51 protein-coding genes, 2 tRNA genes and 2 pseudogenes (1 of these 55 running past the window's edge) are annotated in these 56,269 nt (G+C 65.5%); 23 read left to right on the top strand and 32 right to left on the bottom strand.

Features of this window, described 5'->3' with window-relative positions; genetic code table 11:
• Window positions 1-15 precede the first annotated feature (15 nt).
• A complete protein-coding gene (locus ABD301_RS12070; protein ID WP_344309855.1) occupies window positions 16-771 on the bottom strand; it encodes a GH25 family lysozyme in 756 nt (251 codons plus the stop codon).
• Between the two features lie 304 nt (window positions 772-1,075).
• Window positions 1,076-1,885, bottom strand: a complete 810-nt coding sequence (locus tag ABD301_RS12065) for a GH25 family lysozyme (protein WP_344309853.1) — start codon at window positions 1,883-1,885, stop codon at window positions 1,076-1,078.
• Between the two features lie 241 nt (window positions 1,886-2,126).
• Between ABD301_RS12065 and ABD301_RS12060 the strand changes: the two genes are divergently transcribed.
• Genes ABD301_RS12060 through ABD301_RS12050 form a run of 3 tightly spaced genes read left to right on the top strand, consistent with a single transcriptional unit; the run spans window position 2,127 to window position 5,541 of the window.
• On the top strand, window positions 2,127-3,323 hold the full coding sequence (locus tag ABD301_RS12060; protein WP_344309851.1) for a sensor histidine kinase: 1,197 nt from the start codon (window positions 2,127-2,129) through the stop codon (window positions 3,321-3,323).
• Window positions 3,320-4,000: a response regulator gene (locus tag ABD301_RS12055; RefSeq protein ID WP_163571318.1), complete on the top strand. Its 681-nt coding sequence runs from the start codon at window positions 3,320-3,322 to the stop codon at window positions 3,998-4,000. Before ABD301_RS12060 ends, ABD301_RS12055 begins: the two co-directional genes overlap by 4 nt.
• 17 nt (window positions 4,001-4,017) lie before the next feature.
• Complete coding sequence (locus ABD301_RS12050; protein ID WP_344309848.1) at window positions 4,018-5,541, top strand: UxaA family hydrolase; 1,524 nt, start codon at window positions 4,018-4,020, stop codon at window positions 5,539-5,541.
• Here the strand turns inward: ABD301_RS12050 and selD are convergent, their stop codons facing one another.
• The gene (gene selD, locus ABD301_RS12045; RefSeq protein ID WP_344309846.1) at window positions 5,542-6,558 is read right to left on the bottom strand and encodes a selenide, water dikinase SelD; all 1,017 of its coding nucleotides are present in this window, start codon (window positions 6,556-6,558) and stop codon (window positions 5,542-5,544) included. It abuts the gene before it with no gap.
• 149 nt (window positions 6,559-6,707) lie between these two features.
• On the opposite strand from selD, the gene ABD301_RS12040 reads away from it, so the two are divergent.
• The 9 genes from ABD301_RS12040 (at window position 6,708) to ABD301_RS12000 (ending at window position 15,273) form a co-directional block, all read left to right on the top strand.
• Window positions 6,708-6,802: transfer RNA gene (locus ABD301_RS12040), tRNA-Sec, on the top strand.
• A gap of 19 nt (window positions 6,803-6,821) precedes the next feature.
• Window positions 6,822-8,120, top strand: coding sequence for an L-seryl-tRNA(Sec) selenium transferase (gene selA, locus ABD301_RS12035; protein ID WP_344309844.1), 1,299 nt, complete (start codon window positions 6,822-6,824; stop codon window positions 8,118-8,120).
• Window positions 8,120-9,916 (top strand): selenocysteine-specific translation elongation factor, encoded by a 1,797-nt coding sequence (gene selB, locus ABD301_RS12030; RefSeq protein ID WP_344309842.1) that lies wholly within the window; start codon window positions 8,120-8,122, stop codon window positions 9,914-9,916. Before selA ends, selB begins: the two co-directional genes overlap by 1 nt.
• A gap of 432 nt (window positions 9,917-10,348) precedes the next feature.
• The gene (locus ABD301_RS12025; RefSeq protein WP_344309840.1) at window positions 10,349-12,040 is read left to right on the top strand and encodes a sensor histidine kinase; all 1,692 of its coding nucleotides are present in this window, start codon (window positions 10,349-10,351) and stop codon (window positions 12,038-12,040) included.
• Window positions 12,037-12,483: a roadblock/LC7 domain-containing protein gene (locus ABD301_RS12020; RefSeq protein ID WP_344309839.1), complete on the top strand. Its 447-nt coding sequence runs from the start codon at window positions 12,037-12,039 to the stop codon at window positions 12,481-12,483. The genes ABD301_RS12025 and ABD301_RS12020 overlap by 4 nt, the downstream gene beginning before the upstream one ends.
• Before the next feature lie 16 nt (window positions 12,484-12,499).
• Window positions 12,500-12,847: a DUF742 domain-containing protein gene (locus tag ABD301_RS12015; protein WP_344309837.1), complete on the top strand. Its 348-nt coding sequence runs from the start codon at window positions 12,500-12,502 to the stop codon at window positions 12,845-12,847.
• Window positions 12,828-13,445: a GTP-binding protein gene (locus tag ABD301_RS12010; protein ID WP_344309835.1), complete on the top strand. Its 618-nt coding sequence runs from the start codon at window positions 12,828-12,830 to the stop codon at window positions 13,443-13,445. The genes ABD301_RS12015 and ABD301_RS12010 overlap by 20 nt, the downstream gene beginning before the upstream one ends.
• 31 nt (window positions 13,446-13,476) lie before the next feature.
• On the top strand, window positions 13,477-14,715 hold the full coding sequence (locus ABD301_RS12005; RefSeq protein WP_344309833.1) for a styrene monooxygenase/indole monooxygenase family protein: 1,239 nt from the start codon (window positions 13,477-13,479) through the stop codon (window positions 14,713-14,715).
• Window positions 14,716-14,967: 252 nt separating this feature from the next.
• Window positions 14,968-15,273, top strand: coding sequence for a hypothetical protein (locus ABD301_RS12000; protein ID WP_163571309.1), 306 nt, complete (start codon window positions 14,968-14,970; stop codon window positions 15,271-15,273).
• Window positions 15,274-15,297: 24 nt separating this feature from the next.
• On the opposite strand, the gene ABD301_RS11995 is transcribed toward ABD301_RS12000, so the two are convergent.
• The 4 genes from ABD301_RS11995 to ABD301_RS11980 form a co-directional block, all read right to left on the bottom strand.
• Window positions 15,298-16,455, bottom strand: coding sequence for an acyltransferase family protein (locus tag ABD301_RS11995; protein ID WP_344309830.1), 1,158 nt, complete (start codon window positions 16,453-16,455; stop codon window positions 15,298-15,300).
• 69 nt (window positions 16,456-16,524) lie between these two features.
• A complete protein-coding gene (locus ABD301_RS11990; RefSeq protein ID WP_163571303.1) occupies window positions 16,525-17,268 on the bottom strand; it encodes a hypothetical protein in 744 nt (247 codons plus the stop codon).
• Window positions 17,265-18,152 (bottom strand): ATP-binding cassette domain-containing protein, encoded by an 888-nt coding sequence (locus tag ABD301_RS11985; RefSeq protein ID WP_344309827.1) that lies wholly within the window; start codon window positions 18,150-18,152, stop codon window positions 17,265-17,267. The genes ABD301_RS11990 and ABD301_RS11985 overlap by 4 nt, the downstream gene beginning before the upstream one ends.
• On the bottom strand, window positions 18,149-18,523 hold the full coding sequence (locus ABD301_RS11980; RefSeq protein WP_344309825.1) for a GntR family transcriptional regulator: 375 nt from the start codon (window positions 18,521-18,523) through the stop codon (window positions 18,149-18,151). Before ABD301_RS11980 ends, ABD301_RS11985 begins: the two co-directional genes overlap by 4 nt.
• A gap of 130 nt (window positions 18,524-18,653) precedes the next feature.
• Here ABD301_RS11980 and ABD301_RS11975 point away from each other — a divergent pair, with 130 nt between their 5' ends.
• Together ABD301_RS11975 and ABD301_RS11970 are read left to right on the top strand one after the other, a co-directional pair.
• Window positions 18,654-19,274: a helix-turn-helix transcriptional regulator gene (locus tag ABD301_RS11975; RefSeq protein ID WP_163571301.1), complete on the top strand. Its 621-nt coding sequence runs from the start codon at window positions 18,654-18,656 to the stop codon at window positions 19,272-19,274.
• Complete coding sequence (locus ABD301_RS11970) at window positions 19,271-20,428, top strand: aminotransferase class I/II-fold pyridoxal phosphate-dependent enzyme (protein ID WP_344309823.1); 1,158 nt, start codon at window positions 19,271-19,273, stop codon at window positions 20,426-20,428. The genes ABD301_RS11975 and ABD301_RS11970 overlap by 4 nt, the downstream gene beginning before the upstream one ends.
• Before the next feature lie 29 nt (window positions 20,429-20,457).
• On the opposite strand, the pseudogene ABD301_RS11965 reads toward ABD301_RS11970, so the two are convergent.
• Window positions 20,458-21,207, bottom strand: a pseudogene (locus tag ABD301_RS11965) (alpha/beta fold hydrolase); the annotation flags it as partial.
• 124 nt (window positions 21,208-21,331) lie between these two features.
• Between ABD301_RS11965 and ABD301_RS11960 the strand changes: the two are divergent.
• The 3 genes from ABD301_RS11960 to ABD301_RS11950 all read left to right on the top strand — a co-directional run bounded on the left by ABD301_RS11960 (window position 21,332) and on the right by ABD301_RS11950 (window position 25,264).
• Complete coding sequence (locus ABD301_RS11960) at window positions 21,332-22,672, top strand: aminotransferase-like domain-containing protein (protein WP_344309821.1); 1,341 nt, start codon at window positions 21,332-21,334, stop codon at window positions 22,670-22,672.
• Between the two features lie 26 nt (window positions 22,673-22,698).
• The gene (locus tag ABD301_RS11955; protein WP_279581841.1) at window positions 22,699-23,181 is read left to right on the top strand and encodes a pyridoxamine 5'-phosphate oxidase family protein; all 483 of its coding nucleotides are present in this window, start codon (window positions 22,699-22,701) and stop codon (window positions 23,179-23,181) included.
• Between the two features lie 97 nt (window positions 23,182-23,278).
• A complete protein-coding gene (locus ABD301_RS11950; protein WP_344309815.1) occupies window positions 23,279-25,264 on the top strand; it encodes a DUF2961 domain-containing protein in 1,986 nt (661 codons plus the stop codon).
• Between the two features lie 30 nt (window positions 25,265-25,294).
• On the opposite strand, the gene ABD301_RS11945 is transcribed toward ABD301_RS11950, so the two are convergent.
• Both ABD301_RS11945 and ABD301_RS11940 read right to left on the bottom strand, forming a co-directional pair.
• A complete protein-coding gene (locus tag ABD301_RS11945; RefSeq protein ID WP_344309813.1) occupies window positions 25,295-26,008 on the bottom strand; it encodes an ArsR/SmtB family transcription factor in 714 nt (237 codons plus the stop codon).
• 10 nt (window positions 26,009-26,018) lie between these two features.
• Window positions 26,019-26,741 carry a TetR/AcrR family transcriptional regulator gene (locus ABD301_RS11940; RefSeq protein WP_344309811.1) on the bottom strand — a complete coding sequence of 241 codons (723 nt, stop codon included), beginning with the start codon at window positions 26,739-26,741 and terminating at the stop codon, window positions 26,019-26,021.
• A 125-nt stretch (window positions 26,742-26,866) separates the two neighbouring features.
• On the opposite strand from ABD301_RS11940, the gene ABD301_RS11935 reads away from it, so the two are divergent.
• From ABD301_RS11935 to ABD301_RS11920, 4 genes are all read left to right on the top strand, one after another.
• Entirely contained in the window at window positions 26,867-27,322 is a 456-nt protein-coding gene (locus ABD301_RS11935; protein WP_344309809.1) for a nitroreductase family deazaflavin-dependent oxidoreductase, read from the top strand.
• A gap of 84 nt (window positions 27,323-27,406) precedes the next feature.
• On the top strand, window positions 27,407-28,726 hold the full coding sequence (locus ABD301_RS11930; RefSeq protein ID WP_344309807.1) for an NAD(P)/FAD-dependent oxidoreductase: 1,320 nt from the start codon (window positions 27,407-27,409) through the stop codon (window positions 28,724-28,726).
• A 97-nt stretch (window positions 28,727-28,823) separates the two neighbouring features.
• Window positions 28,824-29,318, top strand: coding sequence for a methylated-DNA--[protein]-cysteine S-methyltransferase (locus ABD301_RS11925; protein WP_344309805.1), 495 nt, complete (start codon window positions 28,824-28,826; stop codon window positions 29,316-29,318).
• Window positions 29,318-30,019, top strand: coding sequence for a 2OG-Fe(II) oxygenase (locus tag ABD301_RS11920; RefSeq protein WP_344310027.1), 702 nt, complete (start codon window positions 29,318-29,320; stop codon window positions 30,017-30,019). The genes ABD301_RS11925 and ABD301_RS11920 overlap by 1 nt, the downstream gene beginning before the upstream one ends.
• Before the next feature lie 22 nt (window positions 30,020-30,041).
• On the opposite strand, the gene ABD301_RS11915 is transcribed toward ABD301_RS11920, so the two are convergent.
• The 5 genes from ABD301_RS11915 to ABD301_RS11895 form a co-directional block, all read right to left on the bottom strand.
• Window positions 30,042-30,560 (bottom strand): mycothiol transferase, encoded by a 519-nt coding sequence (locus ABD301_RS11915; RefSeq protein WP_163572992.1) that lies wholly within the window; start codon window positions 30,558-30,560, stop codon window positions 30,042-30,044.
• A 96-nt stretch (window positions 30,561-30,656) separates the two neighbouring features.
• Window positions 30,657-31,838, bottom strand: coding sequence for an elongation factor Tu (gene tuf, locus ABD301_RS11910; protein WP_344309803.1), 1,182 nt, complete (start codon window positions 31,836-31,838; stop codon window positions 30,657-30,659).
• Window positions 31,839-32,162: 324 nt separating this feature from the next.
• Window positions 32,163-33,035: a sulfotransferase family protein gene (locus ABD301_RS11905; RefSeq protein ID WP_344309801.1), complete on the bottom strand. Its 873-nt coding sequence runs from the start codon at window positions 33,033-33,035 to the stop codon at window positions 32,163-32,165.
• A gap of 273 nt (window positions 33,036-33,308) precedes the next feature.
• On the bottom strand, window positions 33,309-35,795 hold the full coding sequence (locus ABD301_RS11900; RefSeq protein WP_344309799.1) for a DNA gyrase/topoisomerase IV subunit A: 2,487 nt from the start codon (window positions 35,793-35,795) through the stop codon (window positions 33,309-33,311).
• A gap of 31 nt (window positions 35,796-35,826) precedes the next feature.
• Window positions 35,827-37,884, bottom strand: coding sequence for a DNA gyrase/topoisomerase IV subunit B (locus ABD301_RS11895; RefSeq protein WP_344309797.1), 2,058 nt, complete (start codon window positions 37,882-37,884; stop codon window positions 35,827-35,829).
• A gap of 283 nt (window positions 37,885-38,167) precedes the next feature.
• Between ABD301_RS11895 and ABD301_RS11890 the strand changes: the two genes are divergently transcribed.
• A tRNA-Arg gene (locus ABD301_RS11890) sits at window positions 38,168-38,239 on the top strand.
• An 864-nt stretch (window positions 38,240-39,103) separates the two neighbouring features.
• On the opposite strand, the pseudogene ABD301_RS42415 reads toward ABD301_RS11890, so the two are convergent.
• The 3 genes and pseudogenes from ABD301_RS42415 to ABD301_RS11880 all read right to left on the bottom strand — a co-directional run.
• A pseudogene (locus ABD301_RS42415) lies at window positions 39,104-39,496 on the bottom strand (recombinase family protein); the annotation flags it as partial.
• Window positions 39,497-41,093: 1,597 nt separating this feature from the next.
• Window positions 41,094-41,618, bottom strand: coding sequence for a hypothetical protein (locus ABD301_RS11885; RefSeq protein WP_279582844.1), 525 nt, complete (start codon window positions 41,616-41,618; stop codon window positions 41,094-41,096).
• 4 nt (window positions 41,619-41,622) lie between these two features.
• Window positions 41,623-42,150 carry a hypothetical protein gene (locus ABD301_RS11880; protein WP_344309795.1) on the bottom strand — a complete coding sequence of 176 codons (528 nt, stop codon included), beginning with the start codon at window positions 42,148-42,150 and terminating at the stop codon, window positions 41,623-41,625.
• Window positions 42,151-42,570: 420 nt separating this feature from the next.
• On the opposite strand from ABD301_RS11880, the gene ABD301_RS11875 reads away from it, so the two are divergent.
• Window positions 42,571-43,179 carry an IS1096 element passenger TnpR family protein gene (locus ABD301_RS11875; protein WP_344309793.1) on the top strand — a complete coding sequence of 203 codons (609 nt, stop codon included), beginning with the start codon at window positions 42,571-42,573 and terminating at the stop codon, window positions 43,177-43,179.
• A gap of 236 nt (window positions 43,180-43,415) precedes the next feature.
• On the opposite strand, the gene ABD301_RS11870 is transcribed toward ABD301_RS11875, so the two are convergent.
• The 14 genes from ABD301_RS11870 to ABD301_RS11805 form a co-directional block, all read right to left on the bottom strand.
• Window positions 43,416-46,487 (bottom strand): BTAD domain-containing putative transcriptional regulator, encoded by a 3,072-nt coding sequence (locus ABD301_RS11870; protein ID WP_344309791.1) that lies wholly within the window; start codon window positions 46,485-46,487, stop codon window positions 43,416-43,418.
• Window positions 46,488-46,499: 12 nt separating this feature from the next.
• Entirely contained in the window at window positions 46,500-46,952 is a 453-nt protein-coding gene (locus tag ABD301_RS11865) for a pilus assembly protein TadG-related protein (protein ID WP_344309789.1), read from the bottom strand.
• Between the two features lie 9 nt (window positions 46,953-46,961).
• The gene (locus ABD301_RS11860; RefSeq protein WP_344309787.1) at window positions 46,962-47,441 is read right to left on the bottom strand and encodes a TadE/TadG family type IV pilus assembly protein; all 480 of its coding nucleotides are present in this window, start codon (window positions 47,439-47,441) and stop codon (window positions 46,962-46,964) included.
• A complete protein-coding gene (locus ABD301_RS11855; RefSeq protein WP_163573001.1) occupies window positions 47,438-47,851 on the bottom strand; it encodes a TadE family protein in 414 nt (137 codons plus the stop codon). Before ABD301_RS11855 ends, ABD301_RS11860 begins: the two co-directional genes overlap by 4 nt.
• A 35-nt stretch (window positions 47,852-47,886) precedes the next feature.
• Complete coding sequence (locus ABD301_RS11850) at window positions 47,887-48,126, bottom strand: hypothetical protein (protein WP_344309783.1); 240 nt, start codon at window positions 48,124-48,126, stop codon at window positions 47,887-47,889.
• A 22-nt stretch (window positions 48,127-48,148) separates the two neighbouring features.
• Entirely contained in the window at window positions 48,149-49,102 is a 954-nt protein-coding gene (locus ABD301_RS11845; RefSeq protein WP_344309781.1) for a type II secretion system F family protein, read from the bottom strand.
• Window positions 49,099-49,833, bottom strand: coding sequence for a type II secretion system F family protein (locus ABD301_RS11840; protein ID WP_344309779.1), 735 nt, complete (start codon window positions 49,831-49,833; stop codon window positions 49,099-49,101). Before ABD301_RS11840 ends, ABD301_RS11845 begins: the two co-directional genes overlap by 4 nt.
• A 218-nt stretch (window positions 49,834-50,051) precedes the next feature.
• Window positions 50,052-51,254 carry a TadA family conjugal transfer-associated ATPase gene (locus ABD301_RS11835; RefSeq protein ID WP_344309777.1) on the bottom strand — a complete coding sequence of 401 codons (1,203 nt, stop codon included), beginning with the start codon at window positions 51,252-51,254 and terminating at the stop codon, window positions 50,052-50,054.
• A gap of 248 nt (window positions 51,255-51,502) precedes the next feature.
• Window positions 51,503-52,591, bottom strand: a complete 1,089-nt coding sequence (locus ABD301_RS11830; protein WP_344309775.1) for a CpaE/TadZ family protein — start codon at window positions 52,589-52,591, stop codon at window positions 51,503-51,505.
• Window positions 52,591-53,142 (bottom strand): hypothetical protein, encoded by a 552-nt coding sequence (locus tag ABD301_RS11825; RefSeq protein WP_344309773.1) that lies wholly within the window; start codon window positions 53,140-53,142, stop codon window positions 52,591-52,593. The genes ABD301_RS11830 and ABD301_RS11825 overlap by 1 nt, the downstream gene beginning before the upstream one ends.
• Window positions 53,143-53,433: 291 nt before the next feature.
• A complete protein-coding gene (locus tag ABD301_RS11820) occupies window positions 53,434-53,736 on the bottom strand; it encodes a hypothetical protein (RefSeq protein WP_163573006.1) in 303 nt (100 codons plus the stop codon).
• Between the two features lie 167 nt (window positions 53,737-53,903).
• Window positions 53,904-54,533 carry a hypothetical protein gene (locus tag ABD301_RS11815; protein ID WP_344309771.1) on the bottom strand — a complete coding sequence of 210 codons (630 nt, stop codon included), beginning with the start codon at window positions 54,531-54,533 and terminating at the stop codon, window positions 53,904-53,906.
• A 589-nt stretch (window positions 54,534-55,122) separates the two neighbouring features.
• Window positions 55,123-55,581, bottom strand: a complete 459-nt coding sequence (locus ABD301_RS11810; RefSeq protein WP_163573008.1) for a hypothetical protein — start codon at window positions 55,579-55,581, stop codon at window positions 55,123-55,125.
• Window positions 55,582-55,802: 221 nt separating this feature from the next.
• Window positions 55,803-56,269 carry the end of a hypothetical protein gene (locus ABD301_RS11805; RefSeq protein ID WP_344309768.1) on the bottom strand. Its footprint extends 910 nt past the window's final position, so the window shows 467 of its 1,377 coding nt (coding positions 911-1,377); the start codon falls outside the window, past its right edge — the gene reads right to left on this strand; it ends in the stop codon at window positions 55,803-55,805.

The following is a 56,269-nucleotide window of genomic DNA, read 5'->3' as shown; positions in this document are numbered from 1 at the left end:
GCGGACAAGACAGGGTTACGGAGTGTTGTTGGCGAGGGCGAGCAGGCGAGCCTCGCTGCCGTTGAAGGTGTCGCGGTCGACGGCACCGCTGATGCCGCTGACCGAGCCGGAATCGGTGTACTGCCACATCGTGTACGCGCCGAAGCCCCGCGGCATGGTCGGGCTGGAACCGCCCCAGCTGGCCACGTCCAGCGGCGTGAGGGACGCGAAGGCGCTGCTGCCGCCGGTGCACGAGTTCCACCAGCTGGCGGACGTGTAAATCACCACGTCCCTACCGGTCTTTGCCTTGTACGTGTTGTAGAAGTCGCGGATCCAGGCGACCGAGGCGCAGGAGCCTTCAAGATCCAGCATGCCGGGCAGCGTGTGGTTGTCGGCGCTCCAGCCACCGCCGTGGGTGGCGAAGTAGGTCGCCTGGGCGGCGCCACTGGAGTCAGCGGGCCGGGCGAAGTGGTACGCGCCGCGAATGAGGCCGGCGTTGTACGCGTTCGTGTAGTTGGCGTTGAAGGTCGGGTCCTTGTAGGTCGTCGACTCGGTGGCTTTGATGTAGGCCCACTTGATGCCGGCGTTCTTGACCGAGGTCCAGTTGATGGTGCCCTGGTAGTGCGAGACGTCGATGCCGGGAACGCCGGCCACCGCTGGCTGCACGGCGTTGGACACCGCCGGCGGCGGGCCCTCCATCCCCTCGTGACCAGGCCCGCGCGGCGTCGCCGCGGAAGCCGGTGTGACGGTCACCAGGGTGACCACCAGAGCCGCGGCGGCCGACGCTGCCACGAACGCCAGTCTCTGCCATCCTCCTCGTCGAGCGCGGTCGAAACTTCCCTTCATGTTCCCTCCCTCTCTCGAAACTCCCGTGCGGGAACATACGCGAGGGATGGTGACAATCGCCATAGTTTTCGGGTGACATTTAATAATGAATTTCCCGGCAAAACAAGGCAAAAGCCGCTACCGGCGGCAGCGGCTTCGATTTACTGAAATGTCGTGTTACCACGTTTACCGAGAAGTCTTCCGACAGAATAACAACCCTCGCCGAGGCCGCCGCGCTCTCCCGTGACAGCGGCCTCGGCGAGGGTGCGGATCACGGAGTGTTGTTGGCCAGCGCCAGCAGCCGGGCGTCAGGCCCGTTGAACGTGTCCCGGTCGACGGCACCGCTGATGCCACTGACCGAACCGGAATCGGTGTACTGCCACATCGTGTACGCACCGAAGCCACCGGGCATGACCGGGCTGGAACCACCCCAGCTGGCCACGTCCAACGGAGTGAGCGACGCGAAGGCGCTGCTGCCGCCGGTGCACGAATTCCAATAGCTGGCGGACGTGTAAATCACCACGTCCCTACCGGTCTTTGCCTTGTACGTGTTGTAGAAGTCGCGAATCCAGGACACCGAGGCACACGTACCCTCCAGGTCCAGCATCCCCGGCAGGGTCAGGTTGTCCGCGCTCCAGCCACCCCCATGAGTGGCGAAATACGTCGCCTGCGTCGCGCCGCTGGACTGCCCCGGCTGGGCGAAGTGGTATGCGCCGCGGATAACCCCGGCGTGGTACGCATTCACGTAGTTGGCATTGAATGTCGGGTCGTAATAGGTCGTCGACTCGGTGGCCTTCATGTACGCCCACTTGATGCCGGCGTTCTTCACCGCGGTCCAGTTGATGCTGCCCTGGTAGCTCGAGACGTCAATGCCGGGCAGGCCCGCCACCGCTGGCTGCACGGCGTTGGACACCGCCGGCCGCGGGCCCGCCATACCCTCATGCCCCGGCCCGGGCGGCGGCGCCGCGGAGGCCGGCGAGACGGTGACCAGAGTGACCACCAGAGCAGCGGCGGCCGAGGCTCCGACGATCGCAAGTGCGCGCCACCGACCTCGTCGTACCCGGTCGAAACTTCCCTTCATGTTTCCTCCCTCTCTCGAAACTCCCGTGCGGAACATACGCGAGAGACGGTGACAATTGCCATAGTTTTGGTCGACATTTAATAGTGATTTTCCGGGAACAAATCTACAAAGCGGGCTATAAACGGTAACGGGTGGTATCTAACGTTATAAAGGAATTACCATGTTTACCCGGGAGGTCTGCCTGCAGGATGACGCCTCCGGTAAGAGGCCGACGCAGGTAAGGCCGGATACCGTCATGAGAGTGCAGCTCCCCGCCCCGACGCGAGCCCGAACCGCGACTCGCCGCCGCGAGATCCGGATGCTGGTTCTGGACGCGATCACCGCGATCGCCGCGGTGATCCTGCTCGCGTACGCGACACTGGAACCACCCGGTCTCGACGAATCGCCCAAGCCGGTGTTGGTCTGTTGGCTGGCCGCGCTCGTCGTCGGCCTCCCGATCGCGGTGCGCCGGCTGTCGCCGCGGGTGGTCCTCTGCTTCGTGCTGTGCGCCGGGTCGCTGGTCACGGCGACCGCCGTGGTCAGCGAGGGAGTGGTCTTCATCGCGTACGTCCCGACCGCCCTCGCCCTTTACCTGGTCGCGCTCCGGTCGCCCCGGATCTGGTCCTTCGCGGTGCTGCCCATCTGCATCTTCGCCACGGCGATGATGATTTTCCTTTTCTACAGCCGAGCCGTCGAGCCCCAGCAGCGGTCGGACGGGTTCGGCGAGATCGCCGGCATCTGGCTGATGCTGGCGGTCGCCTGGGGGCTGGGCACGCTGATCCGCTGGCGCCGGTTCCTCGCCGACAGGATCGTCCAGGAGCGGGCCCGGGACGCGGTGGTGGACGAGCGGCTGCGGATCGCCCGCGAGCTGCACGACATCGTCGGGCACAGCATGAGCCTGATCGCGGTCAAGGCGACGGTCGCGAACCACCTCGCGGACGTACGCCCGGAGGAGACCCGGGCGGCACTCGCGATCATCGAGGAGACCAGCCGGAACGCGCTCGGCGAGATCCGCAAGGTGCTGGGCATCCTGCGTAGCGACACCGGCAGCGGCGCCGAGCTGGTCCCGGTAGTGGGCCTGTCCGATGTGCGCGAGTTGGCCGACCGGGCCGAGTCCGCCGGGGTCGAGGTCGACCTGGTGGTCCGCTCGGTCGGCCCGCTGCCGGTGGCGATGGAGCTGTCGATTTATCGGATCGTGCAGGAGGGGCTGACCAACGTGATCAGCCACGCGGCCCCGACGCATTGCCGCGTCGACGTCGACGCTGACGAGCTCGGCGTCCGCATCGAGGTGACCGACGACGGCCCCCGCCAACCGCGGACGCCGGCTCGTACGTCCGGCGGCCACGGCCTGATCGGCATCAACGAGCGGGTCACCATGTTCGGCGGCACCTTCGCCGCCGGACCGCGCGGTGAGGGCGGCTTTCGGCTGTCCGCCCACCTACCGTACGAGGCATCATGACCGAGCCGATCCGGGTGCTGCTGGCCGACGACCACGTGCTGCTGCGGGACAGCTTTCGCATGCTGGTCGAGGCGACCGACGGGTTCACCATCATCGCAGAAGCCGGCACCGGCACCGAAGCCGTCGAGCTGGCCCGCGAGCACCGCCCGGACGTGGTCCTTATGGACGTACGGATGCCGGAGATGGACGGCATCGAGGCGACCCGCCACATCTGCCGCTCGGCGGAGACCGCCGACGTACGGGTGATCATCCTGACCACCTTCGACCTCGACGAATACGTCTACGCGGCGATCCGGGCCGGCGCGAGCGGGTTCCTGATCAAGGACACCACCGCGGTTGACCTGCTGGCCGCGATCCGAGTGGTCGCGGCCGGTGACGCGCTGCTCGCGCCGACCGTGACGCGCCGGCTGGTCTCCGCGTTCGCCCGCCAGCCCGACCAGCGGCTGGTCGGCTCCCGTGAGCTCGGCGGGGTCACCGACCGGGAGCGCGAGGTGCTGATGCTGGTCGCGCGCGGGCTGTCGAACGCTGAGATCGCCGACCGCCTGCAACTGGGCGTTGGGACGGTGAAGACGCACGTCGGCCGGTTGCTGAGCAAGCTGCGCGTACGAGATCGGGCGCAGCTGGTGGTCGTCACTTACGAATCCGGCCTGATCGCCCCGCCCGGACGGGCAAACTGACGGATAGCGTGACAGGCATGACTTCTCCGGACCTGATCCGCCTACGGGACACCGACGATGTGGCCATCACCCGGCGGGACCTGCCGGCCGGTAGCGAGGTGATGCCCGGCGTGACGACCCGGGAAGATGTGCCGCGTGGCCACAAAATCGCGGTCCGCGCACTTCCCGCTTCGGCGCCGGTGCATCGGTACGGACAGATTATCGGCTTCGCCGGTCGGGATATCGCCGCCGGCGAGCATGTCCACCTGCACAACCTCGAATACCGGGAATTCGAGCGGGCGTACGAATTCTGCGTCGACGCGCGCGACGAGGAAATCCTCCCGGTGGCACAGCAAGCCACCTTCGCCGGTTTCCGGCGCACCGACGGCCGCGTCGGCACCCGCAATTTCCTGGGCGTCCTGACCAGCGTGAACTGCTCGGCCACCGCGGCCAAACAGATCGCCCGGCAGATGCAGTTTTCCGGCGTACTGGAAGATTTCCCGCACGTCGACGGAGTGGTGGCGCTGACCCACGGCACCGGTTGCGGAATGGCGCCGGACGGCGAAGGTATCGAGGTTCTGCGCCGGGTTATGCGCGGCTATCTGACCCACCCGAATTTCGCCGGTTTTCTGATCCTGGGCCTGGGATGTGAGGACAACGAGATCGTCAAGCTCACCGGCGATGTCGAGTTGCGACCCGATCTTGCGGTGGTGTCGGCCACCATTCAAGAGCTCGGCGGCACCGCTCGTACGATCCGGGAAGGCGTCGCCAGACTGACCGAAATGCTTCCGATGGCGGAAAGGTCCCGGCGGGAGCCGGTGCCGGCCAGCGAACTGGTGCTGGGCACTAACTGCGGCGGCTCCGACTCGTACTCCGGCCTGACCGCCAACCCCGCGCTGGGCGCCGCCGTCGATCTGCTGGTCCGGCATGGCGGCACCGGGATTGTTGGCGAAACCCCGGAAATCTACGGGACTGAGCACATGCTCGTCCGCCGGGCGGCCACCCGCGAGGTGGGCGAGAAACTGCTTCGCCGGATCGACTGGTGGAAGGACTACACCGCGAAAAACGGTGGCTCGATGGACAACAATCCCTCTCCTGGCAACAAGGCCGGCGGGCTGACCACCATCCTGGAGAAGTCGCTCGGCGCGGTCGCCAAGGGCGGCACCACCACCCTGCGGGACGTGGTCGAATACGCCGAACCGGTGACCAGCAAAGGATTCGTCTTCATGGACACTCCCGGCTACGACCCGGTGTCGGTCACCGGCATCGTCGCCGGCGGCGCGAATGTGGTGTGTTTCACCACCGGCCGCGGCTCCGCCTTCGGCTGCAAACCCGTGCCCAGCCTCAAACTCGCCACCAACACGCCACTTTACGAACACATGCGCGAAGACATGGACGTGAACTGCGGCGGCATCGTGGACGGCGACGACACCGTCGGCGGTCTCGGCCAGCGGATTTTCGACCAGGTGCTGCGGGTCGCTTCCGGCGAGCAGACCAAAAGCGAGGCCCTGGGCTACGGCGACGAGGAGTTCGTGCCCTGGCACCTCGGTACGGTCATGTAGTCACCGGATGATCAGGGTGTGTTCCTGACGCTCCACCAGCTCGCCGATCACCGGCGCGCCTGGAATTTCGCCCGTCAGCAGCAAACCACCGGAAGTCTGCGCATCGGCGAGCAGCAACGCCTCCGACTCGGCGACCGCGCTCGCGTCGGTGTGCGGCCGGACCCAGTCCAGGTTCCTCCTGGTGCCGCCACTGACATAGCCGGCCGCGAGCGCGTCCCTCGCGCCGTCCAGATATGGCACCGAGGCCGCGTCGATGATCGCTGTCACGCCACTGGCCCTGGCCAGCTTGTAAAGGTGCCCGAGCAATCCAAAGCCGGTCACGTCCGTACCGCCGGCAATCCCGGCCTCGAGCGCCGCCTGGGCCGCTTTTTCGTTGAGTGTGGTCATGTTCACGATGGCCTGCTCGAACCGCTCGCCGGTTGCCTTGTGCCGGCTGTTCAAAACCCCGACACCGAGCGGTTTCGTCAACGACAACGCCATTCCCGGCCGGCCGGCGTCGTTCCGGATCAGCTTGGCCGGGTCCCCGATCCCGGTCACCGCCATCCCGTATTTCGGCTCCGGATCGTCCACACTGTGGCCGCCCGCCAGGTAGCAACCGGCCTGCCGCGCGATATCCAGGCCCCCGCGCAAAGTCTCGGCCGCCAACTCCAACGGCAACACCTCGCGCGGCCACCCCAGCAGGTTCACCGCCACCACCGGCCGGCCACCCATCGCGTACACATCGGACAACGCGTTCGCCGCCGCGATCCGCCCCCAGTCGTACGCGTCGTCGACCACCGGCGTGAAAAAGTCCGTCGTCACGATGACGGCCAGCCCATCCTGCAGCCGTACGACCGCGGCATCGTCGCCGTCATCCAGCCCGACCAGCAACTCCCCCGTCGTCTGCCCAGCCGGCACCGCGGGATCACCGATCAGCCCGGCCACCACCGCTTCCAGCTCCCCGGGCGGGATCTTGCAGGCGCACCCACCACCGTGCGCGTACTGAGTCAGCCGATACGTGGTCGAGGAAGCCGTCATCCCCCCATCCTGCCCCTGTTGTAGCGCTAACCACACCCCTTCCAGCCGCGAGGGTAACGTGGTGGGGCCAGAATGCCCATATTTGTCACCCCACAACGTCACCCTCGCGAAAATCCCACCGGGCGTGCCATGATGGGCCGATGGATCGGGGAGGTGTATCTGGCCTGGTGGCCGGCGCGGTCTTCAAAACCGTTGAGCGGCAGGAACTGTCGCTGGCGGGTTCGATTCCCGTCCGCCTCCGCCATCGGCACTGAGGGCACCCGATGACCGATCCGCGCCGGCACATCCCGCGCACAGACGCCGTGCTGGCCGATCCGCGGCTGGTCAAGGCGGTGGCCAGGATTGGCTACCCGCTGGTGAAAAAAGCGGTCGTCGACGCCCAACAACGCGCTCGTACGGGCGAAATTCCGCCGGAGTCCATTGTGGAGGCCGCGGTGGACGCCCTTCCCCGTCATGCCAGCGGGTTACGGCCGGTGCTGAACGCCACCGGCATTTTGGTGCACACCAACCTCGGCCGGGCGCCGCTTTCGGCGGCGGCCGTCGACGCGGTCGCCGCGGCGGCCGGGGTCACCAATGTCGAGTTCGACCTGCGGACCGGCCAGCGCGCGCCGCGCGGCCGCGGCGCGCTGGAGGCGCTGGCCGCCGCCGTACCGACCGCTGGTGGCGTGCACGTGGTCAACAACAATGCGGCCGCGTTGCTGCTGGTCGCGCTCGCGCTGGCCGGCGACGGCCGGGAAATCGTCATCAGCCGCGGCGAACTGGTGGAGATCGGTGACGGGTTCCGGATCCCCGAGCTGTTGGCCTGCACTGGCGCGAAACTGCGCGAGGTCGGCGCCACCAATCGCTGCCGGCCAGACGACTACGCCGACGCGATCAACGAGCGGACCGCCTTCGTTCTGAAGGTCCACCCGTCGAACTTCCTGGTCAGCGGATTCACCCGTGAGGTCGGGGTAAGCGAGCTCGCCGGCCTGGGTGTGCCGATCGTCGCGGATGTCGGATCAGGCCTGTTGCGGCCGCATCCGCTGCTACCGGACGAGCCGGACGTGGCCACCGCGCTGGCCGAGGGCGCCGCGCTGGTGACCGCGAGCGGCGACAAGCTGCTCGGCGGCCCGCAGGCTGGCCTGTTGTTCGGCGCGGCCGATCTCGTGCACCGGCTGCGCCGGCATCCGGCCGCGCGGGCCCTGCGAGTGGACAAGCTCACCCTCGCCGCGCTGGAGGCGACGCTGCGCGGCCCGCTGCCGCCGGTGCCGGCGATGCTCATCGGCTCCCGATCGGATCTGTTCGGCAGAGCCGAAAAGCTCGCCAGCGAGCTGCGTGAGAGCGGAATTTCGGCAGTGCCGGTGCAAACCGAGGCCGCGGTCGGCGGTGGCGGCGCTCCGGGCGTACGACTGCCGAGCGCGGCGGTCAGCTTGCCGGCCCGGTTCACCGCGGCGCTGCGCGCTGGCGAGCCGCCGGTGGTCGGGCGTACGGACAAGGATCGGTGCCTGCTCGATCTGTCCACTGTGGACGCCGCGCAGGACAAGGTGGTGGCCGCGGCGGTACGGGCGGCCGCGGTCACCTGATGCACGTCATCGCCACCGCGGGCCACGTCGACCACGGAAAATCCACCCTGGTCAGGGCTTTGACCGGGATGGAGCCGGACCGGTGGGAAGAGGAACACCGGCGCGGGCTCACCATCGGGCTCGGTTTTGGCTGGACCACGCTGGCAAACGGCGAGCAGGTGGCCTTCGTCGACGTGCCGGGGCACGAAAAGTTCGTGCCGACGATGCTGGCTGGCGTCGGCTCGGTGCCGGCCGCGCTGCTCGTGGTGGCCGCGGACGCCGGCTGGATGCCCCAGTCTTCTGAGCATCTGTCCGCATTGGACGCCCTCGGCGTGCGACACGGGCTGCTGGTGATCAGCCGCGCCGACCTCGCCGATCCGGAGCCGGCCCGCCGACAATCTCTCGACATCGTTGCTCGCAGCGGTCTCGGCGCACTGTCCACTGTGGTCGTCAGCGCGGTCACCGGGCAGGGCCTCGACCAGCTACGCGCCGAGATTTCCCAGCTGGTCAAGGCACTTCCGGCGCCGGACCGGCAGGCCGACGTACGGCTGTGGGTCGATCGCCGCTTCACCCTGCGCGGCACCGGCACCGTGGTCACCGGCACGCTCGCGGCCGGCACTGTCCGGGTCGGCGACACCCTGTCGATCGCGGCTACCGGCCAGGTGGGCAAAGTCCGCGGCCTGCACGCGCTCGGCGAGCCGCGCGACGAGGTCACCGCGACCGCACGGGTGGCGGTCAACCTGCGCGGAGTCGACCGTGCCGACGTACGTACGGGCGATGCGCTGGTCGCGCCGGATCGTTGGCTGACAGCCACATCTCTCGACGTGGCGGTGCCCGAAGCCGATCGCCTGCCGGGCCGGCTGGTGCTGCACCTCGGTTCGGCCGCGGTGCCGGTTCAGTTGCGACCGTTGGGAAAACTGGCCGCTCGGCTGACGCTGGAACGCCCTTTGCCAGTGCGGTACGGCGATCGGGTGCTGCTCCGCGACCCGGGCCGGCACCAGATCGCCGCTGGCGCGACCGTTCTCGCGGTCGATCCGGCGCAGTTCCGCCGCCGCGGTGCCGCCGCCAGCCGGGCCGCGGATCTCACCGTACTGGCCGCGATGTCGTCCGGCCGGCCGGCAGCGGCCAGCGAACTTACGTTGCGTCAGCACGGTTTCCGGCTCGCCGCCGAGCTGACCAGGGCCGGTCTGCCGCTCGCCGGCGAGCCGATCAGCCACTGGCGGGCCGATCCGGCCCGCCTTGCCGAGCTGGTCCGCCGGGCACCCACCGAGGTATCGGCTTGGCAGGCCGAAAATCCGCTGTCCGCCGGCATCGCGGTGGACACTTTGCGGCAGCGGCTGGACGTACCGGACCGGGAGATCCTCACCGAGCTGCTCCGGCGAGCCGGCCTGCGAGTCGCCGAGGGTGTCGTACGACAGGAGGCCGAAACCACTCTGCCGCCGCGAGTGGCCGAAGCCGTACGAGCGGTCCGCGACGCGCTGGCGGCCAGCCCGTTTTCGGCGCCAGACGCGCCAAGACTGGCCGAGCTTGGCCTGGGCAACGCCGAACTCGCGGCCGCCAGCCGGGCCGGCTACCTGCTGCGGCTGCCGGCCGGCGTCGTACTGCTGCCGGACGCACCGCACATCGCGGCCCGCGTTCTCGGGGGCCTGCCACAGCCGTTCGGTCTCAGCGAAGCCCGCCAAGCGCTGGGCACCACTCGGCGGGTGGCCCTGCCGCTGCTGGAATTCCTGGATCGCCTGCGCATCACCGAAAGGCTGCCAGACGACCGTCGACGGCTACGCGAAGTTGATCTTGACGATTCGACCATTCACGCCTAGAATTCGCGGCCGCCACAATATCTCTGGGACGCATGGTTCACAAAACCGAAAAGGGCGACTGCCGCACATTACCCAGTGTCGATGAATTGCCGTTCCGAAATGCATTGTTAGCAGGACCCGAAGAATAAACAACACGGTGAGTGATGACACGCCGTTCGCCGGCCGGCTTTTATGGGACTGCGGACAGATCGGCTATGGCGCCCGCGCATTGCGTGTCGCCCGGCCCGATGGTTTACTGCGTGATCGCCGGCCGACACCATAACAGCAGTGGCTGGCGCACGGGCGGGCTCTGGTTGGATGGACCGAAAGAAACGTCACAGCCGAACAACTTCGACAGCAGTACGACGTCAACAGTGCAACAGAGCCGGCCGGGATCCAGGAGGTTTGACAGGTGCGGGACTGGTGCTTGGGAAGATCCGGTGAGCAGGGGTGGTGAGCCGGTGGCGACAGCGCTGGGCACGCCGGCTGGATCCGACCCTGGTGGTGCCGCGGCCCGAGCCGGAACCCGCCGAACGGCCGGTGGACGCTTCCTGGCCGACGGTGTGCCACCAGTTCGCCCTACGAATGCTCAGCATGGTGGAGCTCCTGCGGCCGGAACTGGACCAGCTGGAGGCGGCTGAGGAGGACGCCAGCACGCTTGAACGCCTCTACCGGGTCGACCACGGCGTCACCCGGCTCCGCAGGGTCGCTGGCTACCTGCAAATCCTGGCCGGCGTGGAGGACGACCAGCCCAGCGGCTACCGGTCCTCACTGGTGGATGTCATCCGCGAAGCCGAATCGGCGATCGAGCACTACACCCGGGTGAGCATTGGCCGGGTCGCCGAGCTGGGAGTTGTCGAGTACGCGGCGAAAGACGTCGCCTGGCTGCTGGCCGCCCTGATCGACAACGCGACGTCGTACTCTCCCGCCACCGTCGTCGTCAGCGCCCATCTGCTGGACAACGGTGGCATCATGATGCGAATCGAGGACTCCGGCATCGGCATCGACCCGCGCCGGGTGGAAAACCTCAACGCGGTGCTGGCCGGACCGGTTCCCGAGGTGAGTGAGGACATCGCCCGGCACACCGGTTTTCCGATCATTCACCGGCTGGCGCACAAACATGGCATCCGGGTGCGGTTGGCGTCTCGGCCAGGCGCCGGCGGCGGCACCGTCGCGATGGTGCTGGTGCCGCCGGAGCTGTTGTGCGAGATGCCGTCCGGGTTCCCGGCCGCGGCCGGCCAGGGCCGGCACCGGGAAACCAGCTGGCCGCGCAATGTCGCCGCCAACGGCGATCTGAACGGCCCGAGCGGCGCACATCTTTCGTTGATCCAGCGGCCAAGCACCAGCCGGATGGCACCGCCGGAGACGGCTTTGCCGCGGCCGGATCTCACCTCACCCATCGCCGCCCGACCCGCGCCCCAGCGGATTTCCGGTGTCCCCAACGGTGTCCCCAGCGGTGTTCCCAGCGGTGTTCCCAGCGGTGGGCACGCTGGCGGACACGCGCCGGCGCGGCCAGTGGTGGACAACGATTCGCCGGTCGGGCCGCTGCCTTCGGCCGCCGTGCCAACGAATTCCAGCACCGACCAACCGGATCACCTGCCTCGGCGGGAAAGCATGAGCCTGCGGACCTCCGCGCCGCGACCGATCGGACTGCATGGCGCGCCGGTTCGAGAACCCGAGCCAGCGGCCGAAAAGGACAGGCCCGACGACGACGGGTCGATCGGCGCGCATCTCATCAACGGCCGGCCAGCGCCGCGACCCGATCCGACCGGCCCCAGCTCCTTCGCCGAAGACCTGGATTCGTTCACCGCAGGGGTAAAAGCGGCCCGCGAGCAAAACCTGGCGCGGGCCCTGCCAACCGCGGCGGCATCGGCCGTACCGGTGAAGGTCGTGCCGCTCAATGTCTCACCTCCCAGTGCCCCAGCGCTCACCATCTCGACGCTCAATGCCGTGCCCATCAACGGCGGGCCACCGAACGGCATGCCGGTGAAGGTGGTGCCGGCGCCGGTCGAGGAACCACTGGCTTCGCGCGTCAAAGAGCCGCCGGTTCCCCGGGTCGAGGAACCACCAGCTATGCCCGCTGAAGCAGGGCAGGCTGAAGTGGGGCCTGACGAAGTTGACGTGCCAGAAGGCCAACCGCGGTGACAACGGTCGGGCCACGCCCCCGTAACCCGCGCGAGTTCGCCTGGCTACTGACCAATTTCGCCAGTTCGACCGCAGGGGTCTCGCACGCGCTGCTGGTGTCCTCAGACGGCCTGCCGCTGATCGCGGCCGGCCGGATGTCGCGCGATGTGGCGGATCCGCTGTCCGCCATGACCAGCGGAATGCTCAGCCTGGGCAACAACATCGCGACGCTGATCGGGCAGCACAACTGTGACCAGATCATGCTGAAGTTTCCGGCCGGGCATTTCCTCTTCATGAACATCTCCACCCTCGCGGGCCTCGCGGTGCTGACCGAGGAGGGCGCCAACCTGAGCGTGGTGGCCTTCCAGATGACCCAACTGGTGGACAGCGTCGGTCACGTACTGACCCCTCAGCTGCGGGACGACCTGCGGCGGATGTCGACCGGCCAGGGAACCCATGGTTAGCAGCGAGGGAGCGAAAATGATGCCGAACCCGTGGGTGCGGCCGTACGTGCTGACCGCGGGACGGACCCGCACGAAACAGCGGCTGCTGGTGGAGACGCTGGTGTCCGTGCCGCATTACGACCCGCAGGTCGCGGCGTCGCTGCTGCCGGAGTCCCGCGCTTTGTACGAGTTGGCCGGCCGGACGATGTCGGTGGCCGAACTGTCCGCGCATTCGAAGATCGCGCTCGGCGTGACGCGGGTGCTGATCGGCGACCTCGCCGCGAACCACCTGGTGGCGGTGCACTCGACCGCGCATTCGGACCGCGACAACGTCATTCCCAGCCTGACCCTGGAGAGAATCCGCAATGGCCTCGCCGCACTCTGACGAACCGACGCAGGTGCCGACATCCCAGGCCATCTCGGCGAAGATCGTGGTGGCCGGCGGTTTCGGCGTCGGAAAGACCACCCTGGTCGGCTCGGTCAGCGAAATTCCGCCAGTCAACACCGAAGCGTGGATGACACAGGCCGGAAAACGCGTCGACGCGCTGGAGTCGGGCAGCCAGAAAACCACCACCACGGTGGCGATGGACTTCGGCCGCATCAGCATCGACCGGGACCTGGTCCTCTATCTTTTCGGTACGCCCGGCCAACCCCGGTTCTGGTTTTTGTGGGATGACCTGTGTCGCGGGGCGATCGGAGCCCTGGTGCTGGTGGATACCCGCAATCTCGAGGTTTCCTTTCCGGCCGTCAACTACTTCGAGAACGACTCGGACCTTCCCTTCGTGGTGGGGGTCAACCTGTTCGACGGCCAACTCTGGCACGACCTCGACGCCGTACGGGAGGCGCTCGCCCTCAAACCGGAGGTGCCGATGATCACCGTCGACGCCCGCCATCGGCGATCTTCGGCCCAGGCGTTGATGGAAGTGGTCACTCACACCCTCAACCTGCGGAACGACGGCGCGGGCGTACCGGCCGGCCGGTAGGGTAGTTTTTCCCAAGGAAAGGGCAGAACCGATGCGCAGAGTGCTGATCGTCGGGGCCGGGCAGTGTGGGTTACAGCTGGCCCTGAGCCTGCTCGCCGAGGGCTACGACGTGACCGTGATGTCCGCCCGTACGCCGGAGGAGATCCGGGACGGCTGGCCGACCAGCACCCAAGGCATGTTCGGGTTGGCACTGCAGTCCGAACGTGACTACGGGCTCAACATCTGGGAAGACCGGGTGCCGCATATCGAAGCCCTCCATGTGGCTCTTTCGGCTCCTCCAGGCGAAAAAGCGCTGGACATCATCGCGCCGGTGGACCAGCACGCCGAAAGCACCGACCAGCGGGTGAAGATGTCCGGCTGGCTGGAACTGGTCGAGCAGCGCGGCGGGACCGTCATTTACCAGGGGGTGACGACCTCCGACCTGGACGGTCTTGCGGCCCTGGGCCGCTATGACCTCACCATCGTGGCCGCCGGCCGGGGCGAGCTGGGCGGACTCTTTGACCGCAATGCGTCCCGTTCTCCTTACACCACACCACAACGCGGGTTGGCGGTCGCGTATGTGCACGGCCTGGCCCCGGATCCACTGCTGCCGCGCACCAATGTCGGGTTCAACGCCATTCCGGGTTTTGGTGAGCTGTTTGTCATTCCGGCACTGACCCTCTCCGGCCCATGCGACATCTTGTTCTGGGAAGCCGTGCCAGCTGGGCCGCTGGATCTGTGGCAGGAGCGGCTGGATCCGCCGGATCATCTCAAGCGTACGCTCGAGCTGATCCGCCAGTATGTGCCGTGGGTCTACGAAAGATGCGCCAACGTCGAGTTGACCGACGCCCGTGCGACGCTGTCCGGCCGGTTCGTCCCGACCGTGCGCCACCCGGTCGGCGAGCTGCCGTCCGGCGGGCTGGTGCTGGGCGCCGCGGACGTGGTGATCGCCAACGACCCGATCACCGGCCAGGGCAGCAACAACGCGGCGAAATGCGCGCAGGCTTATCTGCACGCCATTCTCAACCACGGTGACGCGCCATTCGACCGTGCGTGGATGGAGCAGACGTTCGAGCGGTTCTGGCAGGAGACGGCCCAGTATTCGACGGCCTGGACCAACGCCTTTCTGCAGCCGCTGCCCGAACACGTGCAACAACTTCTCGGTGCCGCCTCGCAGGATCCGCGGATCGCCCGCCGGCTCGGCAACGGGTTCTCCGACCCGACCGATTTCCAGCACTGGTTCATGAGCCCAGACGCCGCCCAGGCCTATCTCGCTTCGCTGGCACCCTGATAATGACGCCCCGCTCTTCTCTCGAGCGGGGACCGAAAATCCGCCGAACTCACCGTCACCGAAGTTGTTGATCTTGCTTAGTTGGCCCACCCAAAACGGACACATACCCGAAACGCCCGTTTCGTACGGGCCAACTAAACAAGATCAACAACAACTCGTTCCGGCTAGCGGAAATACTCGGTGTTTTGGCGTACCTATTCGAACACCGTAGAAAGACTGGTCGAATCCGTCCGGAACCTCCACAGTGGAGGTATGCGAATCAAAACCTTTTCCGTTGTGATCGGCGGCGCCCTGGTTGCCGCGACGTTGGCTCTTCCGGCCACTGCTTTCGCGGCCACTGCCCAGGCCCCTCTGGTCCCCAGCTGCACCGTGCAGTTCACCACCCCGATCTATCCGGATGCGGACAGCGGCAGCAATCCCGCGGGTCAGGCCCGCGCCGGTGACCCTTGGGTGCTGGCCGGGGTGTCCACCAGGGAGTTCACCAAGGGCGTCGATCTGGCGAACAGTGTGAGCGGCTGGATCGCCAACGCCGCCGTCAACCCGTGCGTTCATCTGTGAGCCCCTGGCCGAAAACAATCCCTGTCAGAGAACCTCGCGAGCGAACGGAAGCTTGCGGACTGGGTAAGCCAGCGCGAAGCTGAGCGGCACGGCGATCACCGCGGCCAACGCGAAGTTGACCAGGGCCAAGTCGGTCGGTACGAGTGCGTGCATCGCGATCGTCACGCCCACCACCAGCGGTGCGTGAATGACATAGACGGTGAACGCGTGCTGCGACAGGTAGCGCCCGAAGGCACCTTCTTTGCGAGCCGTACGACGGAAAAGACTCAACAGGGCCAGGCAGATCCCGACGCAGTAGACCGCCTCGGCAAGTGCGGCGACGAAGGCCTGCACGCTCGGGCCACCGGAGCCGTGACCACCGATCAGCATCGCCAGATAGACGACCATGCCGATCAGCGCCGCCACCCCGCCGATCCGCCCCATGCCGCGGCGCGGGGTGGTGAGCCAACCGCGTCGGCTGGCCAGCAGGCCCACCACGAAAAGGCCCACATACTGCGGGAGAAACGCCGCGGACGGGAAGTCGATCACCGGCACCCAGGTGCCCTGTGGCAGGAAAATCCGCCACCCGTATGTCACGACGCCCAGCACTACTACGAAGAGGCCGACTTTGGCGTAGGTCAGTGGTTCAGTCGTCTTTTCGGTACGTACGGCCGAGTTCTTGGACACCTGCCGCCAGATTGCGTAGCCAGCAGTAAAGGCGATCAGCGCCTCGGCAAACCACAGCGGACCCGCTCCGATGGTGTTGAGGTAGACCTCCCACCAAGAACCGCCCAACGACTGGCGCGCGGCGAGGCCACCGGCGATTGTCGCGATCGGGCTGAGCACAAAATAGAACGCGACCAATGGGGCGCCCAGGCGCAGCAATCGGTCTCGAAGGAATGCCTTCGGGCCTTTGCGTTCGTACGAACCCGGTACGAAAAAACCCGAGATGAGGAAGAACATCCCCATGAAGAAGGCCTGGTTGACCAGCAGCAACAGATCCAGCGGTACGCCGGATCCCGGTCGCCCGGCCAGGTGGTAATACCACAGCGGAACATCGGAATAGGTGACCGCACAGTGATGGATGACGACCAGGATGGTCAGGGCAACCCGGATGCGGTCCAGGAAGAACAGCCGTGCGGGTGCTGCCGGCGCCGCGGCCGGGCTCGGCCCGACCGACGGCAGTTCGACTGCGTGTGACATGGTCTTTTCCTTTCTGGTCTGAGTTTTTGGGCATGCTTCGCGCTGCCACCCTTGGTGGGAGCGAAAGAACTAGAACTTGACGATGCGCTGCGCCACGCCGATCGGCACCGTACGGATCGCCGCGTATGCGACAGCAATGCCGGCGGCGCAGAGGGCCACCGAGATGACGGTGGCCCATGGCCACGGCGCGGGGCTGACCCGGAGCAGCGCGTCCACTCCGGTCCCGATCCATTTGGCTCCGAAAACCGCCTCGGTCGCGATCGCCGGAATCACCGCCAGCGGCAGCAACAAGGTTCCCCACGTCGGGCCGGTCCGCCAGTATCCGAGCGCGATCAGCCACGCGGAGACCAGGTGAGCGAGGAAAACCAACCAGATCTGCACGAGCAGTGGCACCAGGTCGGCCCACGTCCGTAGCGGGTAGGACGGCATGCCCGCCAGCACCCCGCTGGCCTGATAAACGGTCCGCTCAACCACGTAGGCCACCACCAGGATCACCGCCGCCATCAGGCTGACAGCCGTCCCGAAAACCACCGTGGCCGTCATAAAATGCCGTCGGGTGACGCCAAAAGCGGCGTAGACCGGCATCAGAGTCACCAGCATGATCAGGCCATAGCTGAACAACACATATTTTGGCCCGCCCGCCCCAGCTATCTCCACAGTACTGGTGGTGACCTTGCCAGTCGCCGCGATGATGACCGCTATCACCACGTAAATCACCACGAAGATCAGCAGCATCATCAGCAGGTAACGACTCAGGCTCTGCCACATCGTCCGCGCGACGATCGGCACCGGATGGCCAACTTTGTTGCTCATGACCGCTTCTCCCGGTCCTTGGGCTCGGTGAGATGAATGAAAAGGTCCTGCAGTGCCACTGGCCCGAGGTCCAGTCCGGCGGCTCGCGCGTCCCGTCGCCGCTCGGCGCTGAGCGTTTGGTTGACGGTCGCCGACTTCGTACGACCGAGGGTTTGTTCGCTCAGCACCGGCATCCCGGCCACGAACCGGTCCACCACCTCGACCGGTCCGGTAATCGCGGTGCCACGCTCGCGCAGCTGATCGGTCTCCTCCTGCACCAGGAGTTGACCGCGGTCCATGATCAGCACCTGCTCGAACAGCGACCCGAACTCCTCGATCAGGTGCGTCGACAGAATCACCGTACGCGGATATTCCAGGTAGTCGTTCAAAACTTCTTCATAGAACCCGTAGCGGGACGGCGCGTCCATCCCGAGATACGCCTCGTCGAAGATCGTCAGCGGGCACCGACTGGCCAGCGCGATGGTGACCCGTGCCGCGGACCGTTTGCCCAGCGAAAGCTGGTTCACCCGTTTTCCCAGCGGCAACTCGAAACGCTGGACAAGCTTTTCCGCGTACGCCTGGTCCCAGTTCGGTCGCAGGCTGGCTCCGAGGCCGAGGAGATCCTTGATGCGCAACAACTCGGTGCCGTCGTTGCCTTCCCGGACAAAGCAGATCTCCCGCATCAGCCGGGCATTCTCGAACGGATCCTCGCCGTCCACCCGTACGGTGCCCGAAGATGCCTGCCGGAAAGCCGAAAGCACCGCTAACAAGCTGGTCTTGCCGGCGCCGTTGCGGCCGAGCAGGCCGTAGATCTTGCCGCCCTCGAGCCGGCAACTCATGCCGTCGATCGCCGTCGACCGGCCGTACGCGACTCGCAGGTTGTCGATCTCGATGTCGAAACTCATCGCGCCCCTCCCCCACCCTGGATGCGACTCACGATGTCCGCCAGCGGAATCCCGATGACCCGCGCCTCGGCCAGCATCGGATCCAGCACCTCGGCGAAAAACCGGCGGCGCCGTTCGTCTCGCAGCGTCTCTTGGGCCTTGTCGCTCACAAACATGCCAATTCCCCGTCGCTTGTGCAGAATTCCCTCCTCGATCAGGAGGTGAAAGCCCTTGGCCGCGGTGGCCGGATTGATCCGGTAGAACGAGGCGTACTGATTGGTCGACATCACCTGCTCACCCTCGGCCAGGGCGCCGCTGAGGATGTCGTTCTTGATCCGGTCCGCGATCTGCTGGTAGATCGGGGCGCGGTCGTCGAACGAGGGCGTGTCCACGGTCAGCCCCCATCGCCGTCAAGCTCCATTGGTTCGTTACTCATGTAATGAACCATAGCACCAGCGAACCGGTGCCAGTCAAGCATGAACCTGTTGGACAGAATGTCCAGCTTGGACATATAGTCCATGCATGCTGGAAGTGCCACCTCTCCCTCAGTGGTCGCCGATCTGCGCCGCCATCGCACGGCTGCTCGCACCGCATGCCGAGGTGCTTCTGCACGACGTCCGGACCGACCGCGTGGTGGGCATCTGGAACCCGATGTCAGGCCGCCAGCGGGGCGACGAATCCCTGCTCAACGAGCTGGACGGCCTGCCGGCGGCGACGAGCGGCGTCTACGGCCCCTACCCGAAGCACCTGCCGGACGGCCGACAGCTTTCATCGGTCAGCGCGGTCATCCCAGGCGCCGACGGCCACCCGGAGACGGTGCTGTGCGTTAACCTCGACCGCGGCCCGTTGGAGCAGGCGGCGGCACTGCTGGCCGCCTTCGCTGCGCCGGCGGAACCGCGACCGGAGCCACTGTTCGTGGACGACTGGCGAGAGAAGATCAACGACACGGTCGGCTCGTACGTACGCGAATACGGTCGCTCGGTGGACACGCTGACCACTGGGCAGCGAATGGCCATCATCGACGAGCTCGACGCCGCCGGAATCTTCAAGATCCGCGGCGCTGCCCCGCTGGTGGCCGGCGCCTTGAGAATTTCCCGCTCCAGTCTTTACAACTACCTAACCGATGTGAGGGCAACCCGATGACGAGCCGGACCACCACCGCGCGCGCTTTCCTGCCGGATTTCAAGGTGGAGAAGCATTTTTCCCGGTGGGAGTTCACTGCCCGCTACCACCTGACCGCCTCCGATGCCGAGTCGATGCCGATGGCCGAGCTGCTGGCAATGGCCGACGACCACGATCGGCGGGCCTGGGACACGCTGGAATTGGGCTATACCGAGACTTTCGGCGATCCGGCGCTGCGGGAGGCCATCGCGCAGACGTACGAAAATGTGGACGCGGACCAGATTATTTGTTTCTCCGGCGCCGAAGAGGGCCTTTATCTGGCTATGCAGACATTGTTGGGTCCGCAAGATCACGCGATCGTGATCACGCCCAACTACCAGTCGGCCGAGACCGTCCCACTGTCGCTGTGCGCGGTGACCGGAGTGGCTCTCGACCCGACCGCGAACTGGGCGCTGGACGTGGACGCACTGATCGCCGCGATCCGGCCGAACACCCAGGTGGTGTCGGTGAACTTTCCCAACAATCCCACCGGAAAGGTCATCGACGCGGCCGACTTCCAGCGCATCGCACAGGTCTGCGCCGAACGCGATATCTGGCTCTTCAGCGATGAGGTGCACCGCGGCCTGGAACGCGATCCGGCTGGTACGCTGCCGCAGGCCGCGGACATCTCCAGCACGGCCCTGTCGTTGAACGTGATGTCCAAGTCACTGGGACTGCCGGGCCTGCGGATCGGCTGGATAGCCTGTCAGGACAGCGAAGTCCGGTCCCGGCTGGAGCGCGCCAAGCACTACACCACGATCTGCAACTCGGCGCCCAGCGAGGTGCTGGCCCGGATCGCCTTGAAAGCCCGCAAGAAAATCCTGGCCCGCAACGACGCCATCGTACGAGCGAACCTGCCGCTGTTCGACGCTTTCTTCGCCGACTTCCCCGACCTGTTCCAGTGGGCGCCACCAGAGGGCAGCTGCGTCTGCTTTCCCCGTTATTTGGGCGAAGACGGCGTGGAGAACTTCTGTGAGGCGTTGGTTCAGGAGGCCGGCGTTCTGCTGTTGCCGGCCAGCACCTTCGGCTCCGAACTCAATCCGGTGCCGGCCGACCGGTTCCGGATCGGCATCGGGCGCCGTGATCCGCAACCGGCACTGGACGTTTTCGCGCGGTGGCTCAAAAAACGCGGCTGAAGAACAGAAGCTGAGCGAGCCTTCACAAGGAATCGGTCGAGTGCGGCGTTGAACTGTGCTGGCCGTTCCAGGTTGGGCAGGTGGCCGGCGCCATCGATGACGGCCAGGGTCGCGTCCGGGATCCGCCCAGCCATCAGCTCCGCCTCGGCGACCGGTGTGAATTCGTCTTCGCTGCCCACCACAACCAGCGTCGGTACGGCGATTTTCGTTAGCATTTCAACATAGTCCGGCCGTTCGGCGCGGCCCACCAGGGCCGCCGCGGCGCCGGCCGGCGAGGTGCTTTTCATCATTCCCAGCACCTGCTCGGCGACCGCCGGCAAAGCCCCGATGTTCGCCGGCGCCATCATTTTCGGCAGCACCTGGGTCGCGTACGGCTCCATGCCCTCGGCCAGCACCCGGGCCGCGGTGTCCCGGCGCACCTGGCGAGCCGCCTCGTCGTCGGCTCGAGCGGACGAGTCCGCGATCAGCAGCCCAGCCAGTCGCCGCGCGTACAACCGGTGGAACTCCAACACGATCTGCCCACCCATCGACAATCCGCCGAGCAGCACCCGGTCGACGCCGAGGTGGTCGAGCAGATCACGCAGGTCCGTCGCGAAGACGTCCAGCGTTGTTTTGCCGGTGGTGACGGGACTTTCCCCGTAGCCGCGCAGATCCGGGGTGATCACCCGGAAGCCGCGTTCGGTCAGCCACCGCACCTGGGGCCGCCACATCGACCGGTTGAAGGGGTGCCCATGCACCAGCAGCACCGGCTGGCCGGCGCCTTCATCGTCGTACGCCATCTCCATCGCTGTCGTTCCCCTTACGCTGCCCTGCGCGCCGCTGGCCTTGACGATTCGATGCTACGAAGCGAATGATCTAAGTGCAATGAAAACATTGCACTCGGAGCAATAGGGAGACGGGCAGATGGAGGACTTCCGGGCCATCGCGGACGCGGTGGCCCACGACATCGCGACCGGTCGACTCACCGCCGGCGACCGGTTGCCGCCGCAACGCGAGTTCGCCCGCCGCCGCGGGATCGCGGGTTCCACTGCCGCCCGGGTATATGCCGAGCTGGTACGCCGTGGGCTGACGGTCGGCGAGGTCGGCCGCGGCACGTACGTACGAGCGACCCCGCCGACTGTGGAACCAGCCCTCGCCGAGCCACGAACCTTCGCCGAGCTCGGCACGGCCCGCGTCGACCTGGAACTGAACTTTCCGGTGGTGCCGGGCCAGGCCGAGCTGCTCGCTCGGAGCATGCAGAAATTGCTCCGAGGCGGCCTGCTGGAGGACGCGCTGAGACCGGTCGGCGCGGCCGGTACGCCAGCGGCCCGGCAGGCGGCGGCCGTGGCGCTGGCCCGGACCGGTTGGGCGCCCGACCCGCGGCAGCTGCTGTTCGCCGGCAACGGCCGGCAGGCGATCGCCGGCACCATCGCGGCGTTGGTGCCGGCCGGCGAGCGGCTCGGTGTCGAGGCTTTCACTTACCCGGTAGTGAAAGGCGTCGCCGCCCGGCTCGGCGTGACGCTGGTTCCGCTGGCAATGGACGACGACGGGGTGGTGCCGGCAGCACTGGCGCAGGCGCCGGTACGGGCCGTCTACCTGCAGCCCACGCTGCACAACCCGCTGGGCGTCACGATGTCCCAGCGGCGGCGCGAGGACATCGCGAAAGTCTTGGAAGACAAAGAAATTTATGCGATCGAGGACAGCATCTACGGCTTCCTGCGCAAAGATTCGACCCCCATCGCCGCGCTCGCTCCACAGTGGACGGTAGTGGTGGACAGCCTGTCCAAGCGGCTGGCACCCGGCCTGACCGTGGGATTTTGCATTCCACCAGCCACTTTGGTAGACCGGATCGGCACCGCGCTGCGGTCCGGCGGCTGGACGGCCGCGCATTTCGCGTTGGCCGCGACGACCCATTGGATGGCCGACGGGACGCTCGCGACCGTTGAGGAATCCAAGCGTACGGAGGCAAAGCGCCGGCAGGAAATAGTGGCCACCACGCTCGCCGATTTCACCGTACGGGCCGATCCGCGGGCGTACCACTGCTGGTGGGAGCTGCCCGAGCCGTGGCGCGCGGACACCTTCGTGGCGGCCGCGGCGCGCCGAGGCATCGCGGTCAGCCCGGGCGCGATCTTCGCGGTCGGTGTCGGCCAGGCACCGCATGCCGTACGACTGGCCCTCGCCGCGCCGCCGGTCGCGGATCTCGCCGCTGCCCTGGAAAGCCTGGCGGCGCTGGCCCGCGACACCCCGGACGGCGGTGTTGAATAGGGGCAAACCTTCAGTGGGGAGCCATCGTGGATCGGGAAGAGCGCAAGGAATTCGTCCGCGGCCATCGCACCGCCGTCTACGGATTCGGCCGCAAGGAACACGGACCGGCGATGTCGGTCGTCTATTACGTGATGGACGGCGACGACATCCTGGTCTGGACGATGGCCGACCGCGGCAAGGCGAAGGCCGCCCATCGCACCGGGACCGCTTCGCTTTGCGTCCTCGACGAAAAATGGCCGGTGACCTATGTGGACGTCTACTGTACGACCACCGTCGAGGACGATCTGGATGCCGCGATCGACGTCGGCATGAAGATCATGGAAGTGATGGCCGGTCAGCCGATCGGCGACGAGAAACGGCCCGAGATGATCCGGATGTGCACCGAGGAACACCGCGTGGTGGTACGCCTCAAGCCGTACATGACCTTCGAAACCCCACCTCGGCACGTGCACCAGCCCGACGACATGGACACCCTCACGCACTGGGTGGGCGAGTCACTGCCCTGGTAACCTCTGTATCGCTAAAAGAACGCCCTTGACTGGGCCAGGACGGCACCATATTGTCTGCCAACAATCGATTTCCCACGGCTGGTGGACTGAGGATCTGATGACAGCTGGCGGCAAGGCCCACCGTACGATCCGCTTCTCTTTGGTAGCCGTGGTGGCGGCGGTCTCGGTGCTGGCGGCGACGGCCCCGGGTTACCCGGACACCGCGACGACGCCGCCGCTCTACCTCGGGCTGGACAGCTATCTGCACTGGGACAAACTGCCGTATCTGGAGCTCGGTGACCGGGTCGGCGGCCAGTCCAGCGCGGATCCGGGCGGCAGCAACACCGACAACGTGAACACCTTCGGTCCGTCGCCCTTGGGCGGTCGGGTGCTGCTGGATCAGGCCGGACCGGGGGTCGTCACTTTCATGCGCTCACAAGAGGAAATCGGCGGGCCGTGGGCCATTCGCAACCCGCTCTTCCTGGCGCCGGTGAAGCCGGCCGACCTCGGTCAGACCAACCCGACAACCTCGCCGGCGAGCAAGTTCCCGTATCCGCTGTCGTTCACCACCGGACAGAGCCAGGGCAGCAGCATCGTCGCCACGTCGATTCCGTACGCGAGCACCATGCAATACATGTCCTCGGCCGCGAACGGCAATTTCTACGCGATGTACCGGAAACTGCCGGTCGATGTGCCACTGCCCACCCAAACGGACGCGACCGCGAGCCAAGTGGCCACACTACTAAAGTCCGCGGGCACGGACATCGCGCCACAGAACATCCCGACGCAGCAAGGCAGTGTGGCGTTGCCGACCGCGAACGCACCTGTACAGGTGGCCAGCATCGACGGCCCCAGTCAGCTGAGGGCGATCAAGTTTCATGTTCCGTACGGTCAGAAAGTACGGTTCGGCAACTCCCGCCTGCAGATTTACTGGGACGGCGAAACGACTCCCAGCGTCGACGCACCGATCAAATACCTGACCGGCGACGGCGCTGGCGTGTACCAACCCGCTGGGCGGCAACTGGTCGCTGGCCTGCCCGCGAACATCACCAGCGACGGCTCGACGTACATGGACTACAGCCTCTACTGGCCGATGCCTTTTGGCTCCAACGCCCGGATCGTGGTCGTCCCCAGCGCGGCGATGGATCCGGTCAGCTGGTCGGTCCGGTACGAGCCGTTCACCGATCCGCTGAGCTGGGTGGGAAAGTTCCACGCGAACTACGTCGACGTGCCCAACCCGACCGCAGGTCAGGACATGACTTTCCTGGACTACCAAGGAAGCGGAAAGCTGGTCGGCACGGTCATCAACTTCGGTTCGATCGGCGCCACTCTGGAAGGTGACCCGCACATTTACCTGGACGGCAGCAAGACGCCACAGATCGCGGTGACCGGCACCGAGGAATGGGGCATGGGCGGCGATTACTGGCACAATGGCGTCCAAACGTCGTTGCCGATGGCCGGGCTTCCCAGCTCTACCAACAATCCGGCGGGGTCGGACATCGACGGCGCCGCCGAATACCGTTTCCTGATATCGGACAGCATTCCGTTCAACAACCACCTCACGGTGAACTGGGAACACGGTGTGGTGAACGACAATGCCCAGCGTTACAAGGCGACCATGCTCTGGTACGGGACACCCACGCCGACCGCCGTACGCACCGATCAGGTCTCGCCTGGCTCCCCCGGATATCAGTCACCCAGCGATCAGCTCTCGTCGCTGACCGCCGCGTACGAGCAGACCGTCCAGAGTCCGCTGATCACGAACACAGTGGCTCAAATGACCACCAGCAGCACCCTCACGATGGCGATCAACAGCGCGAATGCCGGCGCGTACCTGCGGCGTACGTTGAATTCCTGCGTCCCGAACCAGCGCGCGAACGTCTTCGTCGACGGTCAGCCGGCCGGCACCTGGTACAACGCCGGAGTGTCCCGCAAGACCGGCTACGACGGTCACGACCGGTGCTGGCGAGACGACGACTTCCCGCTCCCGAAGTCACTCACCGCGGGCAAGACGTCGATCACCATCAGGCTCGACAACGACACGCTCAATCAACCGAGCCGCATCTGGACCGCGTCGACCTACCAGCTGTTCTCGTTCGGCTAGAACGCCCGAATCGAGGCCGAGCCACCGCGATCAAGTCAGCGCGAGGGCGGTCGGGTCAATGTCGAAGAGATCGCGCAGCGCGGTCTCGCCGGCCGGGGTGAGTCGTACGGCCCGATCGCTGCCGATTCGCCGGACCCAGCTCTTTTCCTGGAAAATCAAGCAAATCTGTGCGCCGGCGAGGCCGGCGAGGTGGGACCGGCGCTCGGTCCAGTCCAAGCAGGCCCTGGCGATCGGGCGGCGGTGGGACCGCAACGCGGTGCGGTCCGCGCCGAGGGTGCCGGTCAGCCAGGACAAGCCCTCGTCGGTGAGCGCGAAACCGGCGCTCTGGTCGAGCAGGCCAGCCGAGGTCATGCCGTCCGCGATAGCCACTCCGAGCCGGCCGGCGAGGTGGTCGTAGCAGGTACGACCGCGGGCCAGCGCGGCCCGCGCGGTGACGGCCTTCAGTGTCCCGGTCGGCTCCGGCACCGGTCCGACGTACGAGGCGAGCGTCTCCACCAGCTCGGCGGCCGGTGAGCCGGCCAGCTGCACGTACCGGTGCCGGCCCTGCCGCCGCTCGACCAGCAGGCCGCCGCCGATGAGCCGGTCCAGGTGTTCGCTGGTGGTCGACGGCGCGACCTTCGCGTGCTTGGCCAGCTCGGTCGCCGTCCAGGCCCGGCCGTCCAGCAACGCCAGACAGAACGCGGCCCGGGTCCGGTCGGCCAGCAGCCCGGCCAACCCGGCCACCTCCGCACTCCTTGCAGTCATGACCCCATTCTCACCCCGGGACAGTTCGGCCGCCGCCGAACGAATCCGCGAGCCCGAGGAAGGCCGCCATCTCGGCGGTGGCGTGTTCGAAGAACTCGTCGGTGGGGTCGACAGTGCCGACGAACTGGCCGGTCAGCTCGAAGCTGATCATCCCGAACAACTGCGTCCAGACGATCACCGCGCGCGCCAGCACGGCGTCCGGCAGCTCCGGCGCGACCACGCTGAGCTGCCCGAACTGCCCGGACAGCCGACTGGACATCGCCGGCGCGTCGGCCGGCACTACCAGCCGGCCGGCCGCCCAGGCGTCCCGCAGCACTGCGAACAGCACGAACGCGCCGCGGCCGGCCGGCGCGATGGTCTCCGGCGGAGCCTGATAGCCGGGGATCGCGGAGCCGTAAATCAGCGCGTACTCCCCCGAGTGCTCGCGGGCCCAGCGCCGGATCGCCCGGCACACCGCCCGCCACCGCTGCGCCGAACCGGCCGGCCCATCAGGAACAGTCTCGGCGGCCTCGCCAATGGCGTTGTACGCGTCGATGATGAGGGCCGTCAGCAGGTCGTCCCGGCTGGGGAAATACCGGTAGAGCGCGGACGACACCAGGCCGAGCTCGCGGGCCACCCCACGCAGCGACAGTCGGTCGGCGCCGTCGGCAGCGAGCTGGCGGCGGGCCTCTTCCTTGATCTCCCGCGTCAACTCGATACGCGCGCGCTCGCGGGCCGTCTGACTGGCGTTCATGCGTCTCAGTGTGACACGAAGCAGAGCAGTGCACAAATACAAGAGCACTGCTCTTGACAGGCTGTACGCGCTAGTGTTCACTGATCTCAGACGAGAGCGCTGCTCTCCAAAATCGAGGAGACGACATGAACGACACCGCGCCGCGCTACGTGAAGCCGGAGGCCAAGGACATGTGGATTCACCGGATCCTGAGCACCACGCTCAAGCTCGGCATCACGATGCGCGGAATGAAACTGCTCTACGTACGCGGACGCAAGAGCGGCGAACTGCGTACGGCCGTGGTCGGCCCGCTGCGGCACGAGGGCCAGCTCTACTTGGTGGCTCCGCGCGGCAACACCCAGTGGGTCCGCAACCTGCGGGCCGCCGGCGAGGGCCAGCTGCGGCTCGGTTTCAAGACCGAAGAGTTCACCGCGACCGAGCTCGCGGACGCCGAGAAGCCGCCCGTCCTGCGGCCATACCTGAAGATCTGGAAAGAGGACACCGGCTTCTTCAACAACACCGATCACCAGGCCCCGGAAGCCCGGCTGCTGGAAATCGCTCCGAACCACCCGGTCTTTCGGATCGAGATCGCCCAGAGGTGACAGGTGTCTCACCCGTTTGCGGGGCACCAGCCCAGGGCATTCAATGAGCGCACGGATCCGTCCCCCGCTCGGAGGGTGCTCGCCATGGCAGACTTACGTGCCGGCCGGAAACGGGTCGTGGTGATCGGGGCGGGATTCGCCGGCTACCACTGTCTTCGTACGCTCGAACGCCAGTTGCCGGCGGACGTGGCCGAGCTGGTGGTGGTGAGCCCGACCGACTACATGCTCTACATCCCGCTGCTGCCCGAGGTGGCCGGCGGGGTGCTGGAGCCGCGGCAGGTCGCCGTGCCGCTGCGGGTCAAACTGCCGCGGACCCGGCTGCAGTTGGGCATGGTCACCGCCATCGACCTGGCCGGGCGCCACCTCACCGTCGTCAACGACGAGGGCCACGCGGTCGAGCTGGCCTTCGACCACCTGGTGATCACTTCCGGCAGCGTCACCCGACTGCTGTCCATCCCGGGGGTCGCCGACTACGCCAAGGGTTTCAAGTCCGTCGCCGAGGCCATTTACCTGCGCGACCACATTCTGCGACAGCTGGAATATGCCGACCTCGCCGAAACCGAGGAAGAGCGGACTGCGCGCATGACATTCGTGGTGGTCGGCGCCGGCTACACGGGCACCGAGCTGGTCGCCCAAGGCCAGCAACTGACCAAGCAAGCGACCAAAAAACGGCGAGGTCGGCCGGCCACCGCGGCCCGCTGGGTGTTGGTCGACACGGCGTCCCGGGTGCTGCCCGGGCTGTCCGAGCGCCTTGCCGGACCAGCGCTGAAAGTGCTGCGAAACCGCGGTGTGGACGTACGGCTGGAAACCAGCGTCTCGAAGGTCACCGCGACATCGGTGAGTCTGACCGACGGCTCGGAAATCCCCACCCGCACGGTCGCGTGGTGTGTGGGCGTACGACCCGACCCGCTCGTCGAACCGCTCGGGCTGCCGACCACCAAGGGACGGCTGAACACCGACGAATTCCTTGCGGTGCCAGGATTCCCGGACGTGTGGGCAGCCGGCGACGTGGCCGCCGTGCCGGACCTGACCAGGCCCGGCGAGATCACCGCCATGACCGCGCAGCACGCCCAGCGTCAAGGCGTCGCGCTGGCCCACAACATCGCCGCCGCTTTCGGCCGCGGCACCGCGAAGGCGTACAAACACAGCGATCTGGGTTTCGTGGTGGACCTCGCCGGCCTTCAGGCGGTCGCCGATCCGCTGCACATCCCGCTCAGCGGTTTCCCGGCCAAGGTGGTGGCTCGCGGCTATCACCTGCTGGCACTGCCGGCGAACCGGCTGCGAGTGGCCACCAGTTGGCTCACCGACCTGCTCGCGCGCCGGCAACTGGTGCACTTCGGTGTCATCCCGGAGTCCGGCGTGAGCCTCGCCGAAGCCGACGAACGACCAACTGTCACCTCCTGACCAGGTCCTATCGCCACGTCCGATTTCCGCCAGCCAAGCCAGCCGTCCCGACCGAGAATAGGAGATGTTCAAGAAGTATCACGGAAAGGACGGACCGATGACGGTCTACACCACGGCGAGCAGCCCGGCCGGCGACCTGCTGTTGGTCGGCGAGCAGTCCGCGACCGGCCTGCGGTTGACCGCTGTTTCTTTTGCTGGCAAGAACATTCAGCCTGACTGGGAACACGACCCAGCGGCTTTCGAGAAGGTGACCCGGCAGCTCGCGGAGTATTTCGCCGGCGACCGGCAGGCCTTCGAACTCGACTGCGCCGAGTCCGGCACGGAATTCCAGCGCCGGGTCTGGGCAGCGCTGGAAACCATTCCGTACGGCCAAACCGTGACCTACGGCTGGGTGACCGCACAGGTCGGCGCACCCCGCGAGCGGGTTCGCGCGGTGGCGGCCGCGATCGGCGCGAACCCGCTGCTGGTCGTACGCCCGTGCCACCGAGTGATCGGGGCAGACGGCTCGTTGACCGGCTATGCGGCTGGGTTGGAACGCAAGGAATTCCTGCTCACCCTCGAGGGAGCGCTGCAGCCGCAGCTGGGACTGTGATGGTCGACCGCGTGCACGCGGCGGACTGGCCCGCAATCGAAACCGAGCTGAACTCGTACGGTTGCGGGCCGGTCGGCCGGATCCTCACTTCCCAGCAGTGCCGGCAAATCTCCCGAATGTACGATCACGCGGACCATTTCCGGTCGACCATTGACATGGCCCGATATCGTTTCGGCTCCGGGCAGTACCGGTATTTCGACTACCCGCTGCCCGACCTGGTTTCCGAGCTGCGGCACGCTTTCTACCCGTACTTACTGCCGATTGCCCGCGACTGGGCGGAAAAGCTCCACAAGCCGGCGCCCTGGCCGGACGACCTGGACGAGTGGCTGGCGATGTGCCATGCCGCCGGCCAACCTCGGTCCACGCCGATCCTGTTGCGTTATCGCGAAAACGACTGGAACGCGCTGCATCGCGATCTCTACGGTGACCTGGTTTTCCCGCTGCAGGTGGTGATCGGCCTGGACCGGCCCGGCCTGGACCACACCGGCGGCGAGTTCCTGCTGCTCGAACAGCGGCCGCGGGCCCAGTCCCGGGGCACCGCGACCGTCCTGGAACAGGGCCACGCGCTGGTCTTCACCACCCGCGACCGCCCCGTCCAGTCCGTCCGCGGCTGGTCGACCGCGCCCGTACGACACGGCGTGAGCACCGTCCGTTCCGGCGTCCGGCACACCCTCGGCCTGGTCTTTCACGACGCCGCCTGACCAGCGGGCTTTGTCGCGCGCCTCAGTCGGTGCCGACCCGAGTGACCACGCCTCGTACGAACGCGGCCTGACCTGCGTGTTCGGTGTTGTCGTTGACCACGCTGATCAGCCGGACCGCGAGCGTCACCGGCGGTTCCCAGGCGGTGTCGACCACCCGTGGCAGGTCAGCGTCAGTCAGGGTCTTGACGTACCGGATCGTCTGCTCGTGGACGGCATCGTAATAGCCGGTGAGCACGTCGCCGGACTTGACTCGTACGGCACCGACATCGTCACCACCATGCCCATAGCCGGTCGCCTCGGGCGCGAACGGCAACCCGAAACGCTCCATCCAGCCCTTCGCGGTCCATACCTGTTCGCCGCCGATGAGCTCGGCCAAGTGGTCGTCCTGCACTCGGCTGAGGTGCCAGACCAGCCAGCCGATCGAGTTCGCGTCCGGGTCCACTCGATACTGGAGCTCTTGCGGGTTAAGCCCGTCCACCGCGCGATGCACGGCGTCCCGTACTCGCTCGAAAGCGTCGACAAGAAGGTCTGCGCTGGTCACTTGCGGTCCTCTCGGTTTGTCAGCCCGGTTCTGCACAATCGGATTCCGATTGTGCAGAACCAGGGCGTCAGCCGCCGCATTCCGGAGCGGCCTGCGTCAGTCGAGTAGCGCTACGACCGTACCGGCGCCGACCGTATGACCACCCTCCCGGATCGCGAAGCCGAGCCGCTCGTCCATCGCCACCGGCTGGCCCAGCTCCACCACCACGTCGGCGGTGTCGCCCGGCATGACCATCTCGTCCACCTCGATCGCGCCCGGCACATCGCCGGTGCGGAAGTGGAACTGCGGCTGGTAGTTGCTGAAGAACGGCTTGTTGCGACCGCCCTCCTGCGCCGACAGTGCGTAAACCTGCGCACGGAACCGGCGATGCGGACGGACGCTGCCCGGCAGGCACACGACCTGACCGCGCTGCACCTCGTGCCGCTTCACCCCGCGCAGCAGCAGCGCCGCGTTGTCACCGGCCTGGACCTCCTCCAGCGACTTGCCGAAGGTCTCCATCCCGGCGCACACCGCCGTCAGCGTCGGCGCGAACCCGACCACGTCGACCGGCGAGCCGACCCGCAGCACGCCCCGCTCGACCGCACCGGTCACCACCGTGCCGCGACCGGTGATCGTCAGGACGTTCTCGATCGGCATCAGGAACGGCTCGTCGAGACGCCGCGGCGGCTCCGGTACGTGCTGGTCGACGGCCTCCAGCAGGTCGACAATGCTCCTGCTCCAGACCGGGTCGCCGGCCAGCGCACGCAGGGCCGAGACGCGTACGACCGGAACCGCGTCGCCGTCGAACCCGTACTGCGTGAGCAGCTCCCGGACCTCCAGCTCAACCAGGTCCAGCAGCTCCGGGTCCTGCGCCACATCGGCCTTGTTGATCGCGACCACCAGGTGCGGCACGCCGATCCGCCGCGCCAGCACCACGTGCTCCCGAGTCTGCGGCATGCTGCCCTCCTGCGCCGAAACCACCAGAATCGCGCCGTCCAGCTGCGCCGCCCCGGTGATCATGTTCTTCACGTAGTCGGCGTGGCCCGGCATGTCGACGTGCGCGTAGTGACGCGTCGCCGTCTCGTACTCGATGTGCGCGATGGTGATCGTGATCCCCCGCGCCACCTCCTCCGGCGCCCGGTCGATCCCGTCGAAAGCCACGAACTTGGTGGCTCCGCCGTCCTGCTCGGACAGCACCTTGGTGATGGCCGCGGTCAGCGTCGTCTTCCCGTGGTCGACGTGTCCCATCGTGCCGATGTTGACGTGCGGTTTGGTCCGCACGTACTGCTCCTTGCTCATGATGTCCTCGAAATTGCCGTTTTTTTTGGCAGCCAAAGAAGACGCGTGCCCGAAGCCACTCGAGCCGCGCCAGAACCAGTCAGGCGTACGGAATTTCACTGCGAAAGCCTGGGAGCCAACCCTCCCCCGGTGGTCCTCCGATGCGGAGGAGGGTCAGCCTCGGGCGCCGTCGAACAACGCGTCCGGCAAGACCGACGCAGCGGCCACCGAGCCCGGCAGGCAGCAGCCTGCGGGCACACCGATGACGACCGTCGCGAACATGAGAGGAAGTTTGGCACCTGTACGTCGAAAACGCCAGCGCCTTTTGTGCTGCCCGTTGGGCGGTCAGCTCACCGGCACAACCGGCGCCGCCGGATCCGGCGTGTAGCCGAGGGTCTGCGCGAGTGGTCCGACCAGTCGCCAGGTGGCCGCGATCCGCTCCGGCTTCCAGTCCGCCCAGCGCAGGGTGGACCGGTCGTGAATGGCACCGGTGCCGCGGATCTTGTGGTCTTCCATCCCGAGGTGATGCGGCGCGGTGAACACCTGACTGAGCAGGTCCTCCGGCATATTTTCGCCAAGGAAGTCGAAAATCGACCCCACGGTCGAATCCGGCCGGCTGACCACGTCCTCATATCGTACGACGTGCGAGATTTCCGGATGCTCGTGCCGAAAAAGCTCGATCGACTCGTTGACCTCGGTCCAGTAGCGAGCCCAACTGTACGGCCCGGCACCGAAACTGCGGCTGATCCGGTCGGTTTCCGGGTCGGCGTCGACCCCGACCCGCTGGTCGAAAAACTCCACCAGCGAGGTCATCGTGTCGAACGGATGCCGCTCGACGAAAAGGAAAAGCACCTCACCGGCGAAGATCTCCCGAATGAAGGGCAGAATGCGATAGTAGTTGGGCGTCTTGTCGGCCCATCGCCTTTTTCCGCTGCGAGCCGCGTATTTTCCCATGATCGACTCGACCAGCTGGGCGAGCTCCGCCGAACCCTGCTCGCTGGTGACCCCCAGAGTAGCCAGCGCGAACCGCAGCTGCGGGTATCTGGAGAACTCGTAAAGCCCGCCCATCAGCTTCGTCTCCGGCGCACAGGCGATGGCCGGGTGGGTGTCGAGAATGAACCGCATCAACGTGGTGCCGGACCGGTGGCAGCCCACCACGAAAATCGGCCACTCGCTCCTGGGTCGACGTGCTGTTCCTGCCAGGTTTTCCGGGCTCATCGCGAACACACCCCTCTATGGATTCGGGCGGACAGCATCACCTTCGCGCGCCCAACGTAGCCGAGCCCGCCGCGCCTGCCCCAGCCGCCCGGCAGGGAGCTGGGTTCGGCCTTGTTTCGCCTGGCTTTCGTCGAGAGCAGGGTTTCGTCCCGCACTCGACGTCGAGAGTGGGGTTTTGTTCCGCACTCGACAGGGACGACACTTTCGCGCCGGAGCGGCCCGCCTTTCGCGGAGGTAACGGAACGGCGCGATTCCGTCACCTCCGCTCGGTGGTTAGCCGCGTTCGATGAGGTGGCCGACGACCTCGGGGCCGGGGTGCCAGGCACCGGAGCCGTCCCGGCGCGGGTTCGCCTCGGGGAGCTCGATCGGGTCGCCCTTGCTGCTCGCGCCGGCTGGCCGTGGGCCGATCCAGGCGACCACCAGGCCGTTCTCGCCCTTCAGGAAGCGGTGTGATCTTACGCCGCCGGTGGCCCGGCCTTTCGCTGGATATTCCGCGAAAGGCGTGACTTTCACACTGGTCCCGGTGGCTGTGATGACCATCGGTTCACCGTGCTCGGTGTCGTCCGTACGAATAGCCGCGAAAAACATTGCCCGCTGGCCAGCGGCGAGGTTGATGCCGGCCATGCCGCCGCCTTTGAGGCCCTGTGGACGTACGAGCGAAGCGGAGAAACGCAGGAGTGACGCGTCGGACGACACGAATGCCAGGGTTTCCTCGGCATCGGTCAGCCAGGTCGCGCCAACGACCTCGTCGCCCTCTTTCAGGCCGATAACCTCGAACTCGTCCGATCGCACCGGCCAGTCCGGCGCGCACACCTTGACCGCGCCAAACCGGGTGCCCAGCGCCAGTCCCGGCGAGCTGCCGTTGTCCTCGTTGAGCGGCGCGATGCCCACCACCGTCTCGTCTTTTTCCAGCGGCACAACCTCACGCACCGGCATGCCGCCACGCAACGACACCACGCCGGCTTGTTCCGGCAGCACCGGCAACGGCAGGACATCGGTCTTGAATGCCCGGCCGCGGTTCGTGACGATGAGAATTTGTCCGCGTGCGGTCGAATGTACGACGGCGGTGACGGCATCGTGCTTGGTCCGCCCGCTGCGACGGCGGGCCTCGGCGACCTCTTCGGACTCCGCCGCCGTACGAGCCAACAGCCCGGTCGCGGACAGCACCACCTGGCACGGATCGTCGGCCACTTCCAGCGGGCCAGCCGGTTTGGACGCGGCCAGCACCTCCTTGAGGTCACCGTCGATCAGCGAGGTCCGCCGCTCGGTCGGAAAGTCCTTGGCGACCTGCGCCAACTCGTTCGACACGAGCTTCTTGAGCACGGCCTCGTCGTCGAGAATCTTTGCCAGTTCGGCGATTTCCTCGCGCAACTTGGCGTGCTCGTTTTCCAGCTCCAGCTTGTCGTATTTGGTGAGCCTGCGCAGCGGTGTGTCCAGAATGTACGTGGCCTGCACCTCGGACAGCCTGAACTGTTTCATCAAACCGTCTTTGGCGGCCTGCGCGTTGTCGCTGGACCGGATCAACCGGATGACCTTGTCGATGTCGAGCAGTGCCTTCAGCAGGCCCTCGACCAGGTGCAGCCGCTCTTCCCGTTTGCGCTTGCGGTAAGCCGTCCGCCGGGTGACCACCTCGTAGCGGTGGTTGAGAAAAACTTCCAGCAGTGGCTTCAGGCCGAGCGTTTGCGGCTGACCGTCCACCAAAACCAGATTGTTGATGCCAAAAGACTGCTCCATCGGCGTCAGCCGGTAAAGGTCCGCCAGCAGTGCCTGCGGGTTGACACCAACCTTGCACTCAATCACCAACCGCGTGCCGTTTTCACGGTCTGTCAGGTCTTTTACGTCCGCGATGCCGACCAGCCGCTTGGATTTCGTGACCTCGTCGGTAATCCGCTCGATGATCTTTTCCGGGCCGACGCCATACGGCAGCTCGGTGATCGTGATCGCCTGCCGACCACGACTGCCTTCCAGTGGCCCGGTCTCGACTTTTGCCCGCATGCGTACCACACCGCGACCGGTCTCGTACGCCTTGCGCACCTCGTCGAGACCGAGCAGCATGCCACCGGTCGGCAAATCGGGGCCTGGCACGAATTCCATCAGCTTGTCGAGTGTCGCGGTCGGATGGGTGATCAGCCACCGCGCGGCCGCGATCACCTCACCCATGTTGTGCGGGATCATGTTGGTCGCCATCCCGACCGCGATCCCGGACGAGCCATTCACCAACAGGTTGGGAAAAGCCGCCGGCAACACGGTCGGCTGCATCAGCGAGCCGTCGTAGTTCGGATATTCGTCAACGGTGTCTTCGCCGAGCTCGCCCACCAACAGCATCGCTTCGGCCGACAGCCGCGCCTCGGTATACCGACTGGCGGCCGGGCCATCGTCGGGACTGCCGAAGTTCCCATGTCCGTCGATCAGCGGAACATTCAGCGAAAAGTCCTGCGCGAGCCGTACCAACGCGTCATAAATAGCCGTGTCGCCGTGTGGATGATACTTGCCCATGCAGTCGCCGACGACTCGGGAGGATTTCACGTACGCATGCGTCGGCCGGTAGCCGTTCTCGATCATGGAGAACAAAATCCGGCGATGGACTGGCTTCAGTCCATCACGTGCGTCAGGCAGCGCCCGCGAATGGATGACCGAATACGCGTACTCGAGATACGAGTCCTCCATCTCGGTCTTGACCGGGATTTCGTAGACGTTCGCGCCAGCCTGGTCGAACGCCGACGGATCGATCTTGGTTCCAGCGGCTTTACGGCGTGCCATCGCTCAGTGCTCCCCTTGACCTTTCGTACGCTCAGATGTCGATCGCTTCGCGGTCCACCCGCGCCGAGGACTCGACCAGCCAGACCCGGCGTGGCTCGACTTTTTCGCCCATCAGCAGCTCAAGAGCGGCGTCGGCGGCCTCGACGTCCTCAAGGGTGATCCGCCGGACCGACCGGGTGGACGGGTTCATCGTGGTGTCCCACAGCTCCTCCGCGTCCATCTCACCGAGTCCTTTGAATCGCGGCACCGGCCGGACGATCTGTTTGCCGGCGTTTTCCAACTCGGCGACCTTCTGCTCCATTTCCCGCTGAGTGAAGGTAAAATGGGTTTCCGCGTTCCGGCCCTTGGTGACGACCTTGTGCAGCGGCGGCATCGCCGCAAACAGTCGGCCGTCCTCGATCACCGGCCGCATGTACTTCGCGAAAAGCGTGATCAGCAGCGTACGGATATGGGAGCCGTCCACATCCGCGTCGGCCATCAGAATGACCCGGCCGTAACGCATCGTGCTCAGGTCGAAGGTCCGCCCACTGCCGGAGCCGAGCACCTGCACAATCGAGGCTATTTCCGCGTTTTTCAGCGTGTCGCCCAGACTTGCCTTCTGCACGTTCAATATCTTGCCCCGAAGCGGCAAAAGCGCCTGATATTCAGAAACTCTGGCCATTCTGGCCGAGCCCAACGCCGAGTCGCCCTCCACCAGGAACAGCTCGCTGCGGGAAATGCCGGTGGTCCGGCAGTCGACCAGCTTCGGTGGCATCGCGGCACCTTCGAGTGCCGTTTTCCGCCGGGCCGCGTCCTTCTGTTGTTTCTGGACCAGCCTCACGCGGGAGGCGTCGACGACCTTCTGGAGGACGATTTTGGCTTCGGTCTTGGTTTTGCGGGCTTCGGTCCAGGCTTTGAGCTGGCCCTCGACGACACCCAAGATGACCTTGGTGATGCCGGTGGTGGACAGCTCGTCCTTGGTCTGCGAAGTGAACTGCGGCTCCGGGATCCGGACGTGGATGACGGCGGTCATGCCCTCCAGCACGTCGTCCAGGGTCGGCATGTCCTCTTTGGGCTTGAGCAGGCCACGCGTCTTGGAGATCGCTTCCTGGATCGCTTTCACCACGGCCCGGTCAAAACCTCGCCGATGGGTGCCGCCGTGCACGTTGCGGATCGTATTGGTGAAGCACTCGACCGTACGCTCGTAGCCGGTGCCCCAGCGCAGCGCGACCTCCACCTCGGCCTGACGCTCCACATTGGACCGCATGACCCCTTCGGCGTCGGCGGCATTCTCCTTGTATGTCCCGTCGCCGACGATCAGCAGCGTGCCGGAAACCGGCTTTTCGTCAGCGGGGGCCAGAAAGTCCACCATGTCGGACAGACCGCTCGGGTAGTGGAAGGTCTCCTCACCAATCGTGCCGTCGGTGGCGTGCTTCAACACATACGTGACGCCGGGCACCAAAAACGCGGTGTTCCGCAGTTTCGCCCTTACCGCGTCAACGTCGAGTGCGGCATTGGCCTCGAAGTAACGTGAGTCGTACCAGTAACGGATGGACGTGCCGGAAGACTCGCCGCGCTTCATCCGGCCCTGCACGTTCAGGCCGGACTTGGGGGTGAACTTCGCGTCCTTGCCAGGCCCGTCGAACACACCCGGCGCACCGTGCTTGAACGACATCTGGTGGACCTTGGCATCCTGGCGCACCGTCACGTCGAACCGGTGCGACAGCGCGTTGACCGCGGACGCGCCGACCCCGTGCAGACCACCGGAGGCCTTGTAAGCCGAGCCACCGAACTTGCCGCCCGCGTGTAGTCGAGTGAGCACCAGCTCGACGCCGGACAGACCGGACTTCGCGTGCACTCCGGTCGGAATGCCGCGACCGTCGTCGTCGACCTGGATGCTGCCGTCGGCGTGCAGCGTGACGACCACCTTGCTGGCGTGACCGCCCACACCCTCGTCCGTGGAGTTGTCCACCACCTCGGTGAGCAGATGGTTGATGCCCCGGCTGTCGGTGGAGCCGATATACATCCCGGGTCGCTTGCGGACCGCTTCCAGACCTTCCAGATGGGTCAGGTCATCGGCCCCATAGAGGATCTCGGCGGTGGCAGTCACAGGGTCTTTCTCCCAGGTCATAAGGCAAGCACAGACAGGTGGTCTGGGCACCGGCACAGGGCGCGAGCCAACGGTCCACCGTAAGGGGAGACTAGTCGTGCGCCCCGACAACCCCGCGCATCTGGACCGTGTTTCCCCGCACTGTCGACGATACGACAGCCAGCCGTCACCCACCGTGGCACCCATGACCAGCACGAACCCGTACGCACCAGGCCGGCGGCGGGTCCGGAACCGGCCCGCCGTACGACCAACGCCCCACCTGTTGTAAAGTTTCATCCCGCTGGCCCCTGTAGCTCAGGGGATAGAGCACCGCCCTCCGGAGGCGGGTGCGCAGGTTCGAATCCTGCCAGGGGCACGGCCAGCTAGGATAACTACCTGCCTGGCTCACTGACGGCATACTACCGTCTCGTGGGCCGGGTAGCAGACCAGATTGCTTGGTCACTGCGCCGAGACTCTCTTGCGGCCCGCTAAGCAGTTCCTTCCCAAGTTGGGTAGCGCCTTCCATCGTGTCTCCGGTGAGGGTCACTTCACACCTGATCCGTTTACGCTCATCCCGTGTGTCACACACGATACGTAGCCGTAGCGCTTCGAACAGTCGCCTGGCCACGGTGTCGTCGAGGGTGTCGAGGTCCGCGATCCCGACCGGAAGAGCGTCCAGAAGTGCACCATTGGGCTGATCGGCATCTTCCAGCTCGAGGTTCCGCAGCCGCGTCTCGAGCTCGTCGCGTTCTGCCGCTAGCTCAGCTCGCCGCTGCCGGACGTCTCGGATGAGGTCGCGGTCCTCGTCGTCATTGACGAACTCAAGTTGCCGGACAAGCCGCTTGGCACGGTCCTTGGTGTCCTGGATGCGCCGGCGCAGCGCGTTCATCTTCGAGGCGCGCTCGCGAGCCTCGGCTGCTTGAATGTTGCCTGCTCCCGCTCCCAGAAGGTCGCGGCGATAACGGCCGAAGACCCGGGTAGCGAGAAAATCGTTCAGCGCTTCAGTGATTTTCGCTTCAGGGATCCACAGGCTTGCTGGATGGTCGTCGCGCCGATATTCCTTCCGTGGAGCGCAGACGTAGTAGGCGAAGCCCCTGATTGTCTTGCCGTGATGGCGACGTCCGCAAAAGCCACAGAAGACGTAGCTGCGGTAACGGTAGACACGTTTTGTCTGCGGATGTTTGTTGGGAAGTGACGTTGGTCGTGATCCCTTTGACCTTGACGGAACTTCCTGGGCGCGGACGAAGGTCTCAAGGTCAATGAGTGGTTCATGTTTGTACTCTGGTGACCATACCCAATGCGACGGTGGATTCAGCCGGTTATGCCCGCTTTTCCTGGCGTGACGATTCCACACCATGTGGCCGGTGTGCTTCGGATTCGTGAGAACCTCTCGCACGCTGCTCCCGGTCCAGCGGCCTACCGCTCTGCTTGGGTCAACGGGAGTCGGTGGCGGGTTGGTGTCGAGGTCTTCGTTGAGCCGGTGCGCGATGGCTGAGTAGCTCAGCAGCTCGTTGACGCGCCATGCGAATATCTTCTTCACTACCAGCCCCTGCACCGGATGCGGCGCGAGGAGTGTCTTCTTGGCGCCTTTGTCTCTTTTCTTCGGAACTGGATGTGGAACCAGGCGGGCCATGAAGCCGTAGCATGGCTTTCCTATATTGAAGCCGTTCTCAGTATGGATCGCGTAGCCGTCCCAGGCTTTTTCGAGCATCTCGAGCACGTACCATTCAGAGACACCTTGCTTAACGCGGCGAGTCAGCACTACGGTCGCTTTCTTCGCCTTCCGGCCGGGCGTTGGCAATGAAATTGGCTCATCAGCAGCGAGGAGCGGGATGCCGCATTCCTCAAGCTGGTGCTCGATCCGTGTTCCGTAGTACGTGCGGCGGGCGACGCGGTCGATAGATTCGCATATGACAGCCTCGAATCGTCTATCCTCGCGTTCCGCCTCATCAAGGAGATCGTTGAGACCTCCATCTCGCGGAATAGGAATGTCGAACCGCTTGAGCGACTTCCCCTTGCCACGCTTCGCCAGTTCCATACGTCCCGACTCCACGTCGTAGAAGTGGGCGACGATGATGGCCCCATCCGGCAAGCCTCTTCGGCAATTGTCCAGCTGGCGCGGCAACGATAGCGTCGGATCCTGTTGTTCGTCTCCTGACGTACGCCCGAGAAACGCGACATACAACGGCCGCTCCGCGGCGGGTCGTTCTAATGAGTTTCGCTTGATCCACCCTTGGATCTGTTCCGGGCTACCCACGTAAGTACCTCCAAGATGGCGCGCGTCTGCACCTGCCGTAAATGCGATGCTTCGACGCCGTCCACGGTGTGGACGCAGAATTCCACCGTATAGCTTTCATCCTCGCGTGGTCCACGCCTACGGACTGTCTTACGCATGACGTGGCACCACCGCCACCGAAGCCTCTCGCGTAACCGCAGTCGAGAAGTCTCGCTTGAAATCCGAGAAAACTCTCAGATCTAATTTTAAAGCGAATTCGGGACGAGACGAACGAGACGCGAGTCTGAGCCGGAGCGGAATAGCCGCGCGAGACACGGCAAAGAGCCTCGGCCCCGTTGGCCCACGCTTCGGCACCCAGCGAGAAACGGAAACACTAAGTCCGATGTCGGCCGAGACACGTCTTCCCTCCCTGCGAAGGCGCGGGGCTGAGGCTGGATCACGGATCTGAGCAAATGCGCCTAGAGCGTCCACGGTCTGGCCGGGAACGACGCCAACGGGCCCCTTCACACGCTTTCGGGACCTGTTCGAGGACTGCAGATGACCGGCACACCCGCCGAGCCGCCAGGTCGGGGGTTCATGCGGTACGACAACGCTCCGACATCGAGGCGGCACGGCTACCACAGCGCAGGTTGCACGGACAGAGACATCGGAGTCCTGCCACCCGAGCCTCCGTCGTACCCCGTCGACGAGACCCATGGCGCTTGCCAGGTCTCGCCGAGCGCCATCGCCATTACCGGCCTCGAGAGAGCAGCGGACGCACTGCACATCGGGCGTATCCCGCCGCAGCCCCCGTTCTCGCGCAAGCGATCGACGCGCCGAGAGATCACTGGCGGCCTGTCTCGCATGACCAGGGAGGCTCTCGCCGATCTCCCACGCACACTCGCGCAGCTCTCGTGCATCCACCATCTGTCCGAGCGCCGCCTCGCTAACGGCGTCTCGTCTAGCGAGACGTGCTGTGGCGTGGCGGAGCTCAACCGCAGACAAGGAAGCAACCTCATTCGGTCGGTCGGCCGACGATGGTCGCGTCATTGATAATCGCCTCCCTCCGCGGTTGGCTGCTGGGCGTGATGCCGAGCAAGAACAAGAGGTCGGTTGTAGCTACCTCGTAGACGGTGCCGATCCGCAAGAGTGGACAGGGAAATTTTCCCATCCGTGCGAGTTCGTAAGCCACGGTGCGCGCGATTCCCAAGACCGCGGCTGACGTACGCAGACTCACGATGGCCGGCAGTTCAGCGAGATCGGCGAGAGAGATCTGCGGCGGGGCTACCCGCCGAGCCGTGATGGCGGCCCTGACGGCAGCGCCTTGGTCCGAGCCCAACAGGCCGACTGTCGGTATCCGGTAGCTCGCGCCGACGAGGATGACCGAACACGGGAATTTCTCGTTCTGAGCGAGTCGGTAGCCGGCGGTGCGGCCGAGGCCCAACACGGCCGCCGCCGTAGGCAAATCCACGGTTGGTGGCAGGTCGGTCAGCCCAGCCCGATCGATTTCTGCCCGAGGGCGCCGCTGACGTTTCGGCATGGGTTCACCTCACGCCCGCGGCCAAAGTCGACTCGATGGAAGGCTTGGCATAGACGTCGATGTCGTTAAGGCTGAGCGGTCCGCTGGCGACGCGATCACCGCGGTGGAGCAGGCCGGCCGCCTGCCACACCAGCTTGGATGGAACGCCGCTCTCGCTGACGCGAGAGCGGTGGGGGCCAACAGGTGGGAGGTTGCTTTCGGTTATGGGCGCAGCGGTTACGAGGTGACCGCCTGGCCGCAGGACGGTGTAGCAGGCTTGAGCCAGTTCCTCTGCGTCTTCCTGCCACGTTGTCGGGTCGTCGAGAGCGATCGCCGCCGCGACACCTGGGTTGCCCAGCAACAGCCGACTGAGCTGACCGCACCGGACGGTTCGGACACGGCCCCGCGCATGCTGGATTGGGCTGACTGACTTCTGGTCGGTGTCCGCGGTACGTGCGTCGCTGTCACTGATCGCGAAGCAGGCCGTCACTCGCCGTTCGGACGCCAGCCACAGCCCGAATCGGGCCGGTACTGGATTGAGATCGACGATCAAGTCTCCGCGAACGGTAACCTCGTCGACCGTAGTTCGGATCGCGAGACTCAATACCCGTCGTCGGAATGTCGGCGACCCGGGCGGAATATTGTCTGCCGGGTCGTCCGTAGGTGGTTCACCAGCCATGCTGTGTGCGCCGCGGCGCGGTGAGATGTCGACACTCTCTAAGGCCTCCGAGACCTCCGATTGTTTACATCCGAATGACTAAAGGTGCCTAGGACGCCAGTTTGCCTTGTAAATCCGATAAACCTGACTGCACGCCTGAGGTTGCTAACACCGAAGTCGTCGCCCATCGACCGGACGCCGGCCGACATCTGACAGCGCAGGCTTGTGGGGAGGCTGGCGAGATTTACGAGGAAACACCATCTGCACGGCGTTGCACTTGGGTGGTTCCGGGTAGCAAGGAGCACAATCTGCTCCGTGACTAGACGGCGACACGGAAGCTGGTGGTCGGTGCGGGTGGATCTGCTGGGCGGTGGCCAAGCCGGCGAGCTTTGGCCTCACCCCGGCCGAATTTTCGCTGTGGCCCCGGTCCATACGTTCCACATGTTCGCCGAGGCGATTGATGACGCGTTCGCTCGGTGGGACCGCAGTCATCTGCACGAGTTCGAATTGCCAGCCTCTGGGAAGACCGTCGCGGAGTTGCGCTTCATCGACGACATCGACCCGGCACGGGAGTTGGACGCCGACGTACTGACGCTGGGTGAGGTGCTGGAGCTGGGCGCGGAGTTCAGATACACGTTCGATTTGGGAGACAACTGGCGCCACCGCTGCGTGATCGGGCCACAGGAGATCGATCCCGGCGAGGTGCTGGGTGTGGTGCCGGATAGGCCGTTGCCCTACTGGGGCTGGGGTGTCATCCCGGACCCGTACGGCCGGATGTTTGACGGCGACGACGGCGGTACGCCAATCCCGGAACCTCCGCACCAGCCGTGGCCGGGGCCGGACGCACCAGAGCCGATGTTCATTACTGAACACGGCCCAGGGCAGTACACCCGCACCGTCCGCATCATTGACAATGACGAGTAGCGGTGGTTGTACAACCCGATCCGGGACTTGCGAGACCGCCGCGACGGTCAGGACCAGCCAGAAATTCTCGAACGAGTCATGCCAGGCAATGTCGATCGCGGTCGGCTCTGCCACAGCCGCAGCCCTGCGAGCGGCAGCGCCAGATGCAAGCTCCGGGCGCCCCGTAGCGGCTGCCGCGCCGCGCCGACACCTACCTCTCCGCTGACCGCGCTCGGCCCTCGGTCAGGACGTCCGTATCAGTCGAGTTCGGAGATTTTGCGATGCAGGGCGAGCAGTGTGCGTGTGGCGGCGTCAGGCATGCCTGCCTGGTTTTGGAGATTGGCGAGTTGTTCGTAGAGGCTTTCGGCGAACGGGTCAATGTCGATGGCGCGTTGAACGGTCGCCATCGCATCGGTGAGGTTGTCGGTAGAGGTTAGGGCGGCGAGTCGCGAGAGGCAGTCGAGGGCGCGTCGGCGGACAGTTTCGCGGATGGGAATGGTCCATTCGGAGTTCACGCCGACGGCGAAGCCGTCCGTGTACAGGCTGGCGGCTCGTCGAAGCAACGCGGTTGTTTCGCCAGGCTCACGCTGTCGGCTGGCTTCGTCGATGAGGAGGTCGAATCGCCACAGGTCAACGTCGAAGACATCGCGGTCAAGGTGGTAGCGGCCGGTGTCGTTGTTGTAGATGATGAAGGTCTCCGTTGTTTGGGTGACCTTTCGGAGAATGGACCGCACGTTCCCGGTGGCGGTACGGCATCGTTGCTGGGTTTGTTGGAGTGTTGCGTCGGGATAGAGCGCTGCGCCTATTTCGTCGAGTGTTCCACCGCGTTCGTGCATCGCCAGCCATAGCACGAGTTCCCGTGCTGCGTGTCGAAGACCGTGTGTGATCGGGCCGCCGGCGACCAATATTCGAGGCGGCCCAAAGGTCGTCAGCTGGACCAAAGCGTCGGCGGACCTGGTGTTCACGATTCCCGCTGCGGGTAGGTCCTCCTCGTGCAAGTGTTCGCTTGTCGTGTCAGCACTCTCGATGTCGCCGGCCCCGACTCCGCCAGCGCCGCTAGACGCCTGCTCGGCGCAGTCGCCGGTTTCCACGTCGATGGTCTGGGAGCGAGACGGGTGAGGCCCGGATTTTCCTAGTGTGGCGGGGATTGTGGTGTCGCCATCGTTGCTCGTTCTGGTTGCAAGTGCGGTGTTCTCGATTGTTGGGGGCGCATTGGTCTGCGAGGGGTCGCGGGTGAAATGGGTGGCGCCGAGGAGATCGACCGCCTGATGGGTGTCGTCGTCCGTGACCATGTAGAACTTGCGCAGCAATCGGGATCCGGTGACGGTTCCGTCGATATCGACGGCTATTGAGGTCTCGATGCTGGTTTTGTTTGCATCAGCGGGATCGGTCGCTAGGGCGACGATGCGTATCCAGTTCTCGCCGTCGCGCAGGGCGGCGTGGACTTTGGTCCAGTCACCTTCGGCGGGGAGTATCGCGACCACAGTGGGCATCCAGTCCGTTCCGCCTAGGGCCTCTAGGTGTTTTCGGCTGGTCGCCTCGTCGTGCAAGAGGTCGAGCGCCCCAGCGGTGGTCTTGGCAATCGTCACCTGAGGCGGCACGATTGCGCTCATGGTCGCGGTGTTCCAGAGCTGGTGAGTGGTCAGCACGGATACCTCCTCCAACTCCAGCACGGACAACGCGGCCAGTAGCGTCGCGCGGAGGGCGCGCGCAGCACCGGGTCCGGTGAGAACAAGTCCGGTGGTGGGCAGGTCCTCAATCCTGATGTCCTCGCCATCCATAGTTTCCCCGATAGCGCATGGCTGGAACGCACCGGACAATGGTGGGGAGTCTTGCGTGGTCTGGTCCTCGTCTGCTCCTCTGTTATCGGTCTCGTACTTCTCGGTCTCCTGATCGAGCCATTGGTCAGGCACAGGCGATCGCGGAAAATCGACCGTGATGTCGCCGAGCTCGACCCGCGGGGTGTCGTCGGTGCGGTCCCTGATGGCCTCCCCTGTCTGCGTGTCCATCGCAAATCTGCTTTTCCCTGTGGTTGCACTGATGCGGTTGATCAAGCGTTCCCACGGCCATCGGATGTCGTGACGGGCGGGGCTGGGCCAGCTGGGTTGGTAGCGCCGTCGATAACGAAGGATGATCAGGCCGGCGGCGGCCAACAAGGTCGCAGCAAGTCCTGTGCTGATGACTGAACCGCTCGATAGCGCAATTGCGTTGTTTGACGAGTTTGCCGGTGGTTCGCCCGAATCCGGTTCGTGCTGAGCATTTGTGGCGGCAGGTGCCTGAGGACTCGGAGTCGGGTTGTTGGGAACCACACCGTCGTCACCGGGTGGGACCGGCATCGTTGACGGCGGAGTCGGTGACGACGGCGTGGTCGTTTGCGGCGCCACCAAGGGTTGACGCGCGGGCTGTGTGGCCACTGGTTTTTCCGTTCCAGGTCGGTTGGGATGCCGAGAATTCGGCTGCGACGTCATTGGGCCTGGTGTGTCTTGTCGTGCCGGCGCTGGTGGAGGCACGTTCCGTCCTGAAGATGTCTGGGGCGGCTGCCGCGGTCTCGGCTGCGGCACGTTTGATCCAGGCGCGTTCAGCCGGGGTGTCGCCGGAAGGCGGAGTTTCCAGCCGGGTTCTATCTCATCTGGATCGGTGAGACGGCCGCCGACGCGTTGGTGGATTCCTTTGTTGAGCGCGAAAATCTGGTCCACGAGGGTTTGAATGCGAGCGTTGCCTGAGTGTGGGCCGAGGTGGTGTTTGGCGATGTTCCAGAGGTTGTCACCCGACTGGACGACATAGATTTCTCGGCTCGGTACACGCTCAGTCGTGCTTGCTACGAAACCCAAGCCGCCGGTGGGGCTCCCTACTGGTTGGAGAAGCGTCGATGTCCGGCTCGATGCGTTTTCGATAAATTGGGTGACAGCTGGCCGGGCAGGCGTACCGGTCGGTGTCGTGGGCGTCGCAGGAGTGGGCGCCGCGATGGCGGCGGTGGATTCAGCGACGATCGCGGCGGCAATGGCGCCGACGAGGATACGGGCCAGGAACCGCAACGGCCCGCCACGTGCACTGTGCGTACGGCGGATCAGGTTGGTGATCTCGGTGACGACGTCGAGTAGGAAGAGCGCCCAGATGATCCATCCGGCGATGGCGAGGGTGTTGATGATGACCTGGTCGGGAATGTGTGCGTCGGTGAGCAGCTGCCCAAGGTCGTCCAGCTTCGGAAGTGACATGGGTAGCGGCCAGCGCGCAGCCCAGATAAGGAGAGCAGGTAGACCGATCAGCGCGGCGGCCAAGCCGAGCGTGCCAGCCAGGGCTTTCAGGACGCGGGGGTGTAGGGGTGCCATCGTGTGTCTCCCCTATCGGTTCGGTGCGGTGACGCCGGATTCGGCCACGGCGGTAGCGGTGGCCGCGACGGGGATGGCGGTCAGCCCAACGGAATTGAGCAGTCGGGTGCGGTAGTTGGACGTGACGGTGACCGTGACGGCGGTCGTAGTCGCTGTCACAGTTCCGGTGGCGTGCAAGCGATGGAGGTAGTCAAGCGCGGCGTATTCGGCGGCGGGTGGGTCAAGGCGAGCATCGCCGGTTTGCCGGAAGACGATGAGATTCAACTGCCAGGCGCCTGTGCGGGCCGCGGCTTGGGCGATGGTGCCGGCGTCGTACTTCGTTCGCAGAGCAAGGCCCGCGTCGAGAACAAACGCAGCGACGACGAGTGCCGCGAGGGCGAGGATGCACATGGCCGGAGTGATGCTGCCGTCCTCACCGCTCCGTGGCCCGGAGCGTAGGCATTTTGCCATATTGCGAGCGTTCATGGGTTTCACCTAATTTCCACGTGATCGCCACTGGTCGACCGGGGAGCTGCCGCGACCTGTGAGGGGAATTGCCGCGGGGACGCCGAGAATCGCCAGGTCTTGGAAAGGAACATCGCATTCAAAGATGACCGTGACGGTGCCTCCAGGGTTGAACTGCGTCAGGTCGACGTCGATGTGACTGTTCTGGCATCGGATTCCCTGGTCGCGCAACGATGTTTCGGCGACGACCTCGGCTTGGATGCGTGCGGTTGCCGGCGTACGCGCCAAGGACGCGGCGCGCGAGGCGTTTCCTGCAGCGGCGGTGAGCCGAAGTTGCGTGGCGACTCCGCGGCCGCAGAAGACCACCATCATGAGCAAAGCGAGGAAAACGGAGGCGAGAATCGGCAGCTCCACCTCGGTTGATCCGTCCTCCGCGCGTAGGCGCCTGAGAACCTGACGCTGCGTACGCGTCTCCGATCCGCTGTGTCGCTCGGATTCGTTGGTGATCATCGGTCTTGGTCTGTCGTGAATCTCTCGAGCTCAGCGCTGCTCGTCACCGCAACTGGGATCACCATGCCGGGCAGAAGTGGTTGCACCTCGGCCTTGATGGCGACGGTGACGCGTGTGCCGTCCCGGTAGATGCGCACCTGTGGCTTGGTGAGCAGGTTCGGTGTGGTCGTACGAAGAATGGCATTAGCTTGCGTCCGCGCGACGGCAACGCTGCCGCCATCGGCGCGGGCGGTGTCCAGCGCAGTGGTAGCGGCGTAGTGCGCAACCTGGGTGGCATAGGCCCACAATCCCGCTTGCACGATTAGCATCATCAGCGCGACGATCGCCGGCGCGGCGACGGCGAAGCTGACGCTGCTTGAACCCTTTTCACCAGACAGTTTGCGGCGCAGCCACAAAAAAGGTCGCAGCATACGTGCGAGTGCGGTGACAGTCTGTGTGGCTAGGGCTATTTCCATATGTTTTGCGCTTTCTGGGTGGCGCCGGCGATGACGATCCCGACGATGACGGTGGTGGCGATGACGGTGAGCGCCACAATCAGCACCCATTCATTTACCTCGCCGTTCTCGGAACCGCGCTCCCGCAATCGTGTGAGGTGTGTGGACCACCAGATAGCGGCGGCATGCACACAGTCAGCGATAAAGCCGTAAATTCCGTGGATCCACGTTGCGCGGTGTGGTGGTGGCATGGGTTATTGCTCCTGTTGTTGCTCAGCCGAGTGTGCGCATCACCGTGGTCAGCGCGGGGTACACGAGGAAGACGAGAAAGGCCAGCGCCAGCAAGGCCAATGGTATGGCCATGCGTTCGGTGTTGGTGGTGGCGTCAGCTTCGTCGGCGGCCAGTTGCTGGGTACGAAGTGCGTCGGCGCGGGCGATCAATGACGCGCGGATGCGGGCGCCTTCACCGCCGGCCAACTCAGCAGTGGTGGCGAGGTCGCGGAGCTCAATGACGTCCAGTTGTTCGCCGAGCTGGTCCAGGGATTGCCAGAGGGTGAGTCCGGGCAGGAGGTTGGCGTCGCGGACGGCGCGGTGTAGGAGCGTCGCGTGTGGCCCTTCGCCGACGGCCGTGGCTGCATTGAGAGCTTGATGCACGCCTGCGCCGCCAGCCAGGCTGACCGCGGTCAGGTCGAGCACTGCCGACAGAGTGTGGCGCATCGCGGCGCGCTGGGCGTCAGCTGCCGATCGGAGCCGCAGGACTGGTATTGCCATGCCCAGCACTGCGGTGGCCAAAGTCGCCCAGACCGGCAGGGCGAACCCTATGCCAACGCCGAAGGCAGCAAGGAACGCGCATACGAGGGTTGGAGCGGTCAGCCCAGCCAGCGCACTGGAAACCTGGATGAGCGCGTACTGGTCGACGCTGCGGCCGGCGGCGGCCAGATCGCGGTGCATCGCGGAGGTCGGCAACCCCGCTGCTCTGAGGATTGTGGTCGTCGATCGCACTAGCAGCCGTGAAAACTGTTCCCGCGCGGGCGGTGTTCTGGCTGGCGGCTGCTGCAGTTCGGCGAGGCTAGCGCTCAACGTCGAGTGGATCGGCGTGAGCCCAGTAATGACCAGCCATAGTCCCAGTCCGCCGACGCCGCCGAGCAGAATCGCGCGAACCGGCAGCGCCTCGACCAGGCTGACCACGCCGGACAGGGCCTCCATAGCGATCGCTCCGGCGGTCATGTCGGGTCCTGCAGTCGGGCTGGGTGGTCGAGCCGGTCCAGTGCGGTGAGGAATCGGCCCGAGTCGGGCTCGCGTCCCATGCGGCCAAGGAGCAGGAACGCGCCGGAGAACAGGACGCCGACGACCAGCAGGGTCAGTTGCCCGGTCCAGCTGTCGTAGGGGGCGAGGAACTGGTGGCTGGTGACGGCGAGGAAGGCGACAGTCCCCACGCTGGTGGCGGTGATGATGCGGACCGAGGTACGGACCCGGGCCCGCTGGGGTTCCAGTCGTCGTCTCGTTGCGACCTGGTCGCGTGCGGTCGCGGCCAACGCCGCCAATTGTCGGGCGACGCCGGCTCCGGCGTGTCCTGCAGTGGCTGTGGCCAGGGTGGCGATGACGAGGTCAGCCGTACGGTCGTCCAGGTGGTGACCGCATCGGCGCAACGCGGCCGGAAGGCGGTCGCCGCGGTGGATAGCGCCGGCCAGCTCGCTGATCTCGGTCGCGATCGGCTCAGGTGCTTTCCGTGCGCTGACAGTGATGGCGTGATGGAGGCCTGCACCGGCTGAGACCAAGTCCCTCAAGGATTCGGTCCAGGTCGCGACCGCCTCGCAGCGCTGCTGCCGGCGCACCGCGACCCGATCCGGTCCCAAGATCGGTGGCAGCGCCCACACTCCGGCCGCAGCCAGCGCTACCGTGACCGGCCACCCGGTCACGACACCCATCGCCGTACCAGCGGTCGCAGCGAGGCTCACGCGGATGACCAGGCGCCGCAGCCCAACTCGGTCGGCAGGGATCCTCACCTGAACTCGACTGGGTCGTGCCCTATCCCCGAGCGGAGTCGCCGGTGAGGGCATGGGCGCGCCGTTGCCCGGTGTCCGATCAGTGGGTGACCGGAGCTGGTCGAGGAGCAGCCACAGGCCCGCGCCGATGCCGATTCCCAGGATCATCCCGATCGCGGCAAGTGAAGACATCATTTCCACCACCGCCCGCTGGTGATGAATGCGTCTGGGGGCAAGTTCTGGGCGGTCAGGATGGCGCGCAGCCGGTCTGATGGAGCGGCGCCTGGTTCGGCACGCCGGTCCGTGCCAGGGCGGAAGAGTTCGTTGCTGATGACGGTTTTTTCGTCTGCGCCGACGATTTCACGTACGGAGGACACAACGCGGCGACCGTCGGTCGCAGTGGTCAAGTAGACGACTAACTGAACAGCGGATGCAAACAGCAGGTTGGACGCTTCCAGGCTGAGCCGCTGGCTGGAGAGCCCAGCGTATGAGGCTGCCTTCAGCGGTGCTTGTTCGCTGCTGGAGGCGTGGATCGTGGACATACCTCCCACGCCCATGTTCATCGCAGCGAAGAAGGCCACGATTTCGGGACCTCGGATCTCGCCGACGATCATTCGTTCCGGTGAGCCGCGGGTGGCCAGTACGACCAAGTCCTCCTGGGTGATCGCACCCTCGCCTTCGATGTTGGCGTCACGGGTCTGCGCGGCGGTGACGACCAGGTGCGCCGGATCCTGGTCCAGTCGCAGTTCGTAGATGTCCTCGATGGTCCAGATCCGTTCCTGGGCAGGGATAACCGAAGCGAGGCCGCGCAGAAACGTGGTTTTCCCGATGCCTGGCGCGCCGCAGATCAGGATGTTGCGGTGGCCCAGGACCGCCGCCGCGAAGAACTGCCGCAGCAGTTCGGACATGACACCGAGTTCGACGAGATCGCTCAGGCTCACGTGCCGGTACCTATGTCGCCGGATGGACACAAAAGGGCGGCGGGTAAGCCAGGCGATCGCGGTCAGCCGGGATCCGTCCGGTAGTTCCAGGAACAGCCAGGGATGGCTGCGAGTGAAGCGACGTTCCTGGTGCCCGTCGGGATTCTGGTGATCCCCAGCGCGAGCGGCCCGCTGCTGCAGGAGGTCGATAAGGTCGGTGTCGGAGTCCGCAATCGGTGCTGTTGGGCGCGTCGTGCCGTCGGCCAGCGTGACCCAGACGGAGTCGGCGCCGTTGATGGTGATCGTTTCAACCTGTGGATCGTCGAGCAGAGGTTGCAGGAGTCCCCATCCCAGCAGCACGTCACGTACGTATCCGGCGATCGCGTCGCGGGTGAACCTGTCCATAGGTTCCCGCGCCTCGGTCACGTCCTGTTGGGTGAATTCCGCGAGCACGTCGATTGTCAGCGTGTCCACTATTGAATTGCGGTCGGACTCGGTCAACCGGGATCTATCAGGATCGCCCCGCATCTGGTCGCGATAGCCGCGCTCGACCTTCGCAAGTACCTCGGCGTGTCGTCGCCGTGCACCCGTTAGCGGCTGATCCGCCGCCCCTGCTAAGTGCTGGAAGATCCCGGCCGCAGATGTCCCTGCGTCAGCGGCTCGGGCGCCAGTGGGAGGCGCGGCAGCCGTGTTGGACGAATGAGGAACGGATGTCGGGCTTGTCATGGCGTGGTCATCGCCTCGCCTGCGTCGCGGTTTGCTGCCTGCGCATCATCCGGAGAAATCCAGGGCACAACGCCGGGCGCGAAGGCAGGAGGTTCTGAATATGTAAGGCTTGTTGTTTCGTACCGGATCGCCACTGATCCCGCCGTGTTGCCGGGACCTTCCCGCGGCCGCATTCTTGTTGGCATCAGTGCGGGTGGCATGGGCTGGGTTGGATGGCCGGATGGTCCGGTTGGGTTTGTGGTGCGGTGGTCGTGGAATTGCAAAAGTCGGGTGGCGAGCTCGGTGACCGCAGTGGTGTATGACTTTCCTGGGCGATGCTTGGTAATCGGGTTTGTTCGTCGGCCGGCAAATGCTGCAGCGGCGTTCGGATCGCGCGGTAATGCTCCCAGAATTCGTACGCCGGCGGCCTGCTCGATTTGGGAAAGCGGAAACGCTGGGTCGCCGACAAGGACCAGCCCGACGGGCAACTCTTGCCACACTCGGGTGTATTCGTTGAGCCGGGCCAAAGCCTCGAACGTGCCGTTTGTAACGACAAGGATCATGTCGCTTTGACGTATCAGCTCTGCCGTGGGCGCGACTGTAGGTGCGCGGCCGGCGTCGACTAGGACTACGGCGTTGGCATTGGGCTGGGTCAGTCCGGCCCAGTTGGCATCTCGCAAGAGTCCCAGACTGACTAGCGTCGGTCCGGAGTGCGACGGGCTGACCACCATCTCGACCGGTCGCCCAACAGCGAACCGCACCTGATGGGTGTGATGGCGTACGCGTGCCAACGTCGATTCTGCGCCGGAGTCCGAATTGGATGGCTGCGGGTCGACCGGTCGCGGCGAGGCAATACCACTTCTGGCGGTGGCGGCTAGTGTGCCGTCTGGTGGCGTCGGTGGCTTTCCCAAGGCATGTGCCGCCTTGGCGGCCAAGCTGGTCAGCCCGGGGTGTTCAGACAGGCCGAGGCGGCAGGCCAGGTCACCGCCTGCTGGGTCAGCCTCGATAACTGGTGTCCAATGACGGTGCGGCCACAGCGCGGCCAACGCGACCGTGGTAGTGGTCGTTCCTGGGGAATTTTTGAGCGATACGAGGACAACCAGCATCATCGGCTCCCTGGTGCGACCAATACGACGGCCAACTGGTCGTCGGGCAACGAGGCGAGTTTCAGCGCGTCGGCATGGGCGAGGATCAGTTGCAGGACGATGTCGGCTCCCCCGGCGGCTCGGTCCGTCGACGTCACTGAGACGACAGTGGCTCGCATCGCCGTTGCTGCGGATTCGGTTCCCGTTCCGCTGGCGGCCCCAGCGGTCGATGACGGGTTCGCGGACGGCGCGGCGGTGACGACGGTGATCTGAGCACCCGCCGCGAGCGCGGGCGGATATCGGCCGGAGGCTAGTGCGATTCCGGCGACTCCTTGTCCGGCGGGTGGCCATGCCGGGTCGCCGACGCTGGACCGCGTGATCAACGCATCCGCGTGAAGTGGTGCAGTCAGCGGATGCCCCACGAGACTGCTGCGTTCAGTGGCTGGGATGGCGCCAAGAACAGGGTCGGCAGCGACGGCGACACTGCGCATGTCAGCGGCGGTGAGCATGTAGCCGACCGGCCGTTCGGCGACCAGAATCAGGACGTCGGTCCGCGGGTCCGCGCGCAGCATGAGGGCCGTGGCTATAAGGGCGCAAACGACCACGAGTCCTGCACCGAGCAGGGCCCGAGGCCATCGCCGCCGCGTAGCTCTTGGTGGTCGTGGCCGGATCGGTTCGGCTTTGGGCGGCCGTGGGGCCACAAGGGTTGCCATCAATCCTCTCCCCGAAGTATCTGCGCTGGCACCGGTACATTGCGGCTACATGGTGTTATGCCGTCGATGTCACATCGAGACGACAGGCGCCCTTGAACAATGACGAAGAAGGTCTATTTGCACGATCGCTACGAGTTCGTTGCCGCGTGGTCAACGAATAACCCAGTGGTAAAAGAGAACAACGGGTGTCACGACCAGAACGGTGCTGACGGGCAGCCACACGAGCATGATTTCCAGCCAGATCCGCAGTGTGTTGCGCTCGTCGAATTCGATTCCCGCGAAAAACTTGGATCGTGTCGTACGCTCGCACCAGTGACGCCGACGCCCGGCCTGCGGCAGTGGTACGGCCGGCGCGGTTACTCCGGCTGCATCGCAAGCTGATCTGTTCGTCTCGGCTGCAATCGACCGATGGTCGAACGCGATCTCGTCGACGGATGGGGGCGTGTTCTGCATCGGCTCGTTGCCCGAAGCGATTCGTGTCACGGCTGCCTTTGAGTGGACGGCGACAGTCCCTAGATATTGGACGGTGTCGTTGCCGAGAACCAGCGTTGAAGTACTCCATTCCCTTGCGAGGCAAGGGAATGGCGGTGTGGAGTCAGCGCTGCCCGTGGCACAGCGGCCTACCATCTGGATCTCGGCGTTCCCTCTGGCCAGGTCCCCGATCCGAAACCTTGGGTTGAGTCCGGCGGTGCTGGATTCGTGCCATGGCCCGGTTTGTAGCTCGCGCCGGGGTTAGGGAAAACGGGCACCGACCCAGCGAAGTGAATGAGTTCTGGGCCGAGACCAAGGAGGTGGGCAACAGCGCCAGCGGTCATGGCCAGGCAGGCAACCAGCATGACGATTCCGCCGGTGCTGAAGTTCAGGGTGAGCAGGGCAAGTGCGTTTCCCCCGCCGCCAAGTGCGCTGGTGCCGAAGTAGGCTGTTTTGGTCGATGCCGCGTACCCAAGCATGATGGTCATTGCTCCGGTGGCCGCGATAACCATCGCCGGACGCGAGCCCAGCAGTGTCCTGCGGTGCCCGCTGTCGGGGTGAAGGCCAACCAGGATCAAAGCGAGAACGAGCGCAGCGAGCGCCACCGGCAGCACTGAGAGCGGGAACAGGAATGTTTCGTTGCTCCAGGCTGAAAATGAGTCCGGGAAGTTTGTCATCGGCGCCCCGGCGAGCAGTGGTGACAGGTCACTGCGGTACGCCACGAACGAGGCGAATGATCCGCCGATCACGGCGGCAGCCGCCAGCGCGGCGGCCAGCACGCCGATGGATATCCGGCGGCGCGGCCGGCCAAGTATCCAGCCAGAGACCGGATCTGACGTGTTGGCTGGGGCGATTAGTGGCTCGGGGTGTTCGAGGTGTCGTTGCTGTTCAACCTGCTCGGCCGACGGTGTGGCCGACCAGCGTCCGTACGGCGAGGACGGCGTCAGCGGGTGCGGCCGTGAGGTGGGATATGCGATCCCAGGAATGGTTGGGTAGTCATCATCATGCGGTTCTTGGCTGAGGGCGGGCGGCTGCGCGCGGCCGTGCTGATCCGTTTCCTTCTGCGGCGGATTTGGTGATGCGAACGGCGGCCGGACCGGCGGCCTGAACCGGGGGCGGGTCGCGTCGGGCTCGGTGTTGGGGTTCATGTCCCATTGGCTCCCGCCGAGGTACGGATTGGGCATCAGAATCACCTATTCGATCGAAGGTTGCTCTCGCAAGGTAGAGCGCTGGAATGTTGCTGCATGAAGCGCTGGGATTGCGGGCAGAGGATAGGTCTCCTGCAGGTGAGGTGGGTTCGATCTTCGGCAATGCGTTTACCGCACCCAACTGCCAGACCTAGGTCGCATGTGCGGATTCGCCTGGTCTTTATGACCGTCGGAGGTTCGTTCCCGTCGATGGGGCGGGAGGAGTGCTGCGGATCTGGCGCTTGCTACCGCAATAGCAGTAGGGAATGAAATAGACACTGCGTACGTGGCACGTACTGCACGTTTGTTTGTACTCGTATGGATAGGCCCATCCCATGTCGCGGCCCTTGCAATTCGCGAATTCAAACAACTGGGCGGCGACGCCGCTGCTGATGTTGTGGAAGGAATGGTATGGACCGAATCTGTTGGTATCGGCGAGGCCGAAGCATCCGCCATTGACGTGGCCCGCGGGTGGCGTGAACACGCGATGGCCGACGAAGCCATTCCCTGTCCACGAATAGAGGGCGGCATAATTGACCGACTGGACTGCTGCGCCGAACGCAGGAGCCATCGGCGACGCCGCACCTGCGGTGACGATCAGAATTGATGTCACGACGAGAAGGCGTAGTCCCATGCGCATCTTGGTTTCCTCTCTGTGATTTCTGTCTACTTCTCAAAGTTTGTGTCCACAGCGCGTATAACCCGCTGCCTTATCTCCTGCCCTGAGCAGCTGGCGCGCGACCTGTGAGCGCCTTGATGACCACGGCACCACCGCGAGACGCGAGCCCCACATCGTCAGCCAAGGGGTGACCGGTCCCGATGGGAGAACGTTTTGTCAAGCATGACTGGAATGTGGCGATACTAGGAGGCAGGGATGGAGATGGGCAGTGTCTGTGGTGGTGACGGCCGTGCTGGCCGGTCGTCGCCGAAGGTCAGCGTCGCCGTCCACCGGCACGTCAGAGTCGCCGTGGTGGTGTCGGGCGGGACTGCGGCCAAAAGACGGTCAGGCCAGACCGAGGTCCCGACCTGAATGGCGTTCACCGGTTGGCCGCCGGCGAGGGTGAACTGGAACGCGTCCGCACCGAATTGTGGGATGTCGAATGTGGCATTGTCGATGCTGTAATTCGGAACGTTGACTGCCAGCCAAACTTTGCCTGCGGGTGCCCACTTCTTGTCTTCGTCCCACGGCGTGAGTACGGCGTTCTCGGCGGTGATGTGGAACTGGATGGGCGTACGGTCGTCTCCGGCAGTGGGGGTCAGCGTTCCGGTGATGCGGCGGTTCAGCGGAGTCGTATTTTGCGCTCGATACAGCGGCTGTTCCTCGGGCA

Source organism: Fodinicola feengrottensis (genome assembly GCF_039530045.1).
In the GTDB taxonomy this organism is placed as follows: Bacteria; Actinomycetota; Actinomycetes; order Mycobacteriales; family HKI-0501; genus Fodinicola; species Fodinicola feengrottensis.
The sequence above is the reverse complement of the archived record's forward strand: the minus strand, read 5'-3'. Positions and strand labels throughout refer to the sequence as shown.

Bases quoted from the DNA above. Each gene is read 5' to 3' on its own strand.
- ABD301_RS12065 (WP_344309853.1), bottom strand. From the start codon at position 1,885: ATGAAGGGAAGTTTCGACCGGGTACGACGAGGTCGGTGGCGCGCACTT.
- ABD301_RS12055 (WP_163571318.1), top strand. From the start codon at position 3,320: ATGACCGAGCCGATCCGGGTGCTGCTGGCCGACGACCACGTGCTGCTG.
- ABD301_RS12050 (WP_344309848.1), top strand. From the start codon at position 4,018: ATGACTTCTCCGGACCTGATCCGCCTACGGGACACCGACGATGTGGCC.
- selD (WP_344309846.1), bottom strand. From the start codon at position 6,558: ATGACGGCTTCCTCGACCACGTATCGGCTGACTCAGTACGCGCACGGT.
- selA (WP_344309844.1), top strand. From the start codon at position 6,822: ATGACCGATCCGCGCCGGCACATCCCGCGCACAGACGCCGTGCTGGCC.
- selB (WP_344309842.1), top strand. From the start codon at position 8,120: ATGCACGTCATCGCCACCGCGGGCCACGTCGACCACGGAAAATCCACC.
- ABD301_RS12015 (WP_344309837.1), top strand. From the start codon at position 12,500: ATGATGCCGAACCCGTGGGTGCGGCCGTACGTGCTGACCGCGGGACGG.
- ABD301_RS12010 (WP_344309835.1), top strand. From the start codon at position 12,828: ATGGCCTCGCCGCACTCTGACGAACCGACGCAGGTGCCGACATCCCAG.
- ABD301_RS12005 (WP_344309833.1), top strand. From the start codon at position 13,477: ATGCGCAGAGTGCTGATCGTCGGGGCCGGGCAGTGTGGGTTACAGCTG.
- ABD301_RS12000 (WP_163571309.1), top strand. From the start codon at position 14,968: ATGCGAATCAAAACCTTTTCCGTTGTGATCGGCGGCGCCCTGGTTGCC.
- ABD301_RS11995 (WP_344309830.1), bottom strand. From the start codon at position 16,455: ATGTCACACGCAGTCGAACTGCCGTCGGTCGGGCCGAGCCCGGCCGCG.
- ABD301_RS11990 (WP_163571303.1), bottom strand. From the start codon at position 17,268: ATGAGCAACAAAGTTGGCCATCCGGTGCCGATCGTCGCGCGGACGATG.
- ABD301_RS11985 (WP_344309827.1), bottom strand. From the start codon at position 18,152: ATGAGTTTCGACATCGAGATCGACAACCTGCGAGTCGCGTACGGCCGG.
- ABD301_RS11975 (WP_163571301.1), top strand. From the start codon at position 18,654: ATGCTGGAAGTGCCACCTCTCCCTCAGTGGTCGCCGATCTGCGCCGCC.
- ABD301_RS11970 (WP_344309823.1), top strand. From the start codon at position 19,271: ATGACGAGCCGGACCACCACCGCGCGCGCTTTCCTGCCGGATTTCAAG.
- ABD301_RS11960 (WP_344309821.1), top strand. From the start codon at position 21,332: ATGGAGGACTTCCGGGCCATCGCGGACGCGGTGGCCCACGACATCGCG.
- ABD301_RS11950 (WP_344309815.1), top strand. From the start codon at position 23,279: ATGACAGCTGGCGGCAAGGCCCACCGTACGATCCGCTTCTCTTTGGTA.
- ABD301_RS11945 (WP_344309813.1), bottom strand. From the start codon at position 26,008: ATGACTGCAAGGAGTGCGGAGGTGGCCGGGTTGGCCGGGCTGCTGGCC.
- ABD301_RS11940 (WP_344309811.1), bottom strand. From the start codon at position 26,741: ATGAACGCCAGTCAGACGGCCCGCGAGCGCGCGCGTATCGAGTTGACG.
- ABD301_RS11935 (WP_344309809.1), top strand. From the start codon at position 26,867: ATGAACGACACCGCGCCGCGCTACGTGAAGCCGGAGGCCAAGGACATG.
- ABD301_RS11930 (WP_344309807.1), top strand. From the start codon at position 27,407: ATGGCAGACTTACGTGCCGGCCGGAAACGGGTCGTGGTGATCGGGGCG.
- ABD301_RS11925 (WP_344309805.1), top strand. From the start codon at position 28,824: ATGACGGTCTACACCACGGCGAGCAGCCCGGCCGGCGACCTGCTGTTG.
- ABD301_RS11920 (WP_344310027.1), top strand. From the start codon at position 29,318: ATGGTCGACCGCGTGCACGCGGCGGACTGGCCCGCAATCGAAACCGAG.
- tuf (WP_344309803.1), bottom strand. From the start codon at position 31,838: ATGAGCAAGGAGCAGTACGTGCGGACCAAACCGCACGTCAACATCGGC.
- ABD301_RS11905 (WP_344309801.1), bottom strand. From the start codon at position 33,035: ATGAGCCCGGAAAACCTGGCAGGAACAGCACGTCGACCCAGGAGCGAG.
- ABD301_RS11900 (WP_344309799.1), bottom strand. From the start codon at position 35,795: ATGGCACGCCGTAAAGCCGCTGGAACCAAGATCGATCCGTCGGCGTTC.
- ABD301_RS11885 (WP_279582844.1), bottom strand. From the start codon at position 41,618: ATGCCGAAACGTCAGCGGCGCCCTCGGGCAGAAATCGATCGGGCTGGG.
- ABD301_RS11870 (WP_344309791.1), bottom strand. From the start codon at position 46,487: ATGGCACCCCTACACCCCCGCGTCCTGAAAGCCCTGGCTGGCACGCTC.
- ABD301_RS11865 (WP_344309789.1), bottom strand. From the start codon at position 46,952: ATGAACGCTCGCAATATGGCAAAATGCCTACGCTCCGGGCCACGGAGC.
- ABD301_RS11860 (WP_344309787.1), bottom strand. From the start codon at position 47,441: ATGATCACCAACGAATCCGAGCGACACAGCGGATCGGAGACGCGTACG.
- ABD301_RS11855 (WP_163573001.1), bottom strand. From the start codon at position 47,851: ATGCTGCGACCTTTTTTGTGGCTGCGCCGCAAACTGTCTGGTGAAAAG.
- ABD301_RS11850 (WP_344309783.1), bottom strand. From the start codon at position 48,126: ATGCCACCACCACACCGCGCAACGTGGATCCACGGAATTTACGGCTTT.
- ABD301_RS11845 (WP_344309781.1), bottom strand. From the start codon at position 49,102: ATGACCGCCGGAGCGATCGCTATGGAGGCCCTGTCCGGCGTGGTCAGC.
- ABD301_RS11830 (WP_344309775.1), bottom strand. From the start codon at position 52,591: ATGCTGGTTGTCCTCGTATCGCTCAAAAATTCCCCAGGAACGACCACT.
- ABD301_RS11825 (WP_344309773.1), bottom strand. From the start codon at position 53,142: ATGCTGCGCGCGGACCCGCGGACCGACGTCCTGATTCTGGTCGCCGAA.
- ABD301_RS11820 (WP_163573006.1), bottom strand. From the start codon at position 53,736: ATGCAGAACACGCCCCCATCCGTCGACGAGATCGCGTTCGACCATCGG.
- ABD301_RS11810 (WP_163573008.1), bottom strand. From the start codon at position 55,581: ATGCGCATGGGACTACGCCTTCTCGTCGTGACATCAATTCTGATCGTC.